The sequence below is a fragment of the Pseudohaemophilus paraphrohaemolyticus genome, from assembly GCF_003253115.1.
GTDB lineage: Bacteria > Pseudomonadota > Gammaproteobacteria > Enterobacterales > Pasteurellaceae > Haemophilus_A > Haemophilus_A paraphrohaemolyticus_A.
On record NZ_QEQF01000002.1, the window covers coordinates 1 to 54636 of the forward strand.

70 protein-coding genes and 3 pseudogenes (1 of these 73 only partly in view) are annotated in these 54636 nt (G+C 42.4%); 34 read left to right on the top strand and 39 right to left on the bottom strand.

All coding sequences use genetic code 11. The features are described from left to right. Window positions 1–165: 165 nt before the first annotated feature. The gene (locus tag DPV92_RS02800) at window positions 166–372 is read left to right on the top strand and encodes a hypothetical protein (protein WP_111353586.1); all 207 of its coding nucleotides are present in this window, start codon (window positions 166–168) and stop codon (window positions 370–372) included. Here DPV92_RS02800 and mtgA read toward each other — a convergent pair. The 8 genes from mtgA to DPV92_RS02840 form a co-directional block, all read right to left on the bottom strand. After that, window positions 364–1170 (bottom strand): monofunctional biosynthetic peptidoglycan transglycosylase, encoded by an 807-nt coding sequence (gene mtgA / locus DPV92_RS02805; protein ID WP_111353587.1) that lies wholly within the window; start codon window positions 1168–1170, stop codon window positions 364–366. The genes DPV92_RS02800 and mtgA overlap by 9 nt on opposite strands. Further along, window positions 1157–1465: a trp operon repressor gene (trpR, locus tag DPV92_RS02810; protein ID WP_111353588.1), complete on the bottom strand. Its 309-nt coding sequence runs from the start codon at window positions 1463–1465 to the stop codon at window positions 1157–1159. Before trpR ends, mtgA begins: the two co-directional genes overlap by 14 nt. A gap of 69 nt (window positions 1466–1534) precedes the next feature. Then, complete coding sequence (gene lolA / locus DPV92_RS02815) at window positions 1535–2161, bottom strand: outer membrane lipoprotein chaperone LolA (protein WP_111353589.1); 627 nt, start codon at window positions 2159–2161, stop codon at window positions 1535–1537. A 93-nt stretch (window positions 2162–2254) separates the two neighbouring features. Next, window positions 2255–5107: a DNA polymerase I gene (polA, locus tag DPV92_RS02820; RefSeq protein ID WP_111353590.1), complete on the bottom strand. Its 2853-nt coding sequence runs from the start codon at window positions 5105–5107 to the stop codon at window positions 2255–2257. Window positions 5108–5243: 136 nt separating this feature from the next. After that, a complete protein-coding gene (gene trpA / locus DPV92_RS02825; RefSeq protein ID WP_111353591.1) occupies window positions 5244–6053 on the bottom strand; it encodes a tryptophan synthase subunit alpha in 810 nt (269 codons plus the stop codon). Next, window positions 6053–7246 (bottom strand): tryptophan synthase subunit beta, encoded by a 1194-nt coding sequence (gene trpB, locus DPV92_RS02830; RefSeq protein ID WP_111353592.1) that lies wholly within the window; start codon window positions 7244–7246, stop codon window positions 6053–6055. Before trpB ends, trpA begins: the two co-directional genes overlap by 1 nt. Before the next feature lie 17 nt (window positions 7247–7263). Then, window positions 7264–7701 (bottom strand): hypothetical protein, encoded by a 438-nt coding sequence (locus DPV92_RS02835; protein ID WP_111353593.1) that lies wholly within the window; start codon window positions 7699–7701, stop codon window positions 7264–7266. Then, the gene (locus DPV92_RS02840) at window positions 7694–8455 is read right to left on the bottom strand and encodes an SDR family oxidoreductase (protein WP_111353594.1); all 762 of its coding nucleotides are present in this window, start codon (window positions 8453–8455) and stop codon (window positions 7694–7696) included. Before DPV92_RS02840 ends, DPV92_RS02835 begins: the two co-directional genes overlap by 8 nt. 179 nt (window positions 8456–8634) lie before the next feature. Here DPV92_RS02840 and purM point away from each other — a divergent pair, with 179 nt between their 5' ends. Both purM and purN read left to right on the top strand, forming a co-directional pair. After that, window positions 8635–9669 (top strand): phosphoribosylformylglycinamidine cyclo-ligase, encoded by a 1035-nt coding sequence (purM, locus tag DPV92_RS02845; RefSeq protein ID WP_111353595.1) that lies wholly within the window; start codon window positions 8635–8637, stop codon window positions 9667–9669. Window positions 9670–9815: 146 nt separating this feature from the next. Then, entirely contained in the window at window positions 9816–10478 is a 663-nt protein-coding gene (gene purN / locus DPV92_RS02850) for a phosphoribosylglycinamide formyltransferase (RefSeq protein WP_111353596.1), read from the top strand. Between the two features lie 149 nt (window positions 10479–10627). Here the strand turns inward: purN and sstT are convergent, their stop codons facing one another. After that, window positions 10628–11845 carry a serine/threonine transporter SstT gene (sstT, locus tag DPV92_RS02855; protein WP_111353597.1) on the bottom strand — a complete coding sequence of 406 codons (1218 nt, stop codon included), beginning with the start codon at window positions 11843–11845 and terminating at the stop codon, window positions 10628–10630. Between the two features lie 231 nt (window positions 11846–12076). Between sstT and DPV92_RS02860 the strand changes: the two genes are divergently transcribed. Both DPV92_RS02860 and DPV92_RS02865 read left to right on the top strand, forming a co-directional pair. Further along, window positions 12077–12439, top strand: coding sequence for a diacylglycerol kinase (locus tag DPV92_RS02860; RefSeq protein WP_111353598.1), 363 nt, complete (start codon window positions 12077–12079; stop codon window positions 12437–12439). 118 nt (window positions 12440–12557) lie between these two features. Next, window positions 12558–13028 (top strand): annotated as a pseudogene (locus DPV92_RS02865) (metallophosphoesterase); the annotation flags it as partial. Between the two features lie 210 nt (window positions 13029–13238). Here DPV92_RS02865 and DPV92_RS02870 read toward each other — a convergent pair. From DPV92_RS02870 to DPV92_RS02890, 5 genes are all read right to left on the bottom strand, one after another. Next, entirely contained in the window at window positions 13239–14426 is a 1188-nt protein-coding gene (locus DPV92_RS02870) for an aspartate aminotransferase family protein (RefSeq protein ID WP_111353600.1), read from the bottom strand. 199 nt (window positions 14427–14625) lie between these two features. Further along, complete coding sequence (argB, locus tag DPV92_RS02875; RefSeq protein WP_111353601.1) at window positions 14626–15480, bottom strand: acetylglutamate kinase; 855 nt, start codon at window positions 15478–15480, stop codon at window positions 14626–14628. A 9-nt stretch (window positions 15481–15489) separates the two neighbouring features. Continuing rightward, the gene (gene argC, locus DPV92_RS02880; RefSeq protein WP_111353602.1) at window positions 15490–16431 is read right to left on the bottom strand and encodes an N-acetyl-gamma-glutamyl-phosphate reductase; all 942 of its coding nucleotides are present in this window, start codon (window positions 16429–16431) and stop codon (window positions 15490–15492) included. Window positions 16432–16577: 146 nt separating this feature from the next. Beyond that, a complete protein-coding gene (gene deoD / locus DPV92_RS02885; RefSeq protein WP_111353603.1) occupies window positions 16578–17294 on the bottom strand; it encodes a purine-nucleoside phosphorylase in 717 nt (238 codons plus the stop codon). A 95-nt stretch (window positions 17295–17389) separates the two neighbouring features. Continuing rightward, window positions 17390–18652, bottom strand: a complete 1263-nt coding sequence (locus tag DPV92_RS02890) for a NupC/NupG family nucleoside CNT transporter (RefSeq protein WP_111353604.1) — start codon at window positions 18650–18652, stop codon at window positions 17390–17392. Window positions 18653–18881: 229 nt separating this feature from the next. Between DPV92_RS02890 and yczE the strand changes: the two genes are divergently transcribed. After that, window positions 18882–19526, top strand: a complete 645-nt coding sequence (yczE, locus tag DPV92_RS02895) for a membrane protein YczE (protein WP_111353605.1) — start codon at window positions 18882–18884, stop codon at window positions 19524–19526. Window positions 19527–19579: 53 nt separating this feature from the next. Then, window positions 19580–19937 (top strand): annotated as a pseudogene (locus tag DPV92_RS02900) (peptide-methionine (S)-S-oxide reductase). Between the two features lie 44 nt (window positions 19938–19981). Here DPV92_RS02900 and DPV92_RS02905 read toward each other — a convergent pair. After that, complete coding sequence (locus DPV92_RS02905) at window positions 19982–20890, bottom strand: lysine exporter LysO family protein (RefSeq protein ID WP_111353606.1); 909 nt, start codon at window positions 20888–20890, stop codon at window positions 19982–19984. 109 nt (window positions 20891–20999) lie between these two features. Here DPV92_RS02905 and dinB point away from each other — a divergent pair, with 109 nt between their 5' ends. After that, window positions 21000–22079 carry a DNA polymerase IV gene (dinB, locus tag DPV92_RS02910; protein WP_111353607.1) on the top strand — a complete coding sequence of 360 codons (1080 nt, stop codon included), beginning with the start codon at window positions 21000–21002 and terminating at the stop codon, window positions 22077–22079. Between the two features lie 80 nt (window positions 22080–22159). Beyond that, window positions 22160–23029 (top strand): protease HtpX, encoded by an 870-nt coding sequence (gene htpX, locus DPV92_RS02915; RefSeq protein WP_111353608.1) that lies wholly within the window; start codon window positions 22160–22162, stop codon window positions 23027–23029. A 51-nt stretch (window positions 23030–23080) separates the two neighbouring features. Here the strand turns inward: htpX and DPV92_RS02920 are convergent, their stop codons facing one another. The 23 genes and pseudogenes from DPV92_RS02920 to DPV92_RS03020 form a co-directional block, all read right to left on the bottom strand. After that, a complete protein-coding gene (locus tag DPV92_RS02920) occupies window positions 23081–24343 on the bottom strand; it encodes an isochorismate synthase (protein ID WP_111353609.1) in 1263 nt (420 codons plus the stop codon). Between the two features lie 221 nt (window positions 24344–24564). Continuing rightward, on the bottom strand, window positions 24565–25617 hold the full coding sequence (locus tag DPV92_RS02925; protein ID WP_111353610.1) for a tyrosine-type recombinase/integrase: 1053 nt from the start codon (window positions 25615–25617) through the stop codon (window positions 24565–24567). An 8-nt stretch (window positions 25618–25625) separates the two neighbouring features. Next, a complete protein-coding gene (locus tag DPV92_RS02930; RefSeq protein ID WP_111353611.1) occupies window positions 25626–25850 on the bottom strand; it encodes a DUF4224 domain-containing protein in 225 nt (74 codons plus the stop codon). Between the two features lie 51 nt (window positions 25851–25901). Continuing rightward, window positions 25902–26255 carry a hypothetical protein gene (locus tag DPV92_RS02935; RefSeq protein WP_111353612.1) on the bottom strand — a complete coding sequence of 118 codons (354 nt, stop codon included), beginning with the start codon at window positions 26253–26255 and terminating at the stop codon, window positions 25902–25904. Between the two features lie 17 nt (window positions 26256–26272). Further along, window positions 26273–26686, bottom strand: coding sequence for an AP2/ERF family transcription factor (locus DPV92_RS02940; protein ID WP_111353613.1), 414 nt, complete (start codon window positions 26684–26686; stop codon window positions 26273–26275). Then, window positions 26687–27322 (bottom strand): translocation protein TolB precursor, encoded by a 636-nt coding sequence (locus DPV92_RS02945; protein ID WP_225791953.1) that lies wholly within the window; start codon window positions 27320–27322, stop codon window positions 26687–26689. It lies immediately after the preceding gene. A 7-nt stretch (window positions 27323–27329) separates the two neighbouring features. Then, window positions 27330–28196, bottom strand: a pseudogene (locus tag DPV92_RS02950) (recombinase RecT); the annotation flags it as partial. Between the two features lie 156 nt (window positions 28197–28352). Further along, window positions 28353–28730, bottom strand: a complete 378-nt coding sequence (locus tag DPV92_RS02955) for a Mor transcription activator family protein (protein WP_111353615.1) — start codon at window positions 28728–28730, stop codon at window positions 28353–28355. Beyond that, window positions 28730–29116, bottom strand: a complete 387-nt coding sequence (locus tag DPV92_RS02960) for a regulatory protein GemA (protein WP_044232395.1) — start codon at window positions 29114–29116, stop codon at window positions 28730–28732. Before DPV92_RS02960 ends, DPV92_RS02955 begins: the two co-directional genes overlap by 1 nt. Continuing rightward, the gene (locus DPV92_RS02965; RefSeq protein ID WP_111353616.1) at window positions 29113–29487 is read right to left on the bottom strand and encodes a hypothetical protein; all 375 of its coding nucleotides are present in this window, start codon (window positions 29485–29487) and stop codon (window positions 29113–29115) included. Before DPV92_RS02965 ends, DPV92_RS02960 begins: the two co-directional genes overlap by 4 nt. Beyond that, a complete protein-coding gene (locus tag DPV92_RS02970) occupies window positions 29463–29942 on the bottom strand; it encodes a hypothetical protein (RefSeq protein ID WP_005640641.1) in 480 nt (159 codons plus the stop codon). The genes DPV92_RS02965 and DPV92_RS02970 overlap by 25 nt, the downstream gene beginning before the upstream one ends. Before the next feature lie 44 nt (window positions 29943–29986). Continuing rightward, the gene (locus tag DPV92_RS02975; protein WP_005661837.1) at window positions 29987–30394 is read right to left on the bottom strand and encodes a hypothetical protein; all 408 of its coding nucleotides are present in this window, start codon (window positions 30392–30394) and stop codon (window positions 29987–29989) included. Beyond that, a complete protein-coding gene (locus DPV92_RS09810) occupies window positions 30391–30549 on the bottom strand; it encodes a hypothetical protein (protein WP_192574169.1) in 159 nt (52 codons plus the stop codon). Before DPV92_RS09810 ends, DPV92_RS02975 begins: the two co-directional genes overlap by 4 nt. After that, window positions 30546–30767 carry an ANR family transcriptional regulator gene (locus DPV92_RS02980; protein WP_111353617.1) on the bottom strand — a complete coding sequence of 74 codons (222 nt, stop codon included), beginning with the start codon at window positions 30765–30767 and terminating at the stop codon, window positions 30546–30548. The genes DPV92_RS09810 and DPV92_RS02980 overlap by 4 nt, the downstream gene beginning before the upstream one ends. Continuing rightward, window positions 30767–31288: a host-nuclease inhibitor Gam family protein gene (locus DPV92_RS02985; protein WP_111353618.1), complete on the bottom strand. Its 522-nt coding sequence runs from the start codon at window positions 31286–31288 to the stop codon at window positions 30767–30769. The genes DPV92_RS02980 and DPV92_RS02985 overlap by 1 nt, the downstream gene beginning before the upstream one ends. Beyond that, entirely contained in the window at window positions 31281–31514 is a 234-nt protein-coding gene (locus DPV92_RS02990; protein ID WP_044232398.1) for a hypothetical protein, read from the bottom strand. Before DPV92_RS02990 ends, DPV92_RS02985 begins: the two co-directional genes overlap by 8 nt. Continuing rightward, window positions 31507–31710: a hypothetical protein gene (locus DPV92_RS02995; RefSeq protein WP_005640647.1), complete on the bottom strand. Its 204-nt coding sequence runs from the start codon at window positions 31708–31710 to the stop codon at window positions 31507–31509. The genes DPV92_RS02990 and DPV92_RS02995 overlap by 8 nt, the downstream gene beginning before the upstream one ends. Before the next feature lie 8 nt (window positions 31711–31718). Next, window positions 31719–32891, bottom strand: a complete 1173-nt coding sequence (locus DPV92_RS03000) for an AAA family ATPase (protein WP_111353619.1) — start codon at window positions 32889–32891, stop codon at window positions 31719–31721. Between the two features lie 63 nt (window positions 32892–32954). Beyond that, a complete protein-coding gene (locus DPV92_RS03005) occupies window positions 32955–34775 on the bottom strand; it encodes a DDE-type integrase/transposase/recombinase (protein ID WP_111353620.1) in 1821 nt (606 codons plus the stop codon). A 9-nt stretch (window positions 34776–34784) separates the two neighbouring features. Beyond that, entirely contained in the window at window positions 34785–35765 is a 981-nt protein-coding gene (locus tag DPV92_RS03010; RefSeq protein ID WP_111353621.1) for a hypothetical protein, read from the bottom strand. A gap of 9 nt (window positions 35766–35774) precedes the next feature. Then, a complete protein-coding gene (locus DPV92_RS03015; protein WP_005661855.1) occupies window positions 35775–36074 on the bottom strand; it encodes a helix-turn-helix domain-containing protein in 300 nt (99 codons plus the stop codon). Further along, entirely contained in the window at window positions 36071–36223 is a 153-nt protein-coding gene (locus DPV92_RS09815; RefSeq protein ID WP_005708272.1) for a hypothetical protein, read from the bottom strand. Before DPV92_RS09815 ends, DPV92_RS03015 begins: the two co-directional genes overlap by 4 nt. Window positions 36224–36307: 84 nt before the next feature. Further along, a complete protein-coding gene (locus tag DPV92_RS03020) occupies window positions 36308–36499 on the bottom strand; it encodes a DNA-binding protein (protein ID WP_005708235.1) in 192 nt (63 codons plus the stop codon). Between the two features lie 99 nt (window positions 36500–36598). On the opposite strand from DPV92_RS03020, the gene DPV92_RS03025 reads away from it, so the two are divergent. The 24 genes from DPV92_RS03025 (at window position 36599) to DPV92_RS03140 (ending at window position 51866) form a co-directional block, all read left to right on the top strand. Continuing rightward, a complete protein-coding gene (locus DPV92_RS03025) occupies window positions 36599–37054 on the top strand; it encodes a helix-turn-helix domain-containing protein (RefSeq protein WP_111353622.1) in 456 nt (151 codons plus the stop codon). Further along, on the top strand, window positions 37054–37563 hold the full coding sequence (locus DPV92_RS03030; protein WP_111353623.1) for a hypothetical protein: 510 nt from the start codon (window positions 37054–37056) through the stop codon (window positions 37561–37563). Before DPV92_RS03025 ends, DPV92_RS03030 begins: the two co-directional genes overlap by 1 nt. A 7-nt stretch (window positions 37564–37570) precedes the next feature. Continuing rightward, window positions 37571–37984: a hypothetical protein gene (locus DPV92_RS03035; RefSeq protein ID WP_111353624.1), complete on the top strand. Its 414-nt coding sequence runs from the start codon at window positions 37571–37573 to the stop codon at window positions 37982–37984. A gap of 9 nt (window positions 37985–37993) precedes the next feature. Continuing rightward, entirely contained in the window at window positions 37994–38215 is a 222-nt protein-coding gene (locus DPV92_RS03040; protein WP_111353625.1) for an excalibur calcium-binding domain-containing protein, read from the top strand. Window positions 38216–38231: 16 nt separating this feature from the next. Further along, the gene (locus DPV92_RS03045) at window positions 38232–38717 is read left to right on the top strand and encodes a hypothetical protein (RefSeq protein WP_111353626.1); all 486 of its coding nucleotides are present in this window, start codon (window positions 38232–38234) and stop codon (window positions 38715–38717) included. 90 nt (window positions 38718–38807) lie between these two features. Beyond that, window positions 38808–39353 (top strand): N-acetylmuramoyl-L-alanine amidase, encoded by a 546-nt coding sequence (locus tag DPV92_RS03050; RefSeq protein ID WP_111353627.1) that lies wholly within the window; start codon window positions 38808–38810, stop codon window positions 39351–39353. 203 nt (window positions 39354–39556) lie between these two features. Then, complete coding sequence (locus DPV92_RS03055; protein WP_005708259.1) at window positions 39557–39781, top strand: DUF2644 domain-containing protein; 225 nt, start codon at window positions 39557–39559, stop codon at window positions 39779–39781. Next, on the top strand, window positions 39778–40035 hold the full coding sequence (locus DPV92_RS03060) for a DUF2681 domain-containing protein (protein ID WP_111353628.1): 258 nt from the start codon (window positions 39778–39780) through the stop codon (window positions 40033–40035). Before DPV92_RS03055 ends, DPV92_RS03060 begins: the two co-directional genes overlap by 4 nt. Window positions 40036–40151: 116 nt before the next feature. Next, the gene (locus tag DPV92_RS03065) at window positions 40152–40460 is read left to right on the top strand and encodes a hypothetical protein (protein WP_005661694.1); all 309 of its coding nucleotides are present in this window, start codon (window positions 40152–40154) and stop codon (window positions 40458–40460) included. Further along, window positions 40457–40759: a hypothetical protein gene (locus DPV92_RS03070; RefSeq protein WP_005661693.1), complete on the top strand. Its 303-nt coding sequence runs from the start codon at window positions 40457–40459 to the stop codon at window positions 40757–40759. The genes DPV92_RS03065 and DPV92_RS03070 overlap by 4 nt, the downstream gene beginning before the upstream one ends. 36 nt (window positions 40760–40795) lie before the next feature. After that, complete coding sequence (locus DPV92_RS03075; RefSeq protein WP_111353629.1) at window positions 40796–41344, top strand: DUF3486 family protein; 549 nt, start codon at window positions 40796–40798, stop codon at window positions 41342–41344. After that, window positions 41328–42635, top strand: coding sequence for a terminase large subunit domain-containing protein (locus tag DPV92_RS03080; RefSeq protein ID WP_111353630.1), 1308 nt, complete (start codon window positions 41328–41330; stop codon window positions 42633–42635). The genes DPV92_RS03075 and DPV92_RS03080 overlap by 17 nt, the downstream gene beginning before the upstream one ends. A gap of 122 nt (window positions 42636–42757) precedes the next feature. Further along, entirely contained in the window at window positions 42758–44200 is a 1443-nt protein-coding gene (locus tag DPV92_RS03085) for a DUF935 domain-containing protein (protein ID WP_111353631.1), read from the top strand. After that, window positions 44200–45456, top strand: a complete 1257-nt coding sequence (locus tag DPV92_RS03090) for a phage head morphogenesis protein (protein WP_111353632.1) — start codon at window positions 44200–44202, stop codon at window positions 45454–45456. The genes DPV92_RS03085 and DPV92_RS03090 overlap by 1 nt, the downstream gene beginning before the upstream one ends. Before the next feature lie 110 nt (window positions 45457–45566). After that, on the top strand, window positions 45567–46025 hold the full coding sequence (locus DPV92_RS03095; protein WP_111353633.1) for a phage virion morphogenesis protein: 459 nt from the start codon (window positions 45567–45569) through the stop codon (window positions 46023–46025). Window positions 46026–46262: 237 nt separating this feature from the next. Next, window positions 46263–47237, top strand: a complete 975-nt coding sequence (locus DPV92_RS03100; RefSeq protein WP_111353634.1) for a peptidase — start codon at window positions 46263–46265, stop codon at window positions 47235–47237. 12 nt (window positions 47238–47249) lie between these two features. After that, window positions 47250–48176, top strand: a complete 927-nt coding sequence (locus tag DPV92_RS03105; RefSeq protein WP_111353635.1) for a hypothetical protein — start codon at window positions 47250–47252, stop codon at window positions 48174–48176. A gap of 70 nt (window positions 48177–48246) precedes the next feature. After that, window positions 48247–48531 (top strand): hypothetical protein, encoded by a 285-nt coding sequence (locus DPV92_RS03110; protein WP_111353636.1) that lies wholly within the window; start codon window positions 48247–48249, stop codon window positions 48529–48531. Then, the gene (locus tag DPV92_RS03115) at window positions 48531–48965 is read left to right on the top strand and encodes a gp436 family protein (protein WP_111353637.1); all 435 of its coding nucleotides are present in this window, start codon (window positions 48531–48533) and stop codon (window positions 48963–48965) included. The genes DPV92_RS03110 and DPV92_RS03115 overlap by 1 nt, the downstream gene beginning before the upstream one ends. Window positions 48966–48976: 11 nt before the next feature. Next, window positions 48977–49444 carry a Gp37 family protein gene (locus DPV92_RS03120; protein WP_111353638.1) on the top strand — a complete coding sequence of 156 codons (468 nt, stop codon included), beginning with the start codon at window positions 48977–48979 and terminating at the stop codon, window positions 49442–49444. A 10-nt stretch (window positions 49445–49454) separates the two neighbouring features. Beyond that, window positions 49455–50840 (top strand): phage tail sheath family protein, encoded by a 1386-nt coding sequence (locus tag DPV92_RS03125; protein ID WP_111353639.1) that lies wholly within the window; start codon window positions 49455–49457, stop codon window positions 50838–50840. 12 nt (window positions 50841–50852) lie between these two features. After that, window positions 50853–51371, top strand: a complete 519-nt coding sequence (locus tag DPV92_RS03130) for a phage major tail tube protein (RefSeq protein ID WP_111353640.1) — start codon at window positions 50853–50855, stop codon at window positions 51369–51371. Between the two features lie 91 nt (window positions 51372–51462). Further along, window positions 51463–51738 (top strand): phage tail assembly protein, encoded by a 276-nt coding sequence (locus tag DPV92_RS03135; RefSeq protein ID WP_111353641.1) that lies wholly within the window; start codon window positions 51463–51465, stop codon window positions 51736–51738. 47 nt (window positions 51739–51785) lie between these two features. Beyond that, window positions 51786–51866, top strand: coding sequence for a hypothetical protein (locus DPV92_RS03140; RefSeq protein ID WP_225791957.1), 81 nt, complete (start codon window positions 51786–51788; stop codon window positions 51864–51866). 12 nt (window positions 51867–51878) lie between these two features. Here DPV92_RS03140 and DPV92_RS03145 read toward each other — a convergent pair whose 3' ends face one another. Continuing rightward, on the bottom strand, window positions 51879–52136 hold the full coding sequence (locus DPV92_RS03145) for a hypothetical protein (RefSeq protein ID WP_111353643.1): 258 nt from the start codon (window positions 52134–52136) through the stop codon (window positions 51879–51881). A gap of 35 nt (window positions 52137–52171) precedes the next feature. On the opposite strand from DPV92_RS03145, the gene DPV92_RS03150 reads away from it, so the two are divergent. Then, window positions 52172–54636, top strand: the 5' portion of a protein-coding gene (locus DPV92_RS03150; RefSeq protein WP_111353644.1) for a phage tail tape measure protein. 253 nt of this gene lie beyond the right edge of the window; only the first 2465 of its 2718 coding nucleotides appear in the window; the start codon lies at window positions 52172–52174; its stop codon lies beyond the right edge, outside the window.

The window sequence follows — 54636 nt, forward strand, 5'->3', positions numbered from 1 at the left end:
ATCTCATAGAGATAGATTATAATAAATTAACTAATTTATTATATTTTAAGATGTTTTCTGTGAATTTAGCAGGTGTTGTATACGTACTGAAAATTTTAAAGTGCGTATACAACACCCGCTAGGTTTTCCATAAAAATAATTTATAAAACAATAGATCCAGATAACTTGAGTGACAAATACACTTTAACCACAACCTGTGAGAAAGGTTTAATCCCTGAACAACTTGGTGAGTTAGCGGGTAAACAAACGGTTGCAGCAGATAAAGTCGCAGAAAACGTAGATCAATTGCAAAATAGCGGTATCTCATTGGGTATGTCGCATATTTCTGATAACGGTAAGATTATCATCCGCCTATCCAACGACCTACTCTAACCGATCCAGATACTGCTGTCCTCCCAACGCTGAAACTTGTCGAATAATCCATGCTTGGCGTTTTTTCATAATAGGCCCTGGACGATCTACGCGGTAAATGTTTGGATTTGGTAGCGATGCTGCCAATAAAGCCGCTTCATTTAAGCTCAGATTTTTTGCTGATTTTTTGAAAAAAGTTTGGGCAGCGGATTCCACACCAAAAATGCCGTGACCAAATTCAGCAATATTTAAATAGACTTCCAAAATCCGCTCTTTGCCCCAAAGCTTTTCAATAGCAAAGGTTAGTGGTAATTCAATGCCTTTACGAATCCAACTTTGCCCATGCCAAAGAAACATATTTTTGACCGTTTGTTGGGAAATTGTCGAACCACCTCGCACTTTCTTAGATGTCGCATTTTTTTGCAATGCAATTTGAATGGCATTTAAATCAATCCCAAAGTGACTTTCAAATTTTTGATCTTCAGAAGCAATGACTGCCATTTGCATTTGCCAAGAAATCTTATCTAAACTTACCCATTTTTTCTTAATGTCGTAAGATTTTCCTTCTATCAAATGCCCTACTTTTTGTTGCACCATATAAGCGGAATAAGGAACGGGAACCGTACTGAATAACAACATTACGCTTAATAAAGTCACAAAAATCGGTGCAAAAATTCGACTTGAGCCAAACCATGCCCAACCTAATTTAGTCGAAATTTCCTTAGGCATATAAAAACTTAGCAGCAAATTAAAGAGTTTTTTGGTACTTTTAAATAAGCCTGATGAACGACGCTTTCGGCTTTCTCTACGCTTTACCATTGAGTTTCTCGTTCGCCCAACCTAAGAAATCAGCATCTAGTGTTTTTAGCATATTCGAACCACGCGTGATCGTTGCCGCACTGGTATTCAGTTTTTGCTGAATTTCACGTTGAGACAGATCATTGCTTAGCAAATGCCTAACGATTTGCGTACGTAAACCTAAAGAACCGCGTTCATCTGACGTTAAGAAAAGAGAAAAGAATTGCTCTAATTTTTCTTCTTTCACCGCTTGCTCAAGCAGTTCAACAAACTGTTGCCATTCTTCTGGATCACGTTGTAGGTACACTGTTTTCATTATCTTTCTAAATCTAGTTTGCAAACAAGCGGTTAAATTTTATGAAAAAATAACCGCTTGTTAAGTTCATTATTTTTTACGTTGATCATCAAGCTCAGCGCCTTTTGGCACGCTGAATTTGAATAAATCGTTTGATAAATTTGATGATGCAATATTCCGTAATAAATAGAGATTACTTTGCCCATCGCGTTCAATAGTACTAAAGCCTTTCATTACGCCATTTGCATCAATTCGCACGTCAAACTGCTTAATGCTGCTCTTTTTCGCTTTGGGTTTTAGCACGAAAGTATCTGCATTTTGGACCACATCATATTGATCCCAATGGCTTTTGTTATTGCTGGTTAAGAGCACAAAAGGGGTATTGTTTACTGCATCTTCAACTGTATTTACGGTCACTTGTGAAACAAATGGGTCATAGAACCATAAATTTTTGCCATCAGAGATAATCTGATTTTCTTGCGGTTGTTGAGTATCCATTCTAAACAAATTCGGGCGTTTAACCATAAATTTGCCTTTGCCTGATTGAATTTGTTTACCTTTGCTAGAACGTACGGTTTGATCGAAATCCGTACTATATTGGGTTACTTTTTCCAAACGGCTTTGCAATTCTGCTACCGCATTTTCATCCGCCCAAGCGGTTGAAATTAGTGAAAAAATTGCAAATCCAAACAACGTTTTTCTAAATAATTTATTCATTGATTTTCCTTTTTATAAATGGAATAAATTTGCTTTTTTTGACAACGGGAAAACAAAAATTTTCCTATTGTACTATTAAACTAGTATCAAAAACTAGTGGGCCTCATCCCAGTTATCGCCCACACCTACATCTGCAATCAGTGGCACGTGGAGTTTAATCGCTTTTTCCATCTCAGCTTTAATTAATTGGCTGTAGTGCTCAACCATTTCCGCTTTCACTTCAAATACCAATTCATCGTGCACTTGCATAATCATCTTGATGTTTTCATCGCCGAAAATCGCTTTATCAATGCCAATCATCGCAATTTTGATAATATCTGCCGCCGTGCCTTGCATTGGTGCATTGATTGCCACACGCTCAGCCGCTTTGCGGCGCATTCCGTTACTCGATTGAATCTCTGGCAAATATAAGCGTCTACCTAAAAGTGTTTCCACATAGCCCTGCTCTGTAGCTTTCGCTTTAATATCGGTCATAAATTGCAATACGTTTGGATAGCGATTGAAATAAGCATCCATATAGGTTCTAGCTTCTTGGCGAGAAATGCCTAGCTGGTTCGATAAACCAAATTCCGACATGCCATAAATCAAGCCGAAGTTAATCGCTTTTGCATTGCGACGTTGTTCGTTAGTCACTTCTTCAAGCGACACACCGAAAATCTCCGCGGCTGTTGAGCGGTGAATATCCTTACCCTCCGCAAAGGCTTTTAGCATCCCTTCATCATGGGCAAGATGTGCCATAATACGAAGTTCAATTTGCGAATAGTCAGCAGCCACAATTTTATATCCCTCACGAGTAATAAAGGCTTGGCGAATGCGACGTCCTTCCTCGTTTCGGATTGGAATATTTTGCAAGTTTGGATCACTTGAAGAGAGTCGCCCTGTTGCCGTCACCGCTTGATGATAAGAGGTATGCACACGCCCTGTTTTCTGGTTAATCATTTGCGGTAATTTATCAGTATAAGTTGATTTCAACTTGCTTAATCCACGATGTTCTATCAACAATTTTGGCACGATATGCCCTTCTTGAGCCAATTCCTCCAACACTTCCTCGTTGGTTGAAGGAGCACCTTTAGGCGTTTTTTTCTTCACAGGCAAACCGAGTTTTTCAAACAAAATTTCTTGTAATTGTTTGGTTGAGGCAAGGTTAAAGTCCTGCCTTGCAGCTTGATGAACTTCCGCTTCCACCTCTGCTAAACGCTGTTCAATTTCTTGCGATTGTGCCAATAATTTTTGTGGATCAATTAACACGCCATTGCGTTCGATATGTGAAAGTACTCTCACAAGCGGCATTTCAATCTCATTAAACAGCTTCAACAAGCTCGGCGTTTTTTCAAGCTCTGGGAATAAGGTTTGATGCAATTTCATCGTCACATCTGCATCTTCTGCGGCATATTCAGAGGCGACATCCAAGGCGATTTTATCGAAGGTCAGCTGATTTTTACCCTTGCCCGCAACCTCTTCAAATGCAATGGTTTTATGCCCTAAATAGCGATCTGCCAAATCGTCCATATTATGACGCCCCGTGCTATTAAGCGTATAAGATTCCAGCATCGTATCAAACGCCACACCTTGCGCCTCAATGCCGTGGTTGGCAAACACCGTTAAATCATATTTAATGTTCTGCCCGATTTTTTTGATCTGCTCATCTTCTAAAATCGGCTTTAATTGTGATAAACAAGCGGTTAAATCCAACTGATTTTTTACCAATTCATAGCACACGGTTGCAGTGCTTTCTACAAACAAATCGCCCTGCCCAGCTTGTTCTCTCACTTCTTTTTTGTGAGTCAATGGAATATAGCACGCTTCACCAGAAGCTAAACCAAATGAAATCCCTACAAGCTCTGCCGACATCACATCCAAGGCATTCGTTTCAGTATCGACAGCAACCAATTTTTCTTTTTGGATTTTCTCAATCCATTTTTCTAATTGGGCCTCGGTTCTCACTGTTTCATATTTCGAACGGTCAATTTCTACTTTTGCAATATTTTCTGTTTTTTCGACCGCTTGCGTGACTTCATAATTGGTTGGAATACGTTCTTTGGTGCTAGTCGTCACAGGATTTGTGCCATTCATCACCTCATTGAGCCATTTTTTGAATTCATATTTGCCGAAAAGCTCCAGCAATTTATCGTGATCTTGCGGTGAAGTAGTGAGTTGATCATGAGTAACGTCCAACTCAACATCAGTTTTAATCGTTGCCAATAAATAAGAAAGATCCGCCATCTCTTTTTCAGCTAACAATTTTGGTGCAAAAGTTTTTGCCCCACGAAAACTAAGCTCGGCAACTTTATCTAAATTTTCATAGATGGTTTTAATTGAGCCAATACCTTGCAACAAGGCAAGTGCGGTTTTCTCGCCCACGCCTTTCACACCAGGGATGTTATCCGACGAATCGCCTTGCAATGCAAGCCAATCGATTACCAATTCAGGCGGAATACCATATTTCTCAATCACGCCTTCACGGTCAAGTAAGGTATTATTCATCGTGTTGATTAGCATAATATAATCATTCACTAATTGCGCCATATCCTTATCGCCTGTGCTAATCAATACATGCTTGCCCTCTTTTGCAGCTTGCACCGCGAGCGTGCCGATTACATCATCAGCTTCTACACCTTCAACCGAAATGAGTGGAATGCCCAACGCCTTAATAATGGCATGCAGAGGTTGGATTTGTGAACGCAACTCATCTGGCATCGGCGGACGATGCGATTTATATTGCTCAAACAGCTCATCACGGAAAGTTTTGCCTTTTGCATCAAACACCACCGCAATATGGCTCGGCTCAACTTGTGAAATCAAACTTTTTAACATATTTACCACGCCATACATCGCCCCTGTTGGCTCTCCTTCACGGTTAGTCAACGGTGGAAATGCGTGAAACGCGCGATACAAATAAGAAGAACCATCCACCAACACCAGCGGATTTTGTGCAATAGTCGCCATTTAAAACTCTCTTGATAAATACTTAGATACAATTGCGGATATTATAACGAAAACAAGCGGTTAAATCTTTAGAGAGTTTTGCAAAGAAAAGTTTTGCAAAAAAACGTAAGATTCAACCGCTTGCTCGCTTGTCAAATTAAGCTCGTGTCGCTGCTTTCATTCTCCTCACAAACTCCCCTAATTCCTTAAGCAAGTTTGCTTGGTTATCTAAATTGCGTTCGATAATTTTCACAATCGCTGAGCCTGAAATCGCGCCATCGCAACCTAATGCTAAGGCTTCTTTAACCTGCTCAGGTTTGGCAATGCCGAAGCCTTGCAAAATAGGGGCGGAATTTGACCGCTTGAGAGCTTCAACAAGGTTGTCTAAGTTGGCAGCATGAGATTGGTTCTCTGCACTGGTAACACCTGCACGAGAGACTAGGTAAGTGTAACCTTCAGTCAGTTCTGCCACACGTTTTACTGTCTCTTCGTCCGCATTCGGTGGGCAGATAAACACAGACTGAATGCCATGTTTTTTCGCTGTTGGGACGAATTCTTCCGCGGCTAAAACAGGAAGATCGGCAATTAACATTGCGTCAACTCCCGCTTCGACACAACGTTTGAAGAATACCTCTTGGGTTGGGACGAACACTAAATTGGCACAAAGTAATAAGCCAATCGGCATTTCTGGGTATTTTGCACGGACTTTAGTAATCAGTTCAAAGCAGGCGTCGGTACTGAAACCACCATCTAAAGCACGTTTGTTGGCGGCTTGGATAACAGGTCCATCGAGCAAGGGATCAGAAAATGGGAAGCCAAGCTCTAAGGCATCCGCACCATTTTCAACGAGGGTGTCGATAATTTCTAACGAGCGGTCAAAATCAGGATCGCAAAGCGTGACAAAAGGCATAAAAGCCCCTTCGTTTTTGGCTTTTAATTTCGCAAAAAGGGTATCAAAACGGCTCATTATGCGGCTCCTCCATTTAAAATTTTATCGACCGTGAAAATGTCTTTATCGCCTCGTCCTGAAAGATTAACGACTAAGAGTTGCTCTTTTTCAGGGTTTTGTTTGATTAGTTTCAACGCATAAGCTAAGGCGTGTGAAGATTCAAGGGCTGGAATAATACCCTCGTGTTTGGCTAATTCTTGGAACGCATTTAAAGCTTCGTCATCAGTAATAGAAACATAATCGGCTCTGCCTGTGGCGTTTAAATAAGCGTGTTGTGGCCCGACTGACGGGAAATCTAAGCCTGCAGAAATAGAGTAAGATTCCTCAATTTGCCCATCTTTGTCTTGCATAATAGGCGATTTCATTCCGAAATAGATGCCTGTGGTGCCGTGTTTCAGGGGGGCACCGTGTTCACCCGTTTCAATGCCTTTGCCCGCAGGTTCTACGCCGATGAGTTTCACAGCGGTTTCTTCAATGAAATCTGCAAACATACCAATCGCATTTGAGCCACCGCCCACAGCAGCAATCACCGCATCAGGCAAGCGGTCTTCTTTTTCCAGAATTTGGTGTTTGGTCTCTTCGCCAATCATTTTTTGGAACTCTCGCACAATGGTTGGGAAGGGATGCGGACCTGCGGCAGTGCCGATTAAATAGTGGGTAGTGTCATAGTTTGCCGCCCAATCACGCATTGCTTCGCAGCAGGCATCTTTCAGTGAACAAGAGCCTTTTTGTACGGGAATCACTTCTGCCCCCATCAAACGCATACGGAATACGTTTGGCGATTGGCGTTCCACGTCTTTTGCACCCATATAAACCACGCACGGCATACCAAGCATCGCACACGCCAGTGCGGTTGCCACGCCGTGTTGCCCTGCACCTGTTTCGGCAATAATGCGCGTTTTACCCATTCGTTTGGCAAGCAAAATTTGCCCTAAGACTTGGTTGGTTTTGTGTGCGCCACCGTGTAATAAATCTTCACGCTTTAAGTAAAGTTTGGTATTAGTGCCTTTGGTTAAATTGCGGCAAAGGGTGAGAGCTGTGGGTCTACCTGCGTAGTTTTTGAGTAAATCGGTAAATTCTGTTTGGAATGAAGGATCATTTTGTGCCTCTACAAATGCTTGTTCTAACTGTTTTAAAACAGGCACTAAAATTTCTGGTACATACATTCCGCCGAATTCGCCGAAATAAGGGTTTAAGAGTGTGTCTGACATATTTTTCCTTATATTTCTTACATTAAAAAGAGATTATCGTAAACTTTATAAAAGTTCACCCAAGCAAATAATAAAACAAAAATTCCAGAGATAATTTGAATTAACCAGAAAACAATCCACAAGGTTAATTTAATAAAGAAATTAACCCCGACCTCTGCTAAAATTTTTTGCTGTTTTAAATAAAAACTCCGCAAACTCAATAAATAAGCAGAGAGCATAATAAATAACGGAATAACCACTAAGAAACGAATAAAATAATAAGTAATACTTAATAATTTAGGATCGTCAACATAAAAGAATAGCTCTTTGGCAAACGCGGGATCTTTAATATATTGAGTCATCACCATATAAAGTACAAAAAAGAGTAATGCTGGGGTTAAACCACGCAAAAAAGCTAAATAGGGTTCGGTAATTTCCGTTAAATAATGAGAAAGTTTATTAGGTTGATTATTCATTTTCTTTGGTGATTTTTAAAGGGTTAAAACTTTGCGCCGTTGGCATCACTTCAATACGGTTAATGTTAACGTGTTCAGGTTGTTGGTTCAGCCATAACACAATGTTGGCAATATCTTCAGGCTGAACCGATTGCACATTTTCATACACTTTTGCGGCTTTTTCATCATCACCGTGGAAGCGTACGTTAGAGAATTCCGTGCCACCACAAAGCCCAGGTTCAACATTACTCACCCGAATTTTTGTGCCTGCTAAATCGGCACGCAAGTTCAAGCTAAATTGAGTGACGAATGCTTTGGTGCCGCCATAGACATTGCCGCCAGGGTAAGGGTAATTACCCGCAATTGAACTTAAATTAATAATATGCCCATGATTACGAGCCACCATTTCAGGTAATACAAGGCGTGTAATGTTCACTAAGCCTTTCACATTAGTATCGATCATTTGCGCCCAGTCGTTTAAATCAGCTTGGTGGACAGGTTCTAAGCCTAATGCCAGACCTGCATTATTCACTAATAAATCGACCGCTTGCCAGCCTTCTGGGCGTTGGTTTAATGCCTGTTTGGTGGCTTCTAAATCGGTAATATCAAATGTAAGCGGTAGAAAATCGTTGCCCAATTGCGAATGCAACTCTGCTAAACGGGCTGCACGTCTGCCCGTGCCAATCACTTTATAGCCTGCTTCGATCAATTTTTTACAGATTGCCAAGCCAAAGCCTGCGGTTGCGCCGGTTACTAATGCGGTTGTAGTTTTCATTTTTTCTCCTAGATCCTGAGCTTGTTTGTACTATTAAAGTAGTACAAATAGATTTTGATTGCAAGTAATTTCATTTTAATTTTAAAAATGTCATCAAATGAATTAATTTAACAATATCGCAAACGTTTGCTTGATGGTATAATCTGCCCGATTTTTATTTCAACTGATTGAGGTTAATCGTGAGCAACACACAACTTAGCTACAAAGATGCTGGCGTAGATATTCACGCTGGGAATGAGTTAGTCGAACGTATCAAAGGCGATGTAAAACGCACTCGCCGCCCTGAAGTCATGGGCGGATTAGGTGGTTTCGGTGCATTATGTGCTTTACCAACCAAATATAAAGAGCCGATTTTAGTATCAGGCACAGATGGTGTGGGCACAAAATTACGTCTTGCGATTGACTTAAAAAAACACGATACCATCGGTCAAGATTTAGTGGCGATGTGTGTGAACGATTTAATCGTGCAAGGGGCAGAGCCGCTTTTCTTCTTAGATTACTATGCAACAGGTAAATTAGAAGTGGATGTGGCAGCAGATGTAATTAAAGGCATTGCAGATGGTTGTGAAATGTCTGGCTGTGCATTAGTGGGTGGCGAAACCGCCGAAATGCCAGGAATGTATCACGAAGGCGATTACGACTTAGCAGGTTTCTGCGTGGGGGTGGTAGAAAAATCAGAAATCATTGACGGCACAGCCGTGAAAACAGGTGACAAACTTATTGCTCTTGGTTCAAGCGGTCCACATTCAAACGGTTATTCGTTAATTCGTAAAGTGCTTGAAGTGAGCGGTGCAAATTCAGCGGACTTATTAGAAGGCAAACCACTTGGTGAACACCTTTTAGCACCCACCAAAATCTATGTGAAATCTATTTTACAACTGATCAAACAGACTGAAGTTCACGCCATTGCTCACTTAACAGGTGGTGGCTTCTGGGAAAATATTCCTCGCGTATTGCCAGACAACACCAAAGCGGTGATCGACGAATCAAGCTGGCAATGGCCTGCAATCTTCAACTGGTTGCAAGAAAAGGGTAATATCAGCCGTTATGAAATGTATCGTACCTTCAACTGTGGTGTAGGTATGGTGATTGCATTACCAGAAAAAGATGTTGAAACGGCTCTTGCATTGCTTGAACAAGCGGATGAAAAAGCGTGGGTAATTGGTAAAATTGCTCATCTTGGCGAAGGCGAAGCGCAAGTTGAGATTGAATAGTTCTTCATCATATTGAAATAACTGCGTCAATTAAAAAAATAATTCAGCCCCTTTGGGGCTGATTCTTTATATACCCCAAAGGGGTATGATTATGCCTAACCGTGGGTAATTTATTACCCACGGATTATCATCAATGGGTCTATAAAATGAAAAAAATCGCTGTTCTGATTTCTGGTCAAGGAAATAATCTTCAAGCCATTATAGATGCTTGCTATTCAGATTATATCCCTGCCCAAATTGCTTGTGTGGTAAGCAATAAATCCGATGCTTATGGCTTAACGAGAGCGAAAAAAGCCCTCATTCCACAATCGGTATTTCTTCGCAAAGATTTTGCAAATAACCTCGCGATGGATGAGGCGATTGGTAATTATTTGGAAAAGCAATCTGTCGATTTGATCGTGCTTGCGGGCTATATGAAAATCCTTACCTCCGAATTTACCCAACGTTTTGCAGGCAAAATCTTAAACATCCATCCTTCCCTTCTACCAAAATATGCGGGATTAAACAGCTACCAACGAGCGATTGAAGCGGGCGATACCGAACACGGCACTACCGTCCACTTTGTCAATGAAGAAGTCGATGGCGGTGCGATTGTGCTGCAGGCAAAAGTACCAATTTTCCCTGAAGATAAGTTAGAAGATGTAGAAGCTAGAACACGCGAGCAAGAATATCAAATCTACCCGCTTGTGATTAAATGGTTTATTGAAGGGAGATTGGTGCTTAAAGATAATGTCGCGTATTTAGATGGAAAAGCATTGCCAGAGCATGGTTATGCGAGTGAAGATGACGAAGAAAAATATAAGACATAAAATAAAACCTGCATAACTTTTGATATGCAGGTTTTTCTTTATTTAAATGAGAGCAATTAGAAAATATTAAATGCTAAAAAACAGATCATAGCAAGTGATGCAACAACTGTCATCATTGCGTAACCAAAAGTACCCATTCTATTTTCTCCTTATGAATTTGCTTTGTTATCTTCAGCCATACTTACCGCTGCGGTAAATAATACGTCTGTTGAAGAGTTCAACGCCGTTTCTGCTGAATCTTGGATAACCCCAATAATAAAGCCCACACCGATTACTTGTGCTGCAATATCGTTCGGGATGTTAAATAAGCTACATGCTAATGGAATTAATAAGAGCGAACCACCCGCAACACCAGATGCACCACAAGCACAGATTGAAGCCACGATGCTTAATAATAATGCAGACCAGAAATCAGGTACGATGCCTTGTGTGTAAGCTGCTGCAAGTGTTAATACAGTAACGGTAATTGCCGCACCCGCCATATTGATGTTTGCACCAAGCGGGATAGAAAGAGAATAGATTTCTTCACGTAAACCTAAACGTTTTGATAATCCCATATTCACTGGAATGTTCGCTGCTGAGCTGCGGGTAAAGAATGCCATCACGCCACTTTCACGTAAGCAAAGGAAAGTTAGAGGATATGGATTGCTACGGATTTTCCACCATACGATAAGTGGGTTTAAGATAAATGCAACAATCGCCATTGCACCCAGTAATACTAATAATAAACGACCGTAACCGATGAAAGCATCTAAACCATTGGTTGCAAAAGTATCTGCAACTAAACCGAAAATACCGATAGGTGCTAATGCGATAACAACTTTAACCACCGCTGAAACCGCATCTGCAAAGTCGCTTAAGAATGTTTTAGTACTTGGTGAAGAGTGACGTAATGCGATACCTAAACCGATAGACCATGCTAAAATACCGATGAAGTTTGCGTTTGCAAGGGCTTGAAGTGGGTTATCCACGAGGTTGAATACCACGGTTTTGATAATTTGACCGATGCCATCTGGTGGTGCTAAACCATCAGGGCTTGCTACTAATTCTAAAGTGGTTGGGAATATGAAGCTCAACACTACAGCAGTTAATGCTGCAACGAATGTGCCTAGTGCATAAAGCACAAGAATTGGTTTGATTTTACTATCTGAACCGACTTCTTTATTGGCAATGGTTGACATAACCAATACGAAAATTAAGATAGGTGCGATGGCACGTAAGGATTTCACAAAGAATTGACCTAAAACGCCAACATCTTTTGCCCATTCAGGATTCACAAGGGCTAAACCTACCCCTAAGATTAGACCTACTGCGATGCGTAATACAAGATTACCGCCGAGTAGTTTTGAAGATAAAGAATTACTCATAATGTTTCACTTCTGAAAAAAATAAAAGACCAATTATTCATCGAAAAATGATGAGCTGTCAGATTAGCCGAAAATGCCTTTTAATGGAATAGGGAAAAGTCCAATTCAGATAAAAAATTAAGCTTATTTGCGTTATAACTGGTTATTTTTTGTATAAATGGTGATTTTGTCTTTGTTGCAAATAATTTCTTTAGGTAAAATACTGCCTGTTTTTCTCTTTTGGATTAAGTTATGAAACCTGAAAATAAAGCAAATTTTGCACGTGTTATTCGTGCTGCAGGCTATTCAATGAAAGGCTTGAAATCGGCTTATCTCAATGAGGCTGCTTTTCGCCAAGAAGTTTGGTTGGCGATTATTTTAATTCCGCTGGCGTTTTGGTTCGGCAATGGTGCTATCGAGAAAATTTTACTTCTTGGTAGCATTTTTATTGTCTTGATTGCAGAATTGCTCAATAGTGCGGTGGAATCTGTGGTTGATCGCATTGGCTCGGAATATCACGAGCTTTCAGGTAGAGCTAAAGATATTGGTTCGGCCGCTGTATTTATGGCAATGGTACTTTTTGCCATTACTTGGGGCTTAATCCTCTTCTTTTAATTTGCAAAATCTAGTTTAAATTTGACCGCTTGCAACGATTTTTTACTCACCTTAAAAGGCTTATTATGAAATTTACAAAACACTTTTAGCATTAGCTTTAGCAACCTCTACCTAGGCAATAGCTTATCAAGCAAACAAAACCTATAAATTTACCGTATTACACACAAATGATATACATGGTCACTTCTGGAATAACAACAAGGGCGAATATGGCTTAAGTGCACAAAAAAATGTTGTCGATCAAATTTGCAATGAAGTGGAGAAAAAAGGCGGTTCAGTAATCATTCTTAATGCGGGTGATGTCAATACAGGTGTGCCAGAATCAGATATGCAAAATGCCCGCCCTGATATTGAAGGCTTAAATGAAATCGGCTATGAAGCGATGGTATTAGGTAACTACGAATTTGATTCACCACTTCAAATCTTAACGATGCAAGAAAAATGGGCAAAATTCCCATTCATTTCTGCAAACGTAGTGAATAAACAAACTGAACAACCATTAGTAAAACCTTACATAATGTTAAACAAAAATGGCTTAAAAATAGCCGTTGTAGGCAAAGTAGTGTTTGAAAACCCAATTCAAAGGGCTGATATGTAAACACTGGCTTTATTGATGCAGAAATGTTGAAAAAATATTTTGAAGAAAATAAAGTATTGAAAGCAACAGATTACGATCCGAGAGAAGATGTGATTTTCAAAAACTAAGAATTGATGTTATTCAATACTTAAGAGAAAAAACGCAGAAATTTCAATAATTTCTGCGTTTTTGTTTTACTATGCTATCTAACTAACTTGATTGTTAGGCTTCTAGCACTTCTTTCAACACTGCTATTCCTTTCTCAATTTGCTCATCGTTGATAATCAATGGCGGTAATAAGCGTAATTTAGTTTTCGCGGTTAAGAAAAGCACACCTTTTTCAATGCATTTTACAACTACATCGGCGGCTTTTGTGCCTTCCTCAAATTCTACGCCAATCATTAAGCCTAAGCCAGAGACTGATTTTACTTTAGGTAATGCTGCCAATGCTTTTTGCAATTTTTCGCCTTTACGTTTGACTTCAGCTAAAAATGTATCATCAATTTTCGTTAGCACGGCGTTTGCTCCCGCACAGCTCACAGGGTTTGCTCCGAAAGTGGAACCGTGATCGCTCTTGCCAAGCGTATCTTGCACTTTCTCGCCCAATACAAACGCCCCGATAGGTAAGCCACCGCCCAAGCCTTTGGCAAGCGTAATGATATCTGGTGTTAAACCAAATTGTTGGTAGGCAAACATTGTGCCCGTACGGCCAACCCCCGTTTGCACTTCGTCAATAATCAACAAGGCATCATATTGATGGCAAAGTGCTTGTACACCTTGCAAATATTCGTGATCTAACGAGCAAACCCCGCCTTCACCTTGCACGACTTCCAAAATAATGGCACACACATCTTTTTGACCTAAACGCGTTTCAAGTGCTCGTAATTCATTGGCTGGCGTGTGATCGAAACCTTTGGTGAATGGGAAAAAATGTTGGTGGAATACCTCTTGTCCTGTAGCAGAAAGGGTTGAAATGGTACGTCCATGAAAAGAATTGACCAGCGTTAAAACGGTTGCACGATCTTTTCCATATTTATCGTGGCTATATTTGCGTGCAGTTTTGATCGCCCCCTCGTTCGCTTCTGCACCAGAGTTGGCAAAGAAGACACGTTTTAGACCGCTTGCTTCTGCCAATTTTTTAGCTAAACGAGAAGAAGGTTCGGTGAAGAATAAATTTGAAGTGTGGGCAAGCGAGCTGGCTTGATGCACAACTGCGTTTAACCAATCTTCATCTGCCCAACCAAGACTGTTTACGCCGATACCGCTAGTGAAATCTAAATATTCGTTGCCTTCAAAGTCCCACACTTGGCAGCCTTTTCCGTGTGAGAGTGCGAGGTTAAATCTGCCGTAAGTTTGGGCGATGTAATCGCTGTCTAATTGTTTTATTTCATTGCTGGTTGTGTTTGTCATTGTGTTTTTTCCTTTAAAATTTCACCGCTTGTTTATAGCTCCCCTCTTTAGCAAAGAGGGGTTGGGGGAGATTTGGCAGAAGGTATTACCGAAGAAAGCGATTAATTTTTCGATAATGTTTGCAAAATTAAGCTACATAGAGGAAATCGATATCGCAATCAAATCTCTCCTAACCCCTCTTTTCTAAAGAGGGGGATTTTTACGCATAAAACCTTGTGCCGTTGCCTTTGTCACTCAACATTTCAAGCAAAATGGCGTGCTCTACTCGCCCGTCAATAATTGAAGCCACTTTGCCACCTGCTTGAATAAAATCCGTACAGCAAGCAATTTTCGGGATCATTCCACCTGCGATAATTCCCTCATCAATGAGGGCTTGCACATCTGCTACTTTCACTTCTGGAATGAGTGTACTCTCATCGAAACGGTCTCGCAACAAACCCGCAATATCGGTCATCGACACCAATTTTTCGGCTTTTAAAGCAATCGCAATTTCGCTCGCAGCGGTGTCGGCATTGATATTATAAATTTGACCACTTGCATCTACTCCCACAGTTGAAATCACAGGAATAAAATTCGCATTCAAGGCAATTTCTAACAGTTGCGTATTCACTTTGGTAATATTGCCGACAAAGCCATAATCGACTTCCGCCTGTAATTTTTCGCATTTAATCATTGAGCCATCTGCTCCGCAAAGCCCCACGCCCTTACCTTTTAACAACGCTACGAGGCTTTTGTTCACTTTGCCTGCCAACATTTGCAACACCACATTGATGGTATCTTCATCCGTGACACGTAAACCGTTGATAAATTGCGGTTCTTTGCCAAGCAGTTTAACTCCTTGGGAAATTTCAGGACCTCCGCCATGCACCAGTACGATTTTTACGCCTAATTGGTTGAGCAATAAAATATCTTTCATTACCGCTTGTTTGAGCGCTTCGTTAATCATCGCATTGCCGCCATATTTCACCACAATGGTCTTATCCTGCCATTTGGAAAGGTAAGCGGTTGATTTTTCTAATAAATTTGCGAATTGGATAATCTCTTCGGTTTGCATACTTTTTCCTTAAATCTCAAGCCCAGCGGTTTCTTCACGCCCAAGCATAATATTCATACACTGCACTGCTGCACCGGATGCACCTTTGCCTAAATTATCAAAGTGAGCAACCAATAATAGCTGGGTCTCGTTACCATAAACAAAAATTTCGAGGTTATCTTTGCCACTTAACTGATTAGCAGCGAGCATATTATCTTCAGGCATCTCTGCATAGCTATGCACGGAAATAAGTTTTGAGCCTTGGTAATACTCCGCCAATGATTTTGCAACATCTTCGCCATTTTCGACCGCTTGTAAAGCTACCATTGGCACAGGTACGCTAACCAACATCCCGCTGTAATAATCCGCCACTACAGGGGTAAAAATCGGAGGCTGGTTCGCACCTGTCATCGCTTGCATTTCAGGCAAGTGTTTGTGCTTTAAGCTCAAGCCATACACGCGCGGGGCATCATATTTTTCAGTACGCTTTTTATCTGCATATTCCGCAATCATCCCTTTACCACCGCCCGAATATCCTGTTAAAGAGTGGCAAGAAAGTGGGTAATCCTCAGGCAAAATACCTTTTTCAATCAATGGGCGAACCAAAGCAATATAGCCTGTCGCGTGGCAACCTGGCACAGCAACGCGGTTCGCATTTTGGAGTTTTTCACGCTGCCCTGAGAGTTCTGCAAACCCATAAATCCAATCAGGATTAACCCGATGAGCAGTTGAAGTATCGCAAATACGAGCGTTCTCAGGAGCATGAGCCACAAGTTCTTTTGAAGCCTCATCTGGCAAGCAAAGAAAAGTTAAATCTGCTTCTGCGACTTTCGCCACTCGAGCACTTAAATCTTTGCGCTGTTCTTCTGGTAATGTGAGTAATTCAATATCATCCGCTTGTCCTAAGCGATCGAAAATACGTAAACCTGTTGTGCCTACCGCCCCATCGACGAAAATTTTGTATTTGCTCATATTGGTTTCCTGTTTTTTTTTGAGTTTTGTGTAGTTTATACTGAATTGAATTTAATCTCAATAAAATTGCATAATTATGCAGTATATTGAGTAAATAACAGATATAAAAATCCCCCAAACTTTCGTTTGAGGGATAATGCAATCAATTATTGTTGGTCACCAATTAAAACAGATTCTAATGCGATTTCAATCATGCCGTTAAAGGTTAATTGACGCTCTTCTGCACTGGTTACTTCGTGAGTGCGGATGTGGTCTGACACTGTGCAGATTGCTAATGCTTTTGCACCATATTCCGCTGCCACAGCATAAATACCTGCTGTTTCCATTTCAACACCGATGATGCCGTATTTTTCCATTACATCGAACATTTCAACATCTGGTGTATAGAATAAATCAGCACTGAAGAAATTACCTACTTTTACATCGATATTTTTTGCTTTTGCCGCTTGAACTGCGGCCATGGTCATATTGAAGTCTGCGATTGGTGCGTAGTCGTTGTCTTTGAAACGAATACGGTTTACTTTTGAATCTGTACAAGCACCTAAACCGATTACTACATCATAAACGTGAACATCAGGGCGAACTGAACCGCAAGTACCTACGCGAATCAATTTTTTCACGCCATATTCTGTGATTAACTCTTTTGCATAGATTGATGCGGAAGGGATACCCATACCATGACCCATTACAGAGATTTTACGACCTTTGTATGTGCCAGTGTAACCGAACATATTACGAACATCAGTCACTAATTTCACATCGTCTAAGAATTTTTCAGCAATGTATTTTGCGCGAAGCGGGTCACCTGGCATAATTACAACATCAGCGAAAGCACCTTCTGGAGCGTTAATATGTGGAGTCATTTTTCTTTCCTCTTAATAGATAAACAAAGCAAACGTTTCCGTTTGCTACAAAGCATAACACCACGTTACCGTGGTGTTACTAAATGAATTTGGGATTACGCGATTGAACCGCCTAAACCGATAAACAAGCCTGCAATGGTCGCACTCATTAAGTTAGCCAATGAACCTGCAATAACCGCCTTAATACCAAGACGAGCAATATCACCACGACGATTTGGTGCCATACCACCTAAACCACCGATTAAGATTGCAATTGAACTGAAGTTTGCAAAACCACACAATGCGAAAGTGATAATTGCTTTAGTTTTATCGGTCAATTGAATTGCTGATTCTGGCGATAAATATTTAGAGAATTCTAAATAACCAACAAACTCATTGATAGCAAGTTTTGTACCGATCATTTGACCAGCAATATGAGCTTCTTCCCACGGCACACCAATTACCCATGCAAGCGGTCGGAAAATGTAACCAAATAGCATACCAAGTGAAAGTTCTGGCATACCGAACCAACCACCAACACCACCTAAGATACCGTTCAATAATGCGATTAATGCCACAAATGCGATTAACATTGCTCCAACGTTTAGTGCAAGCTGCATACCTGCACCTGCACCTGCCGCTGCAGCGTCTAAAATATTCGCTGGTTTCTCCATTTCAACTTTAGACATGTCATCGTTAAACTGTTCTGTTTGTGGTACTAAAATTTTCGCAAATAATAAACCTGCTGGAGCCGCCATAAATGATGCTGCGATCAAATAAGTTAACGGAACCCCCATACCTGCATAGCCAGCCATTACAGAACCTGCAATAGAAGCAAGACCACCCGCCATGACAGCAAATAACTCAGATTCAGTCATTTTGCTGATGTAAGGTTTGACGATCAATGGCGCTTCAGTTTGACCTACGAAAATGTTCGCTGCTGCAGACATTGACTCAGATTTTGATGTACCCAATAATTTTTGTAATGCACCACCAATGATTTTTATAATCCATTGCATTACGCCAATGTAATAAAGAAGAGAAATTAATGCAGAGAAGAATACGATTGAAGGGAGAACGCGAACTGCGAAAATAAAGCCATCACCGCCCATTACTTCGAAAATTTTATCGCTTGCTAAGCCACCAAATACGAATTTGATACCTTCAAAACCGTAACCGATCACGTTGTTTACACCGTCTGCTAACGCTTGTAATACATGGCGGCCTGCGGGAACGTAAAGAATTAATGCACCAAGCCCAACTTGTAAACCTAACGCACCTAATACAGTTCGATAATTAATTGCTTTTTTATTTGAAGAAAGTAAAAAGGCAATTAAAAGCAATACAACAATACCTAAAAGGCTGTTTAAAGCATCCATAAAAACCTCAAAAAAGTGAAATATTAATCGTTTTTTATTTAAAAAACGAAGTGGTAAAAAGTTTGGTTACTATAACGGCTTTTTTAAAAAAAATCTTCTGATTTTTATCAAACTTTTGTGCTATTGATTAAAAAATCTTAATTATTTTTTATTCCGAAATATTATAAAAACACAATTTGTTTATGCTATATTATTTTCAACGACTAAAACAATTTTATCTCTACACATTATGTCGAAAAAACCGTCTATTCCACTTATGCCTTGGGCAGCAAAACATCAATGGCAAATCAAACCTACCAATTTGCTGATTATCTCTATTGCGATGGCAATTATGGGCATTGGCGAAGGCTTGCTTGTTTCTGCCAAATTAGGCAATGCGCCTTGGACGGTGCTTTCGCAAGGTTTAGCTTTACAAACAGGGATGTCCATTGGTTGGTCAATTGCATTAATTAGTGCGATTGTTCTCCTGTTTTGGATTCCTTTCAAACTCAAATTTGGTTTAGGGACGATTCTCAATGTGCTCATTATCTCCTTTTTTATCGATCAAACTACCGAATGGATAGAGCAGCCTAAACTCTTATCGACTCGCATTTTTTACATGCTTTTCGGTATCATCATCTTTAGCATCGGCACAGCCTTCTATCTTTCTTGCAAATTAGGCGCAGGTCCTCGTGATGGCTTAATGGTCGGTATTTGCCAAAAATTTGGTTGGAATGTAGGTCGCGTTCGTACCGCTATTGAAATTAGCGTCTGTGGTTTCGGTATCGTAATGGGTGGAACCTTTGGCGTGAGTACTATTTTATTCGCCTTAACTGTTGGCTGGATTATTCAAGGCACTTATTTGCTATTGGAAAGACGATTTTCAGTACTATAATACAAGCGGTCAATTTTTTCTTTTTATAACAAACAAAAGAATACGAGAAATTTATGTCAAGTATTCGTCAAATTTATTTAGCGGGCGGTTGTTTCTGACGGATCCGAAGCCTTTATGCAACGCATTAATGGCGTGATTGATCCAACCAGCATCAACCAACAAGGCTAAGATAAAGAGATTCAATATCGCATAGGGATTCATTATAGTAATCCAGCAGATAAAGAAGTCGTTACTCAAGCGTTAAATTCGCTACAAACACAATATAATCAACCACTTGCAGTCGAAAATAAACCGCTTGAGCACTATTTTCCAGCGGAAGAGTATCATTAAGATTATTTAGATAAAAATCCAAATCGCTATTGCCATATTGATATTCGGTTAATGAATGAGATTTTGAGTAGTCAGAAATAATTATAAATCGTCCAAGTCTAATAGATAAGGGCGGTTTTAGTTTATTAAGACAATCCAATAAAAATTGCTAACAATAATGGTGCCGCAAGGTTTACGATAAAGCCGAAGCTAATTGCTAATGGCACGACTTGCATTCCGCCTGATTTTTGAATGATCGGCAAAGTACAATCTAATGAGGTTGCACCGCCTAATCCCACTGCCGTTGATGGAAAATTCCGCATAAAAAATGGGATCATAAAGAGGCATAAAATTTCCCGCGAAAGATCGTTAAAAAACGCAATACTGCCATACAATGCTCCCCATGCATCGTGCACTAAAACACTTGAGAGCGAATACCAACCGAATGCAGAGGCGTAAGCAAGCCCTTTTATGGCTGGAAAATCAAGCCACCAAGCAGCAATAACGCCACCAATCAAACTACTTACCATAAAGACAATTGAGGTTTGAATGCCTTGTTTATTCAAGAACACTTCTCGCAACGGAATACCGCTATTTCTGAGTTGAATACCAACCCCTAAAATCATGACGACCAATACGACAGAACTTGCATGTGACGGGAACATGAAGAAATCTTTAGTCAAAAAACCAAATAATCCACCTAAAATTGTTACACCAATCAATTTTAATGACATCATCAATTGAGCCAAGCGAGAAGGTAGTTCATCTTGTGCAACGGCTTCGCGAACCATCGGGTGCCATTTATCATAAATCGCAAGGCTAACAACATTGCAGGCGTGAATGGAAAGACTAAGCACGAAAGCTGCGGAGCCAATTTGCGGCAGTTTTTCGATAATATTATCTAGTTGACCAAGCGAAACTCCGATCACAAGTAAAATAAGATAGAGGCAAAGACTCACAATGCGATTAACCCAGTGCAAAATCGTTGGGTGAGAAATGCGTGAAAAATAACCGAGAATGAGAGGGATGAGTACAATCGCCAAGCCGTATAACATTTTATGCCTCGAACAGTGAATTATTGTGGAAATTTTACCAGTGTTTAGTTAAAATAAAACTGGTTTTATATCCATTTATAAGCGGTAGATTTTGAAGGACGTTTTACAAATGACGACAGAGCAGAAAACAAGAAAAATTATCCATATCGATATGGATTGTTTTTATGCGGCCGTTGAAATTCGAGAAAATCCTTCATTAAAAGGCAAGCCTGTTGCGGTGGGCGGTAAGGCAAATCAGCGTGGAGTGCTAACCACTTGTAATTACGAAGCCCGAAAATTTGGGTTACATAGCGCAATGTCAACTGCGGCAGCATTGAAACTCTGCCCGAATTTGATTTTGCTGCCAGTGAATATGACATTGTATAAATCAGTTTCCGCACAAATTCATCAGATTTTTCAGCGTTACACCCAGATTATTGAACCGCTTTCGTTAGATGAAGCCTATTTGGATGTCACCGATTGCGAATTGCATTCAGGTTCAGCGACTTGGATTGCGGAAAATATTCGCCAAGCGATTTGGGATGAATTGCATTTAACGGCTTCAGCAGGTGTTGCTCCGCTTAAATTTTTGGCGAAGATTGCTTCCGATCAGAATAAACCGAACGGACAATTTGTGATCCCTCCTGAAGAAGTACAAAACTTTGTTAAAAATCTACCGCTTAAAAAGATCCCTGGTGTGGGCAAAGTCACGGAAGAAAAGCTAGCACAAATGAGCTTACTTACTTGTCAAGATGTTCAACAAAACTCGCAAGCGATGATTTATCAAGAATTTGGCAAGTTTGGGCAGCGTTTGTGGGATTTCTGTCACGGTATTGATATGCGTGAAGTAGAAGTAGATCGCCCACGTAAATCCCTTGCGGTTGAAAACACGCTTTTGCAAGACATCAACACGCTCGAACAGGCAGAACAGATTATTGATGAGCTTTATCACAAACTCCTTTTTCGCATTCAACGCAATTGGGCGGATATGCCTTTGCAGGAATTTAAGAAACTGGGTATCAAATTAAAATTTGAAGATTTCAACCAAACAACGATTGAACGAACCACTGATGGGCTAGAATTTGAGAGATTTAAAGAATTACTACATCAAGTTTGGGGACGTAGAAATGAACGAAATATTCGTTTAATTGGCTTAAATGTCCATTTTCCAAGCAAAAAAGTAACGAATCAGTTAAATTTATGGGAATAAATGTTGTCTGACAGCTTGAATTTTCACACATTTCCCTCATTATAGAGGGAGTTTTTTCACCTTTGTTTGGAGTTTATTCAATGGCAAAACGTGTCATTCTTTTTTTATTAACCAACCTTGCGATTACCTTCGTATTAGGGATTGTATTAAACATTATTTTTAAAGTAACGGGGATTCAAAGCCAAAGCACCGCAGGTATTTTGGTGTTATCGCTTGTGTTTGGTTTTTCAGGCTCTTTAATCTCCCTGTTTTTATCAAAAACAATGGCGTTACGTTCAGTAGGAGCAGAAGTTATTAAACAGCCACGTAACCACGCAGAAGAATGGTTATTTAACACAGTGCAACGCCAGTCACAACAAGCGGCCATTCCAATGCCAGATATTGCAATTTATCATTCAGCAGATGTGAATGCTTTTGCAACAGGGGCAACCAAAAATAACTCGCTTGTCGCAGTAAGTACAGGCTTGTTAGACAACATGACTGAAGATGAAGCTGAAGCGGTGATTGCACATGAAGTAGCCCACATTGCAAACGGCGATATGGTGACTATGACTTTATTACAAGGCGTGTTAAATACCTTTGTGATCTTCCTTTCTCGTATGATTTCAACAGCGGTGGCAAGCACTAAAGATGAAAACGGTAATTCAAGCACAAACACAATGGTGTTCTGGATTGTTGATATTGCCTTGCAAATGGTATTTGGTGTGATTGCAACCATGATTGCGATGTGGTTTTCTCGTTACCGTGAATACCGTGCGGATGCAGGATCAGCGAAATTAGTGGGCAAAGAGAAAATGATTATGGCATTGCAACGTTTACAACGCGTTCATGAACCGCAAGAAATGGAAGGTTCGCTGGCTGCATTTATGATTAACGGTGCACGTTCAAAAGAGCTCTTTATGAGTCACCCTCCGCTTGAAAAACGCATTGAAGCGTTGAGAAATTTATAAACTAAAAGGGCAATTCTAATCAAAATTGCCCTTTTTTATAATCATAATAGATTATGATAGCAGTTTAGCCAATGCCTGCGATTTTCGCTCAATTTCTTGCCATTCAGAAACAGGCTCTGATTCCTTAACAATGCCCGCCCCGGCATAAAGAGTGATCTGATTATGTTCAATTTTGGCTGAACGAAGGGTAACGCAAAATTCTGCTTCTTGCGGGTTAAAAATTCCTAATGTGCCCGCATACCAACCTCGTTTAAAAGGTTCATTTTTAGCAATAAATTGCGTTGCTTTAGCACGCGGTAATCCTGCAATGGCTGCGGTTGGGTGAATTTGGCGTAAGCAATCTTGATCGAGTACATCAGCTTTTAAGATTGCCTCAATCCGTCTTCTTAAATGTTGCACATTGTGTAAGCGTTTGATTTCTGGTGAATGTACCTCAAATGCTTCCACATAAGTATTCAAATGCGCCTCAATATCTTCCACTACAAGCTGGTTTTCATAGATATTCTTGGTATCTTTTAACAACCATTGGGCATTTTTCTCCGTTTCGATTGGATTATCAGAAACAGCAACTGTTCCCGCCAATGCTTCAGTAAAAAGTTGATTTCCCTTGCGATAATATAAACGCTCAGGCGTTGAGCCTATAAAAGCATTCTGTGCATTTTCTGCCCATAAAAAATGGTAGCAACCAAGATTGATTTCTCGGCTCTGTTCGACTAAATCATAAGCAGAAATGTGGTTTTCAAAGGTAAGTTGAGTGGCGTTCGCTAACACCACCTTGCGTAAATCGCCCGATTTGATTTGGATAATCGCCTGCTCAATATTGGCTTTCCATTGCTCAAATGTACAAGCAGGTTGAGGAGAAAGTATTTGATGATTTTGAATGAGGGAAGATCTACTTGGTTCTGCAAAAAAATCAGTAAAATCAACAGCTTGCTCGCTTATATTTAATGTCAGGTAAGCGGTCAATTTTTGCGAATTTTTTACTAATATTAAGCGGGGTAAGACAAATTGGCAAAGCCCTTCAAATTGAATGCCACCGACGAGCGAAAGTGAGCTAGATTGCACAAAGGCTTGTGCCTCTTCTAGAGAAGAAAAAGTTTCTACCGCCCCGATAGTAGCAATCGTTTGATTTTCATCTCGCTTTTCAAAGAAAAAGTGCGGAAAGTGCTGATTTTGCGATTTTAGCCAGCCTAATAACGAAGATTCTTCTGCTAGCAAATCGACGTCTGCTTTAAGTTGAATCCATTCTTGAGTTAATTGCAGCTGTGAAAGTTGCTCGCTAAGTTGTTGTTTTAATTGAGTAAAAACTGACATACGCAAAATTTTCAGAAAATCAAACCGCTATTTGTAAAAAAGATGTTTATTTTAGCTCAAATCCTCTTTTTTTTCCTTAAAAAATTGAAATGTAGCAATACCAACGGTTTAGAGCTGTTTTTCGTTCCGAAACTATTGCGTATTTTAGCGGTTTTTGTAGTAGAAAAATCAATAAGTTACAAAATAGTTTCGGAACACTTTTTCTGGTTTAAAATGCATAATTATTCTATTTTTATGGATATTATTTCATCTAATGGTTTGAGTGTTTTCTCTTTTCGTATGTAGTGCTGTGTCATTTTTGGAGTAGTGTGGCCTAGTGTTTTTTGAGCTTGTTCATCGCTGGCAAGTAGGGATAAATCGGTAGCGGATTTAGCTCTGAGATCTCGCAATTGAAGAGGGAATAATTCATCTTCAAGGGCAGGATAATTTGCGATAGTTTTTCGTTTCAATTGGTCAAAAAAATCACTCAAACGCTCTCTCTTTAATTGCCTTCCTCTTTTGTTGGTAAATAGCCATTCATTTCCATTCTGTAATCTCCTTTCAATAATTTCTTTAAGTTTTCCTACCACAGCAAACTGGATTTTCTTTTTGGTCTTTTTCTGCGTGATATGTAATATACCATTATAAATATGGGAGCGGTGTATTTTGCAGAGGTCGATAGGACGTTGTCCGATGAGGTACATAATCTGCAAAATATCTCGCATTTGTCCATCAGCACACTCTATCAATTTCTCCAGTAGGTAATCTTCGATGTAAACATCTCTGAATTTAACTGGATATTTTTTTACGCCTTGTGATGGGCTGGGTAACTTGGTATATCCCCATTCACGGGCTTTGTTCCAAATGTGGCTCAATAATCCTACTTCGTTGTTGGCTGAAGGTGGGTTGTTTTTTCTCCATTGTAGATACTGACTGATGTGTTTTGGCTCGATTTTTTCTAAGGCAACAGGTGGATTACCGAAAAATCGGCAAAGCCATTTAATAGCGGTGTGATTAGCAAGTTGTGTGCTTTTGCTTTTTGTGGGCACGACTTCCAATTCATACCGTTTAGCGACATCAATAAATAGCACGATTTCAGAAACTTGGTGGGATGCCATGTTGAGCTTGGTGGCTTCAAGGACGGCGTGATATTTATCTGAACCGAGTGATTTTTCTTTGCCATTAGCAAGAACGTAGTAAAAGTATTCGACAATTTGACCGCTTGCCCGTTTGCGTCTGCGACAGAGTAGGTTTGGGGGCAAGCCTTGGTTTTGTCTTTTGCGTGGGCGTGCCATAAATCCTCCTAGCTTGCTTTTGTTTCATTAGAGACCCAGCCATCATCATTGGCAGGCATATTTTTTCTTGGTCTGGGGGCGGCATAATCCCGTCTGACAATAGGCGTACCGTGGGCGTTAATTTTGAAGGGGATACCCATTTCGTTGAGTTGTTCAATCATTTTGGCTTGTTGTTTTCTCCCTGTGAGGAAGAGCAGTTCTTCACGGGAGAGAAAATCGGTGTAGATGTTCATTTGTTTCTCCAATAAAAAGCCCTCACAAGGAGGGCCTTTTGTTAGTTATTGTTATTTTAACGCATCTTTTAATGCATTTAAGGCATTATCGAGTTCAGTTGAAATATCTAGCAATTCATTTAGCTTGCGTTCATATTTTCCTTTTGCTTGCACTGCATTTAAGATAAGAGGGTTAAGCGTTTTACGCAAAGCATCTTTTTCAACTCCTTCTTGCTCTTTTGTTCTTGCTAATTCTTCCGCTTGTTTTGCTAACATTTTTAAAGATTCAATCGGCAATTGCGTTAAATCGGTTACTTTTTCCATAGTCGTTTCCTTTTGTTTCTGCTGTTCGATATGTTGTTTTAATGGTTTACTGATAAAGCGAACCACAATGAGGTTAGGTTGTTGTTGCTTATTGCTTAACAAGGCTAATCCTTTCTCTTCTAGATATAAAAGGATTTGCCATACTTCTTTAAGTGATATTTTTTTCTTAATTTAGCTTTAGAAAACTCAAGAAATTTACCTGTTTTAGACTTTCTTTTATCCAAATATAAAATAAATTCTCCTGCGATTTCTAATAAATAATCACTTAAATCAGTCTTTTCTATTTCATTTTCTTCGAATAAACCTAATTTTTTATTCGTAATGGCTTTATCTCCTACAACTTTTATTACTAGATTATCGTAAGCTATTGCGGCTTCTCTCGCAGATTCGTAACATCCCCCATAATAGGTTTTCCCTTTATGAGTGAACTCTGCAAGCCAAGGCTTTTTTGCTTGCCCACTTGCTCTTACACCTCTAAAGCCTGCTATACCGATTCGGTTTAAGGCTTTTTGTTCGCTTGATGTCAAATTCATTTAACTCACCATCTGTTTAATCAATTCATCATAATAGGTTTTAGCAGCACTCACACGCTCTTGGATTTTTTCGATGATTTGTTCATCGCGTTTGATCGTCACCGTGGTTAAGCGTTGGTTTTGGGGGATTTGTTCGACTAAATCAATATAACGCTCTGCTGATTGTCCATAACCTAATAGCTCTTCTGGCGTAGGGAAAAGCACGAAATCAATTTGTGCCTCTTCGCAATCCCACAACCACATATAACCTTGCATTTGAATGTCGTAGCCTGCTTTTTTGGCTTTGTCTTCGGCTTCATCAGAAAAGAACGGGTGTGTGCCAATATCAAATGAACATTTGGTATCGATAATCAGCTTACGGGTGGGCACATAAATATCGCACTCGCCCGTAACCCAATCGTTTTCTCGTCTTTCGATGTTCTTTTTCAACGGTAAGCCCCGTTTTAAGCTGCTGAGTTTGATCGCTTCATTTTCTAGCACTAAGCCTTTTTCGGTGAACTTATTGCCTTCGAATTGTTGCCAGCCAAAGAGGTCGAACTTGGCAATTTCTCGCACGGCAGATTTTGCTGTGTCGGTAATTTTGCCCGCTTCTCGGTCGGCTTTCGTTTTCGGCTCACCGATTAAACGATGTAGCATTGAGCATCTAGCTTTCATTTGATACAGGTGCTGCATTTTCAATTGCCTCTAAAATTTGGAACTGTTCTTTGCTGAATTCGTAGCCGTTATCACAAAGCTCTTGGAGCGTGGTTTCTTTGTTTTGAATGGTTTGTTTGAAGTTTTCAAATTGCTCATCTGATACATTCAACGCTACAAAATCCGCTTCTTCCACTTGATTATCAGGGTAGTCGAATTCTGCATTATCCACATTTTTTACCACCGCTTGATCGGCTAACACGGCTTGTTACATTTCAACAGAAAGCGGTGCTTGTTTGGAAAGCAGGAGCTTCATCACCGTTTTCAATGCCATCGCTTCGAAGTTGTCTGCCCATATACTCGTCGCCCATTTACCTTGTTTTTGTTTTTCAAGGTAGGTGCGGTAAGTTTGCGAATAGCGTTGTGCGTGCTGATCTACTTCTTGAGCGGTCATATACAATTCAGCGGTAAAGCTATTAACTAGTTGGAAATAAGCGTAGTAGCCAATTGGCTTTTCAGTCGGTTCAGGCTTTTGTTTCCAGTCGAACACATAGCCGTTGATCGGGTCTTCTTCAATGAGTTGCTTTTCATACACAGGCACAGCAACCAATCGCTTAAACTGCCCAGAACGCTGTGCCAGTTGGATTAAACCTTTATAACCTAGTTGGAATTGAGCCTGCCCTTTATAAGGCACGATGTAGGCAAAGCCTAAACCATTTTGAATCGGTAACTGCAAAGTGGCTGCCATACAAGCGGCGTTAAATACGCTCATCGGATCGGCATTACGCAGTATTGAGTTGCTATTCACAATTTGAAGTACGCTAGTTGTGAAACTTGCTGCATTCTTATTGAGCAAGTCTTGTAGTTTTTGTTTTACCGCGTAAACCCACCCAACATAACTACTAAAAATAATCCAACATAAATGGGAAAAATTTGGATAAAGTGGGAAGAAATGAGAAAGGCGAAATGAAATAGAGTTACACATAGAGAAAAAGAAAACCCAGCAACTTTTTACGGTCACTGGGTTTGTTTTTTAGGATTGGACAAACATATCTAACTGCCGTTTGGCAATTTCTTCTTTTTGCACGCGTTTGACGATTTTGTAGATCCATTGCAAAGATAAATCATACTTCTTAGCAAGGTAGGCGTGATTATTGCCCGTGAACTCGTTGAAAATTTGCTTTTCACGCTCACAGGCGAAAAGCGACATTGATTTCGGCACATACACATTCAAACCGCCCCAGTTGTAGCCCGTCTTCAATGCTACAATCATGCCGATATTTTCCGCTGTTTCAGTGTCCATTTCAGGGTAACATTCACGCACCGCCATTACCGTATATTTCGCCAAATCTGCCAATAAATCGGGGGCTTTGGTTTGAAAGTCATTATTGTCAAATTTGGCTTCGTTCATCATTTACCTACTCGTTTTTTCCACTGTTTTAACTGCTCAATAATAGATGCCGTTTGCTCACTATCCAGCTCACGCCAGTCTGCAACGTCCGCATAATATCGAGCAACAAACGCATTCAATGCTGCCGAACTGCTTTCCTCAGCCACTACTTTCCATACTGCCCACAATTTCCGCTGAACGGCAGAAAGGTGTGAAACATCATGCGGTAAGCGAATTTTTGCACCTTTTTGTTGCAATATTTTGACCAGTTTCACTAGCTCTGAATAGCTTATATTTTTCGCAGAATTTTGGTAGAATTGTTGAGATAATAGACTTCGATACGTCTCATCGTCCATTCCCAACTGACTTTTCCCAATATGCACCAGCTGCAATAATCGTTTTCTCATCGTTTACCTCTTAAAATTGCTTTCAATCTTTGTAAATTACTTTCCACTTGTGCCTTTTCCTGTGCCATTTCTTCTACACTTTTTGGTGGTGGTGGCGGAAGCTCAGGATATTCACGCTGTGGCAAGGCTTCTAGCAGTTGTTTTGGTGTAGGGAACCAATCACAAGTCTGCCCAAGTGTCATAAATGCCGTCTTAAACCGCACCTTATCCAACTCCATATCCCACGACTTTTTATAAGTGATCACCCGATACCATGCCTCCAGTGTTGGCTGTATCACATCTTCCGTTGGCGAATTTTTTAGACGTAACAGCAATAACATTGCCACGCCTTGAGCTAGCACAGGTTTTAGCCATTGATTGTTTTGCCCCATTCCAACGCTCCTTTAATTGCGTTCATTTTATTGCTTGCAAGCGGTCGATTTTGCTCAGGATTTTGCACAGCTACCGCTGTGCCGATAGGCTTGTAGCCTGCAATAATTTCCAACAAATAACCGTGTGACTTCATCGGCAGGGTAAAATTGACACGGTTCGCCATCATTTGGTTAATGGCATAAATCCACGCCTCAGGCGGTGCAGGAAACTCACGCCCATCACGTTTGATAATCTTAGCCTGTATCATCGGTGTGAGTTCGCCCAGCAAGGTTGCCACACGGTCGAACGTGAGCGAACTTTTCGCAGGACGAAACAGCCCCAAATAACGAATTAAGGCTTCGCCTAACTCACCACTCACCAACAATGCCGCATTTAAGGCATCACTTGCTGCTTTGTTGGCAATCAACGCGTCCAACGAATGCAACGCTCCACACGCACTACATTTCACTTTCATTTTCGGTTCTCCTAATACAAGAAAACCGCCCGAAGGCGGTTTAGTTAGCAAGTTGGATCAAAATGTTGAACATATTTAGGTTCTTCATTTGTTTCCAGTATTTTTTGAATAACAGGATCATCAGTAAAAATCATTTTTGCTAATCCCATCAATAATGGATCAATGCCTTCTTTTTTATCGATATGCCCATTAGTTGCCCAATCCCCATCTTCATCCCGAAAGAAATCAAAGTGAAGCGTAGCCATAAAACCATTTTCAATTTCGGGAGCTAACTTAATCATATCATTCCATGTTTTTGTTAGAATGACTGGCATTGTAGCCATTAAATCAGTCACAATATTGCTTACTGCATTCGGTGGTTTGGGTTTATAGTTAATACCTATTTTGAACGTTAAATCGTCTTTTGTTGGTTCAAGTTCAATGTTGATGATAGAGATATAATGGTTTGTCACAGTCTTACCCCCATTTTCATCAAAATCCCCTTCGCATTCTGCACATAAATACTGGCGTGCATCATTTCTTCTTTATCTAGTGATTTTTCAGCCTGTTCCAGCTGAATAATCGCTTGGCGAAGTTGCATTTTTAAGGCATCTAGTGTGGAAATCATTGTCTTTTCTCCCGTTTACCTTGCCATGTTTTGCAGTAGGTTTTGCGCGTGTTGCACCACTCACGTTGTTTGAGTGTTACCGCTTGCTTTGCTGCTTCTCCCCACAATTCACTAGCTCGGGCATAATTGCCAGAACGCTCCATTGCTGCTGCGGTTTCTGTTGCTTCGCGATAGGATTCTTCTAGAACATCGCGGTCGATTTTCGGTCTTCGCCCCATTAGCGCACCTCCTCATCATTCGGTTTGATGACAAATTCTTCTTCATTTTCCCGAATACTCACACCTGCAATCGCCTTGGCGTTATTCGGGTCAGCAAGCAAGGCTTCTTTGTTCACTTCTTCTTTCACGCGTAAGAACTGAAACAGCCCCAAGTTCTTGATATTTTCAATCACTTTCGCCATCGAACTAATCCCCACCTTCGGCGGTTTGGCACGCCATTGTACTTCTCCGGTGGTAAAGTAAGCCGTCTTCTGTTTGCCGCCGTTAGTGAGCTCTAAACGACGAGTTTCACAAAACGCCTGCACCGCCTTTTGCAACGGCTTCACTTGTTCTTTCAGCGCGGTCAACTGTGCCGTGTATTTTTCATCAACCGCTGCTTTCTCGTCCGCTTGCTGGGTGGTCAATCGCACCTGCTCACGCTCTAAATCGCCGATCTGTTTAATCGCCAACGCCACTTCATCTTGGGTTTGCAAGGCGATTTCTTGCACTTCACTTTTTACTCTTGTTGCGCGTTTAGCCATTTTTTAATTCCTTACTGATTGTGAGTTTGATTTTTCCGCATTTCTTGCCTAACACGGCTTCCAGTATCGTTTCATTGCCATTTACTGAACCATTAAAATGTGTGATACCGCCAAATAACGCCTGTGTAATGCCATCTCGGTCATCTACGAGTGCTTTTGCTAAGGCTTTACAGCAAATCAGGAAATTTTCAGGATCTTTACGAGTAATAGGTTTCATTTTAGCCATTGTTTGTTACTCCTTTTTGGCAAGTATAAGGATAAAAATCTGCGTTAATTTTTGGGGTTAGGCTGCCGTTGGGCGAGCGGAGGTAAACTACACCGCTGATACAAAGTTCGGCATACGCCCACGTTTGCTTTTGTATCATTCCGTCATCACAGCCAGCCAACAAAAATGCGGTTAAAATTAAGGTTGTTTTTCTCATATCGCCCCCTAAACCTGCATCACTACATCGCCGTTCACTTTCGGCACACCTAAACTTTCAGCCAAGTTCATCGCTGCCGTGAGCAAGTTGTTTACTGCGAGCGGATAAAGCAAACTAGTGGTAGTTTTGTTTCTGCCCACCGCCGTTAAGCGTTGTCGCACTGCTAAAAACGCGTCTTCTTCAAAAATATCGCTGAGTTTTTTGCCCACTTTAGCCAAGCGGAACGCCACATAGTTTTCCAACTCTGCATCAAGGGGCGCGAGTTCCACTACTTCACAGCGTTGCACCACTTCGCGGACTTCGGTGTTGCGTTCGGAAAGTTTCAGCTTTAACTCAGGCTGACCAATCAACACAATCGAAATCAGCTTTTTAAAGCCATCTTCCAACTCAAAAAAGCGCTTCAAGTGTTTAAGCGTCGGAATTGGCAAGGAGTGGGCTTCTTCGATGATTAGCACGTTGGAATAGCCCGATTTGCAACTTTCTTTCAACACTTGGTGCAACTGGCGGAAACGTGCTTCAGGCGAACGCTTCACGCTTTGCAGTGGGGCAAGGGTGGAAATAATCGCTTCGGCAATGTGTGCCGCTTTGAGCGTTTTGCCTTTGATGTCGTTGTCTTCCATTGCGATGATGTAAGGCTCAATCACCGCAATCGGGGTGTTTTCGGCGCGAATGCGGTCAATCAAATCACGGCGTAGCGTGGATTTACCTGCACCACTTTCGCCCACCACCGCCATAAAACCACCGTGCTTAGCAGTTTGATAGAGCGACTCACGCACATAACGAATGTCGCTAGTGGCGAAAACTTCGTCAGCCGAGCGAATATCGACGGAAAAAGGGTCAATCGGTAATAAAAAATGTTTCTTAGTGGCTGGAAATAAAGCCTGTTTTGCGAGTAACATAATCTCGTCCTTAATGTCTTGTTTGGTTTTAAGGGCGGAAGCGGTAGGCTCGGTCGCCAAACTTTCCCCTGTCGCTTCCTTTTCTAATAGCGTTGCAAGCGGTTGGTTTATCCCAATCTTTTGCAAAGACACTATTAAACTCTTCTCAAATGTCGCCCACTCCCGCACCCGTTGATTATGGTTTATCAACTGAGAAATGGTCGCAGGCGACACATTCATCATCTGTGCTAACTGCCTTAAGCTCACGCCCTTATCAATCAGCACCTGTTTTAGTTTCAGCATAAAATGCTCCTTCAATAATTTCCCTTCTTTTGTAAAGAGGGGTTAGGGGAGATTTTGGGGCAATCACGCCGCTAATAGTTTCAAGTGTGAGCGTGTCGGCTCTGGCGCCATAAACTCCGCCTTGAACTCATCAAAGCCCAAGCCCAGCAACCGTTCAGCTTCCACCTGCGGTACACCTTGCGGATATTTGCCGGTAATCCATTGATAGCATTCGCCCGTCCACAACTCGCCCCAGCGTGCTTTGCCGTTTTTGGCAAACTCCACCGCCGACATCGGTTTTTGCTCAACACGGCGTGCGTTGGTGGTGAGTTCGTGTTCTTGTCCTTTGTTCGGTAAGAACCACGTTAGCTTGCTCTCTTCGATGTGTTTGTAAGGGTTGATTTCGCCGTTGAATAACGGTGCGTTGGCTTTCTTGGCTCGCTTCAACTCGTCTTCGGTTTCTACGCCATAAGCCAGTTGCTCCGCCTGTTCCTTATTTGCTTCAAACGCCGTTTTGCGGTGGGCCTTGTATTCTTCGCCGATGATTGCAGCATCTACACGGAAGCCTAGTTCATTCACTTCAATCGGCTCCAGCACTACCCAGTAAGGTTTTAAACTCATCGTGCCATCATCAGCAAAAATCTGCTCAAAGCACTGCACTTGCACACATTCAGGGCGGTACGGATTTTTGCCCACCGTGATTTTCTCGCCAATTTTCACATCAGGTACATCACGCACATCATATCGGCGATTTTCAAAGTTGATTTCCAACTTATCGGTCACCAATCGTTCTGTGAGTGCGGTAATCATCAGCTCTTGGCAAATCTCACGGCTGGGCGGATATAACAAGTCATTGGCGTGGATTTTTCGCCACGCACCGTAACGTGTCATACCGTGTCGGCTATGAATAGCTTTGCCGTTGAAATATCGCATCCACTGGTGAGCAAGCTGGTTTAACTCTGCCAAGCCACTCACATTCATAAACCGCAGCCCACTTTCAAATTGGCGTTCCACAATATCATTGCCTTTTTCCACTTGCCCTTTGGCTCGGGCATTATGGGCTTTTGGCACTTCAATTTTCACGTCCAACTGGTTCAGCAAATGGGTGAACATTTGTGACGTATTGGCAGAGCCACGGTCGAACATCAAAATTTTCGGCACACCGAAAAATGGCTCGGCAGGGTTCTCTTTCTTCTGAATGGCGTTAATAAAGGTTTCAGAAATGTTCTCCGCCGTTTCACCACCATACACATATTCCACATAAATCACGCCACTCGCGTGGTCGGTAATGACATACCGCCACACTCGTTGCGGTTCGACTTTCGCCACATTCGCTGGCTTGTTTTTGTAGAATTGCTCCGCTTCCATTACGCACAACCCATTGCCTTTGCCAGTCTCTTTCAGGTAATACAGCACACACAAAGACGGGTCGATTTGCCAAACGTGGTTCGGGTGTCGGCTTTGCAACTGCACCACAGGGGCAGGGCGTAACAGCTGGTCAGGGTGCAAATTGGCATTGCGTAATGCACGCTCCACTGAACTTGCCGAATAAGGGCGAACTTCGCCTGTCTTCTCGTCCACAAACTCCGCTTTCACTTTGTCATTGGCGCGCAATATGTCCAAAATCCGCTCTAACGTTGCCATGGTTTTGCCGTTTTTGCGCCGTAGGTGTAACCAGGCGGCACTAATCAATTTCAGCTCATTCGCATCCATTTGATGTTTCCCCTTGTCTGACCGCACTTTGCGACCACTCGCAGGGCGGTAGGGCTTAATTTGCCGAAGAAAGGTGGCTCGGCTTAAACCGGTGAATGCACAGCCTTCTTCAATAATTTTTTCCTTCTCGCCAAAGCCTGCTTTCTCCACACGCTCGGCATATTGGGCGAGAACGCTCGGTAGTATTGCCATTGCATTTCCTTAACCCACCACTTCCGCATCTTGAATGTGAGCATCACGCTCAATCTCGTCCAAAATGCTCGTTACACTTTCATCTAACTTGCCGTCAGGTTGATAATCTTCTCTCGCCCATTCAGGTAAGGCTTCGCCGCTTGGCGCATCCTCCAACCCGAAGCGTTCTTTGAGTTCTGACAAAATCAACTGATACTCGGCAAGTACGCCACTCATAAACTGCTTGTGGTCAATGCCTGTGGCTTCCGTGTGAGCGGTTAAGGCTTCAAAGGCTTGGAAAACTTGTCCGCGTAGCACCGCTTCTGCTTTGTAAGAAATCGCTGCCGCTTCTTCGCGTAACACGCCACCGCGTTGTTCAGGCGTTTGGGTTTCAATCGCTTTGGTTTTCTTCGCCAGCTCCAAATCTAAGTGGTTAATCCGCTCATTTTTGGTGGCAAGCACTTTAGCCTGTGCTTCATAATCGTCCGACTTGCGTTTCAACTGGGCTTGTAAGGCTTCTTTCTCCTTCGCGTGTTGGGCGGTTAAATCTTCGATTTTCTCAATCAACTCTTCCTTATCAGTGGTGTCTGAATAATCCGCATCCACAATTTCCGCTCGTGCTTCTTCGGGCAGTTGGCGAAGTTTTCGCATTTCGCGGTAGCCTAAGCCGAGGCGTTGGGAGGTTTCGAGGAAGTCTTCGCCAAGTTTGTAAAGATTAGAAATATCTTCGTCAATTTTTTGGCGACTAAAACCTAAAGCACTGCAAAAATCGTCCCAAGTGCTAACCTGTCGGCGGTTTCCGCTAATGTCTAACATCTCTAAACCCTTATATTTCTTAGCTTCTTTAAATTCTGCTAATACTTTAATGTGCTGACACGTCGTCAGTTTTCGGTGGAAATCACTCATCTTGATCATTCCGAGCATTTCATAAGCATCTGCCATTTCCGCTGTCATCGCTTGAGCCGCCATTACCACCGCATCTTGCTGTTCACTTAATCTTAAATCTGTCATCGCTTACTCCTAAAAACCGCCTGTTGCCACACGGTGGCGCATTTCATTAAATCGCTCATTCACTGCCTGCATATCTTGCTCATAGCACACCGCAAGGTTGAGCAGGGCAAAACTGAGTGTCCAGTTGCCGGTGGGCAATTTGCGCAAAAAGCCTTCGCTTTCTAAAATCGCTGTGGCACGAGTGATATTTACCGGCGTTTCATCAATCGCTTCGCACAAATCCTTATTGCTTAAGCCGTCCATTGTTCGCCCTTTCAGGGCTTTCAAAATCCGCAACGCACGCTGCGTGCCGTTAATTTTCTCTTTCATTGTAAAAATCCTTTCTCTTTCAACCGTGCCACCGCATTTGGATCACGCATAAACGCTGGCGTGGATAAATCAATTTGGGTAATTGGATCAATTACTTTGTAACCTTGTTTTCTGAGTAGGTAACTCATTAGTCTGTTTAACAGTTTCATCTTGTTCTCCTATTGTTTTCTAAAATAAAGAGCAGTTAGATTTTTCGCTGTTTTTTCCAAATTGTTAAAGAGCAGGTTGCGTGATTAAGCCGCCGCTTTTAAGCCGAGTTTCACGGCGATTTCATGTCCGATACCACGTTTAGCTTTAATCGTGCCATTCAACACGCGGTAAACATACAATCGGTCATAACCGTGTTCTCTTGCCCAATCAGCGAAAGATTCACCGCGAGCTTCAAACTCGCTTTTCACCTGTTCAGGCGTTTTAACATTCAGCATTTTTTTCTCCTGTTGTGGTATAATTGATAAACAATCAATAAATCATTTATTACATTTGTAAGATTATATTACATTTGTAATGTTTTCAAGGGGAAATTTATGGATTCTTTCAAAGGGAAACTTATTCGCTTAAAAAATGAACTAAATGTGGAAACAGATAAGGAAGTTGCAGAGTATTTGGGAATGACCAATAACGCATTCACAGTGAGAAAAAGTCGAAATAGCTTCCCCGAAAAAGAGCTTTTCGCCCTAAAAGCCAAATATCCAGAATTAAACCTTGATATGGATTACATCTTGCTCGGTCATCGCCATGAAACTTATGAAGCAATGGAAAAAAAAGCGTTAAAAGATATGCCGAAGCCCGATTTTTCAGACAAAACAGGCTTATTGGTGCAGTTATTTATGCAGTGTGATGATCAAGGGCGTGCGGCGATTTTAAGCGTGGCTCAGACAATGGCGGCAATGGGACAAACTGCAGGAACAACTAACATTTCACAGCAATTCAATAACAGCAACATTTCAGGCAGCAACTTTACAGTAAAAAACAACAAATAATGCAGCAATTTAATCACAACATTATTTCCGATAGCACATTCATATTAAATTACCTTGATGGAATGAATGAAGAAGAGACGAAAGAAGTCTTAACACAATTTTCAGATGAACAACTCCAACAGGCAAAGAAGTTGTTGAAAAAAGAATATCGCAGTATTTTTCTTTCACCTTTTACATTTAAATGGTTTTGGATATTGTTGGCGTGCGTGCCACTCTTACCGAGCACAGTAAAATTTGCTCCAGAAATGCTGGCAAGTATCTATGCTGATGATCTTATTATGATGATGACATCAGTGCTTGGCACTTTTGCTGTTGTGTTTTTGATATTCATGGGGCTGATGAATTTTAGTATCGCCAAAATGCGGCTTGATATTGAAGCCATAAACCAACTTTTAAAAGAAAGCCGAAGCCGATTTAAACTTATCGAAAATGAACAGTTTTCCCGTAAATATCAATACTGGAAGATGAAATATAACGTTAAAAATCAACTAACCGACTATATGGAGTAACCAATGAATGAATAAATTACTAGTTGTTGCATTATCAGCATTTATGCTTACTGCTTGTGGTGAAAGCGATCCGAACGCTCCAACTCAAGATGAGAAAAATACTATTGAATTAGCTTTTATTAACAATATACCAAAATCATCAGACTCAGCAATTCGATGCAGAACAAATAAAGTTGCTGAACGTTACTATATAGGGTGTTCGGTAGTAGCCGTTGGAAAACAAAGTAATATTTATTTGTTCCTTTACAATAAGGATAAAGATCCTATTAAACGTTTCTATGCGTTGAATGGTTCAGCTATGTCTAAGTATGACACATATCTCAAGTCAGAACCTATGCTCGGTAGTTACAAAGATACTTTTGGCTTGCCAATGGAAAAGGACATTGATTTGAATGTAGTTCTTAATGAATTTAATAAATAGGAAATAAGTATGAAAAAATCCCTAAAATACGTCGCTTTCGCCCTACTAGGCGTAGCGGCTGCCGTATTTGCCAAAGAACAATTCCAATGCGAAGGCAAACGCACCTGTAAAGAGATGGATAGCTGCGAAGAAGCCCGTTTCTATCTCACTCAATGCGGTGTCAGTAGCCTAGACCGAGACAAAGACGGCGTGCCTTGTGAAAGTATTTGTGGTGGGAAGAAAAAGAAATAAAGTAAGGAGTTATAAAATGGATATTGGATCAATTACTACAACATTAGACGTTGTTAAAAACGTAGTTCATCAAGTCAATTTACTAAAGAATTTAACTGACGATATTGAAAAAGCTACCGAAATTCAGCAAGCTAAACAGAAAGCCTTGGAATTAACTAATACCATAATTTCTTTGCAAGGTGCGATTATGTCTATGCAAACTGATTATATGCTGTTGCTAGAAGAGAATAGGAGCCTTAAACAAGCTCAAAATGAATTAGAAAACTATCAACTTATTAGTTACCAAACCGAAAATATCTTAACAGAAGAGGTTTGGGTCTATGAATATATAGGAGATAAAATGCCTAAACATTATTGCTGCCCAATCTGTTTCGAGAATGGCAAACGTTCAATTCTTCAGAAAACTAGAAAAAACATTACACTAGCATCTGTTGGAGAATTCTTTGAATGTGGAGCTTGTGAGAAAAAATATCGAATTGGTGGCTATGTCAAAAATAAATAAGAATTTATCTAAACCAGTTTAAAATCAGTTCCCACACGCATTAAGTAAACTCCAGTTATCAAGTATTCCTTTGATAACTGGAGTTTTTTTATGGCTAATCCCACCATCACCAAAATCGTGATTCACTGCTCAGCCACGCAAAACGGCAAGCAGTTACGCACCACCACTCAAACCGCCGCACAACGTATCGACGACTGGCACAAACAGCGTGGCTTTCAGCGTTTAGCGGGCAACTACAAGCAATTCAATCCGCACTTACAACATATTGGCTACCACTTTGTGATTGACACCGACGGCACGGTCGAAACTGGTCGCAAAGAGGGCGAAACAGGCGCACACGTTAAAGGGCATAATCTAAACAGCCTTGGCATCTGCTTGGTCGGCGGTATTACCAAAGACAAACGCAATCACGGCGAATATACGGAAGCCCAATGGAAAGCCCTGCACCGCTTGCTTCGCCAATTAGAAGCCAAATATCCCAGTGCTCGCATTTGTGGACATCGTGATTTAAGCCCCGACCTCAACGGCGACGGCACAATCACGCCAAACGAATGGATTAAAGACTGCCCGTGCTTTGATGTGTGGAGCTGGCTGGATAGCGAAGAAATCGTGAATGTTGAGCATTTATTTAAATAAATCTCCCCTAACCCCTCTTTACAAAAGAGGGGAACGGTAAAACGGAGAAAAAATAGCCCCCTTCTTTAGAAAAGAGGAGCTGGGGGAGATTTGAAGAATACGGAGAACACAATGAAAAAATTAAGCAATAACGCCAAAATTAGCCGTGCAATCAATAAAGGTCGCACGGTCGCTCAATGGTTTTACTTACGCTGGAGTTACTAATGGCGCTCAAAGAATTGATTACCAATGACAACGGTCGCCTTTCTACTACCGCCTTTATCCAGTTTTTCGGGGCGTTATTGATGGCTGGCATTTTGGTATATGCCGTCTGGCTTGACCGCGCTTATGTAGGCGAACTCTTTACTACCTTCGCCCTATTTTGCGGAGGTGGCGTAGCAACCAAAGGCTTTGCCAATGCGTTAAATAATCGGGGGCGAGAAGAATGATGGCTTACTTAATTTTAGGTGGGGTTGCGGTGGTTTTGGTCAGCGGTGCGATTGCCTGTTACAAAATTCGCAAATCTCAACAGGAAATCGACCGCTTGTTTAAGCAAAACGAGCAACTGCAACAAGAAAAAGTGGTGGCTCAAACCCAAGTGAAACATTTTGAAACGAGAAAAAAGAATGAAGAAAACAACCGCACTTCTGATCGCAATGGGCTTATTGACCGCTTGCAACAGTCGGGTGATCTCCGTGATTAACCCCAGCTGTTCGGGCTTTGGTGTAATCAAGGCAAGCCGTCAAGACACCACAGAAACGCTCCGTCAAATTGCGGTGCATAACGCGACCTATCGGGAAATCTGCAAGGAGACGAACAATGACCATTAACGTGGAATTTTGGCACTTGGTCGGGTTGCTGCTTTCATTCTTAGGTTGCTGTTTTGGCTTTGCCAAGATTTTAGTATCGCAGTTTCAAAATAGTTTGAGTGAACGCCACCAAAACCAGCTCAAAGTCAATGACAAAGTGGAAGAGCTGGAAAAGCAATTCAATCAAATGCAGTCGAGTCTGCCGCTTGTTTATGTCCTGCGTGATGACTACATTCGTGGGCAAACGGTGCTGGAAGCCAAAATGGACGCCCTACACAAAACCTTAAGTGATTTATACAAAATGGAGAGTGCAAAATGATGGAAAAAGCCCGCCGAGAAGGTATGCGTTGGCACTTGCTCAATACTTTACACAAAGCCATGCCATACACCACCAGCGAACAATTTTTGCGTGATGTGATGGCAGGTATTTACCCAAATGTAACACCGCACGAAATCCGTCAGCAGTTGGAATATCTTTCTGACCGTAAACTGGTGGAACTGACCAAGCAACCGCACGGCGTATGGTTTGCCGATATTAACCGCCTAGGCGTGGACATTGTGGAATACACCATCGACTGCCAAGCTGGTATCGCCCGCCCTGAAAAGTATTGGGCGTAAGGGCAGCCTTGAGCGAACAAGAGAGGAAAAAAGAGTATGGCTCCCCGTTCAAGTATCGAAAAATTGCCCGAAGATGTCCGCCGCTGGCTAGAGCGTGCCTTAACCGAGAACGGTTTTTCAGGCTATGTGGAACTGGAAAACCTACTGCGTGAAAAAGGCTATCAAATTAGCAAGTCGGCAATTCATCGCTATGGCAAACAAATTGAAAGTCGCCTGAAAGCGATTAAAGACGCGGCAGAAGTGGCAAAGCTCATTACCGAGCAGGTGGACGATGAGGGCGATAGCCAATCGGACGCCCTAATGCGACTGGTGCAGACGGATTTAATGAATTTGCTGATTGAAGCCCGCAATGTGGAAAGCCTAAGCGTAAAAGACCGCCTAAAAGCACTGGGTATGATCGGCAAAAATATCGCGTCAATGACCACGGCGAGTGTGAAGCTGAAAGAATATCAAGCGGAACATAAAGCTAAAGTGCAGGCAAAATTAGATGAACTCGCGCGCACCGCCGATAAAGACGGCACAGACCTGCCAACCCTTGAGCGTGTGCGACAAAGTATTTTGGAAGTCTATGGCATCAACCAATAACACCGTTCTCTACGATTACCAAAAACGCTGGCTACAAGATGACAGCCGTTTCAAAGTGGCAATGTTTGCCCGACAAACAGGTAAAACCTTTACTACCACACTTGAAATCGTACTGGATTGTTTGGCTCACGAAGCCAAAGGCGAGAAAACGCGCTGGGTTATTCTGAGCCGTGGCGAACGCCAAGCCAAAGAAGCGATCAACGAAGGCGTGAAAGTTCACTTAAATGCAATGGGCATTGTGTGTGAAATTATGGAAGTGCCGTTTAGCCCTACGCTTAATGCGTTAGAAGTGATTTTCCCCAACGGCTCAAAAATCACCGCATTACCGGCTAATCCTGACACCGCACGTGGTTTCTCGGCGAATGTGTTTTTGGATGAGTTCGCTTTCCACGCTGACAGCCGTGAGATTTGGAAAGCTCTGTTTCCCGTGATTTCTGCAGGTTGGAAACTCCGCGTGGTTTCCACACCAAACGGCAAAGGCAATAAGTTCTACGAATTGATGACCGATTTGGAAAACACCGAATGGTCACGTCACCAAACCGATATTTATCAAGCGGTGGCAGACGGTTTACCGCGCAACATCGACCAGCTCCGCAAGGGTTTAAACGATGAAGACGCATGGGCGCAGGAATTTGAACTCAAATGGTTAGATGAAGCGTCAAGCTGGCTCTCTTTCGATTTGATTGACAGCGTAGAACACCCAGACGCAGGCAAGCCTGAACTTTATCAAGGCGGTTCCTGTTTTGTGGGGATGGATATTGCCGCCCGCAACGACTTAACCGTCATTTGGGTGTTGGAGTTGATCGGCGATATTTATTGGACGCGAGAGCTCATTACACTCAAACGCGTGCCGTTGCGCGAGCAGTTGGAAGAACTTAACCGTGTTATGAAACAATATCACGTAGTAGGCGGAAACCTCGACCAAACCGGCATGGGTGAAAAAATGGTAGAAGACGCTCAGTATGAACACGGCAAGCGTATTCAAGGCACGCTCTTTAACGTATCTACCAAACTCAAAATGGCAACCATCGGCAAAACCACTTTTGAAGATCGCAAAATTCGTATTCCGCAAGGCAACCGAGATTTGCGAGAAGATTTGCACAAACTCAAGAAAATCACCGGTGCCAACGGCATTCCACGCTTCACCGCTGAAAGCGATAGCAACGGCCACGCCGACCGCACGTGGGCGTGCTTTTTGGCATTAACCGCTGCCACCGAAGCGGTAATGCAACCCGTGAAAGCCCATAGTCGCAAACCAAGAGCTAGCCGAAAATTAACGAAAGGATATTAACCATGATCGCATTTGTAACTTTAATCATTTCTGCCGCTGTGCTAATTTTTTACGACAAACCGTTTTGGTGGGTATTTTTATTGCTTGCCATCTTTGTGGATTATAAAAAATAAGGAAAGTCAATGACTCCGAAAAAACAAGACCTAATTCGCGTCATCGCCAGCCGTGCCAATGCCATTGACTATTGGTCGTTTATGCACTACTTGCCCAATCCCGATCCTGTGCTAAAGAAAATGGGCAAGGATATTTCGGCTTATCGTGAAATTTTATCCGACAGCCACGTTGGGGGCTGTGTTCGCAGACGTAAAGCGGCAATCAAAGGGCTGGAATGGCGTATTACACCCACAGGCAATGAAAAAACAGACGAGATTTTGACCGCACTTTTCGACCGCTTGCCACTCTCACACATTATCAGCCAAATTTTAGATGCCACGCTATTTGGCTATCAAGCCTTAGAAGTAATGTGGGAAAGCGAAAACGGCTTACTGTTGCCAACGGCAATCGTAGGCAAACCGCAAGAGTGGTTCGTCTTCGATGAAGAAAACCAGTTGATGTTACGCACCAAAGACAACCGTAACGGCGATCTTGTGCCTGAAAAGAAATTTCTGCTCGCCACCCAGCAAGCGGATTTTCTCAATCCTTACGGACGGGCGGATTTGGCGATGTGCTTTTGGGCAGCAACCTTCAAAAAAGGTGGCTTTAAATTCTGGTTGGAATTTATGGAAAAATACGGCAGCCCGTGGCTGGTCGGTAAACACCCACGCCAAGCGCAAATTCACGAAATTGATGAACTTTTGGATAGTATGGAAAAGATGTTGGGAACCGCCGTAGCTGCCATTCCTGAAGATAGTTCCATTGATTTAAAAGAAAGTGCAAGCAAAGGGGCAAGCTCACAAGTATTCGATGATTTCCTGCGGTACTGCAAATCAGAAATCGCCATTGCGTTACTCGGTCAAAACCAAACCACTGAAGCGGAAGCTAACCGAGCTTCTGCCACCGCAGGGCTAGAAGTCACCCGTGATATTCGCAACGATGATGCCAGCCTTGTGGAAGGCGTGTTCAATCAGTTGCTGGCGTGGATTTGTGAGCTGAATTTCAACGTAGAAACCTTGCCAGCCTTTGAGCTATTCGAGCAAGAAAGCATTGATAAGCTGCAAGCTGAACGCGACAAGATTTTGACCGAAATCGGCGTGAGTTTTACCGAGCAATATATCCACCGCACTTATGGTTTTGAAGAGGGCGATATTGTGATGCAAGAAATCTCCCTTAACCCCTCTTTACAAAAGAAAGGGACGGATAAGGTGGATTTTGCCGAGCCAATCCCCAAAAGCGTGATTGAGACCATCGGCGAACAGTTGGAAATAGAAGGCGAAGCTCACGTTGAGCATTGGTTGCAAAGTATTCGCGACCAACTGGGGCAAGCCGAAAGTCTTGAGGATTTCCGCAATCAGCTGGATAGCCTAATCCCAGAACTCAGCTATGCCGAATATGGCGAACTGCTGGCGTGGGGTTCAACCGCTGCCCAATTTGCAGGGCGACAATCCGTAGAAGATGAGCGTAAATAATGGACAAATTCACTTTTGAACAACAGGTGCGGTACTTTGAGAAGAAACTCAACTTGCCCACTAATAGCTATCTTGATGTGCTTGGCGAAGAACGCGACTACTTCTTTATGGTGGCAGGAGCAAACCGCAATGAAGTGCTGCTTTCCTTTCGTGAAGCGGTAGATGACGCTATTGGCAACGGCGAAACACTGGAAGGCTTCCGCAAGCGTTTTGATGAGGTTGTCGCTCGCACAGGCTGGGATTACAAAGGTGGCAGAAATTGGCGAACGCGTATTATTTACGACACCAACGTTTATGCTGCTTACAATCGCGGACGGTTGCAGCAGCATTTAGACCTTGCCGATGTGATGCCTTATTGGGAATATCATCACCACGACAACGCCCATCCACGCCAAGAGCATATTGATTTGGACGGCACGATTTTGCCGGCAAGCGATCCATTTTGGCGTTATTACTACCCAATCAAGGCGTATGGTTGCCACTGCACCGTCACCGCACACGATGAAGATGACTTGAAAGAAATGGGCAAAAGCATCAGCCAATCGCCTGAAATCGAATGGCAGGAAAAATTGGTCGGCACACGTTCAGGTAATCCAAGAATGGTGCGAGTACCGAAAGGCTATGATGTGGGCTTTCAGCCACATAATTTTGAACGCTTGACCACAGGGCGAAATGCGGATGTGGATCAGCTGTTGTTCAATAAGTTCGTCAATGCCGAACCAAAACTTGCCAGCTTACTGATTGAAAACGTGTTACAAAATCCGCGAGCAGTGATGATGTTAAACGGCGCGATGAAGTCGATGGTAGATACCGTTGCTACCGAAAAAATGGCTCGCGGACAGATGAAAAACGTGGGCGTAATTCCTGCCAAAGTGATTGATAAATTGACCGCACTTGAAAAAGCTCCGCAATCTGCCGTGATTGCCGTGCGTGATGAAGATGTACTGCACGCGCTGCGTGATACCAAACAAGCAAAAGGTATTAACTTGCCGATTGAGTTTTGGGAGCAGTTGCCAGAGATGTTAAGAAATCCGACTGCCATTTTACTGGAAACCGACCAGAAATTGCCGACCTTAATTTTTGTGTATGACACAGAACAAGGCAAGGTTGCAATTAAAATGGACTACGAAGTGAAGCTCAAAGACGAGTTAAGCAAAAAGAAATTACCGCATAAGGTCAATTTAGTAAGAACGGCAAGTGTATTTACGGATAAAACAGGAATGCACAAGTATGAAGTGTTGTGGGGTGAATTGTAGCGGTGGTTTGCCTGATTCGAACAGGATAATGAGCCGAAGCACAACCTTTCCAGTAGGAAACCCCCACCGCTGTAAGTACTATACGCCACTCCAAGAGAGAAGACAACATTATGATCAAGATTTCGTTAAACGACATCCAAGCAGCCCAACAACTGCATAACATCGCACGCCAATTACAGCAACCCCGTAAGCTCTATGGCGTGCTAGGCGAAACCTTGAAAAAAATCCACGCGGAACGGTTTAAGCAGGAAGTTGATCCTGAAGGCAATAACTGGCAGTCGCTTTCGCCAAAAACCTTGGCACGCAAGCAGAAGAAAGATAAGTCCACTAAGATTTTGCGACAGGACGGCTATTTGTCGGATAAAACCGCTTACAACTACAACGACAAAAATGTCGAGTTTGGTTCTGACGCTAAATATGCCCGCTTGCACCAATTCGGTGGCAAGGCGGGGCGTGGAGGGAAAGTCACCATTCCTAAACGTCCGTGGTTAGGCGTAAGCGAACAAGACGAGCAAAAACTCTTGCGAAAAGCCATCGCACTTTTGCAACGTCAAATTAACCAAAGTTAGTCACTTTGGCTGAAAATCAAAAATAACGCATAAAACGCCCATTGTGGCGTTTTAAATCCCATTCGATAAATTATCGCCTAAATCACCTTGCGCGTGTTTATAAACACCGATAAACACGCCAAAACGCCCCATTCACTCCCTTCTCACTTTCTCTTTCCCATTTTCATTCCTTAAACCAGTTTAAAAGTAACAAGCGGTCGTTTTTTCTATGATGTTTGCCAACACAAGGAGAACCGAATGACCCTGATTGAAATTTTTAAAGCAGGCAAACGCCCAGATGCGCACGGTAAAGTGGTGGAAATCACCCCAGCCGATTTGCAACAAGCGGTGGATGCCTACGATGTCGCCTATCACGAAGCCCCAGCCGTTATCGGACACCCCACAATGGAAGCCCCTGCCTATGCGTGGGTGAAAGGCTTACAGTTAGACGGCGATGTGCTGAAAGCGGAGCTTGACCAAGTTCACCCCGAATTTGCCGAAATGGTCACAGATGGGCGTTTCAAAAAAGTGTCGGCGTCCTTTTACCTTGCCAATAGCCCTGACAATCCAAAGCAAGGCTCGCTCTATTTACGCCACGTTGGATTTTTAGGGGCAATGCCGCCTGCCGTGAAAGGCTTGCGTAATCCTGAATTTTCAGAGAGCGAGCAAGGCATTGTCGATTTTTGCGAAGAGGCTCCCGAAGCCCCAGCAACTATTACCCCCCCTCAAACTGAACCAACTCAAGGAGAACCTGAAATGAGTGCAGAAGAGAAAGCGGAATTAGACCGCTTGCGTGCTGAAAATCAGCAACTCAAAGATGAAAACGCCAAAGCGAAAGCCGAAAAAGCAGAAGCTGAACTCAATCAAGCTAAAGCCGACAATGCCGACTTTGCTGAAGGTTTAGTGAAAGCGGGCAAACTCGCCCCAATTGCTAAACAGCAAGCAGTGGATTTGTTGAACTACGCTTCCACCACAATGCAAGGAGGTGTGGTTGAGTTTGGCGAAGGCGAAAGCCTACACAGCAAACTCAAAGCCTTTTTGGATGCACAACCACAATTGGTGAACTTCGGTGAAGTCGCCACTAAAGACAAAGTGGCAGCACCGCAAGACGGCACGGTGGAATATGCGGAAGGTACAAGCCCAGAAGCCATCGATATGGACAAAAAAGTCCGTGCTTATATGAAACAACACAATGTGGGCTACGCAGCCGCATTTGACGCAATCACTCAATAAAGGAGCAAGTGAATGACTGATTTAGCAAAACAACGCGTGGTTGATCCGGTATTAACCGAACTCGCGCAAGGCTATTACAACAGCAATATGATTTCAGAAGTGCTGTTCCCAATCGCTGAAACCCAAAAAGAAGGCGGCAAAATTCCGACATTCGGTCGTTTAGCCTTCCGCTTACAAACCACCAAACGTGAACTTCGTGCGGCTTCTAATCGTTTAACACCCGAAGACATTGGCTCATTGACCGTTGTTTTAGAAGAAAACGACATCGAATACCCAATCGACATCCGCGAAGTCAATGAAACCGAAGGGGTATATCCATTGCGCCGTTATGCCACAGGCGTAACCCAAGATGTGATTGCATTGGGGCGTGAAAAAGCCTGTGCGGATTTGGCACTCAATGAAGCCAACTACGACACGGCGAACAAAATCACTTTAAGCGGTTCTTCTCAATTTACTGATCCAAAATCTGATCCGATTGGCGTGATTAAAACTGGTATTCGTGCGATTAAACGCACGACAGGTCGTAAACCGAACGTGTGCGCGATTTCCGGCGACGTGTGGGAAGTGTTAAGCGAACACCCGAAAGTTTTAGAAAAAATCAAATACGTGGCGACTGCTGTTTTAACGCCTGAAGACTTTGCCAAACTTATCAAAGTGGAACACGTGGTGATTGGCGAAGCGGTACACGAAGAAAGCGGCGAATTAAAAGACATCTGGTCAAAAGCGATTGTGCTGGCTTACGTTGCGCCGAAATCCAAAGAACAAAAACAAAACATCTATGAACCGTCATACGGCTACACCGTGCGTCGCAAAGGCGGTTTATATGTGGACACCTACACCGAAGTAGGTGGCAAAGTTGAAATCGTGCGTACTACCGACATCAACAAACCTTACATCGTGGGTAACTCTGCGGGTTACTTAATCAAAGGTTGTATTTAACCCAACCCCAACGGGGTTGAATTATGCCTAACCGTGGGTGGTTCACCCACGGCAAAACGGAGAAAAACCAATGAACAAAAAACTTTACGTTGTCATCGGCACAATGGCAATTCTGCATAACGGCAACCGTTATGAGCAAGGTGCAAAAATCGAATTAACCGATGAAGAATACGCCCAAATCTCGCTTTATGTGAAACTCGACGAAGCCGAAGACGAAAAACGTAAACAGGCTGAAGCGGAAGCTGAAAAAGCACGCTTAGCAGCGGAAGAAAAGGCTCGTTTAGCGGCAGAAGAAAAAGCCCGTAAAGAAGCAGAAAAAGCGAATAAAAACAATAAAGACGAAGGCAAAGAATAATGTACATTCAGGCACAAGATTTAACGGACGTGATGGACGAAATCACGTTAAGACAACTTTCAACAGATAACAGCAGAGCGACAGAAGTCAATCAAGCTGTAATCGCCAAAGCGTGCGAATACGCCACTGAAACTGTGGACGGCTATTTACGCGCCCGTTATCTGTTGCCGTTAAATCAAGTGCCAACCTTGGTGCGCAACATCTGCTTGCAGCTGGCTCGCTACTGGCTTTATTCACGCCGTCCCGATGGCAAAGGCTTTCCGCCCAATGTGAAAGATGCGCACGCCCAAGCGTTAAAAGATTTAGAACGTATTGCCGATGGCAAATTGCATTTGGGCTTGCTGGAAGTCGGAATGGCAGAAGATGACAACTTGCCGTCCGCTTTAAAGTTTAAAGCCAGTGCGCCACAGAAATTGGATTTGTCGGGCTATTAAGGAGAGCATCAATGAGTGCCACTTTCCCCATTTTGCAAAGCATCAGAGACCATATCGAACAGAAGACCACGAGTTTCAGCATCGAACTGTTCCCTGATGACCTTGAACACTATAACCTGCTCGACCCATTCGGTGCGGTGTTGGTGCAGTATGCTGGGTCAAAATTTGAAAGCCTTAATAGCACCGACATTATCCAACAACGCCGCAAAGTGCTGATTGCCCTCACGGTGATTGCCCGCAGTCAGCACGATGATACAGGGGCGTTGGAAATGCTAGACCAGTTACGGCTGGCGATTGTGGGATTTAAGCCGACCAATTGCACCGCTTGTCATTTAATTAGCGAAGAGTTTGCAGGCGAAGACAATGGGCTGTGGCAATACCAACTGATTATTCAAACCGAAACGTGGCAGGTGGAAGCACACCAGCCGCAAAATTTACCAAAATTTACCGCGGCACGTTACCGCCGCAAAGAACCATAAGGAGAACATTATGGCGTTTCATCACGGAACGAAAACAACACGCGTGGCAGGCGGTTCTGTCGCGGTGGAAACGGTGGACGGTGCAATTATTGGCATCGTAGGGACTGCACCTATCGGCGCAGTCAATGAATTGACCGTGTGCCAAACCACCAAAGATTTTGCCCAATTTGGTGTGATTTTAAACCAAGGCTTTACCCTGCCTGATACTTTTGATGTATTGGCACGCTATGCCGCAGGTAAGGTGTATGTGGTCAATGTGTTAGATCCGAAAAAACACAAAACTGACATTACAGACGAAGTCTTAACGCAAGACAGCTCCACCTTAATGGCAAAAACAGCGAAAGCAGGCTTATTGAACATCAGCATTCAATCATCTAGCCAAACCTTGCAAGAAGGCACTGATTACAGCGTAAACTTGCAAACAGGTGAAATTACCTTTACTACACGCCACGAAGGGTTAAAAGCGACTTACGCTTATGCTGATCCTGAAAAAGTGACCGAAGCGGACATCAAAGGCGGTATTGACGCTGCTACCGGCAAACGCAAAGGCTTGGAATTGGTGCGTGACGGTTTCAATTTATACGGTGCGGATGCCAAAATTTTAATCTGCCCAGAGTTTGACAAAACGGCAAGCTGTGCAGCGGCTCTTTCAACATTAGCTGAACAGTTAAAAGCAGTGGCTTATGTGCAATTGCCGAAAGGCACACCACTTTCAAAAGCGATTCAAGCTCGCGGCCCGATTGGTGTATTGAATGCCTCCGCAAGTTCTGAACGTGTGCGACATTTCTATCCCTATACGTTGGGTTCAAGCAACACATTAGAAAGTTTAGCGGTGCACGCGGCAGGCTTGCGGATGAAAACCGATACCGACAACGGCTACTGGTTCTCCACTTCAAACCGTCAGTTGCAAGGCGTGATTGGAATGGAAGTGCCATTGACTGCTCGCGTGGACGATGAACAATCAGAAACCAACCTGCTTAACGCGGTGGGTATTACCACGATTTTCAATAGCTTTGGCACAGGTTTCCGCTTGTGGGGTAACCGCTCGTCAAACTATCCAACAGTAACCCATATCATCAATTTTGAAACGGCGTTGCGCACGGGGGATTTGATTGATGAGTCTATCCGTCGCACCGAGTTGCAATTTATTGACCGCCCGATTGATGATGCGTTGATTGACAGTTTATTGGAAACGGTGGACACCTATTTGCGAGCCTTGCCGTCAATCGTAGGTTATCGCGTCAGCCTTGACTACGATACCGACTTGGTGGATGAATTTAGCAAAGGTCACGTGCCGTTGATGTATGAATACACGCCGAAATTGCCTGCCGAGCTTATCAGCAATAAATCGGTAATGACCCGTAAATACTTAGTGAACTTGGTGTCACAACGCTAGAAGGAGAAAATTATGAGTACCGCAATTCATCAGATTGTGAACGCCAATGTGTATATGAACGGCAACTCGCTACTTGGTAAAGCCAAAGAGTTTAAATTGCCTGACATCGAGTTCGAGTTTATTGAACACAAAGGCTTGGGGCTACACGGCACAATCAAACTGCCTGCAGGGTTAAATGTAATGGAAGGCGAAGTGATTTGGGATAGTTTCTATCCTGAAGTGCGAGTAAACGCCTATAATCCTTATAAAAACGTGCAACTGATGGCACGTTCTAATGTGCAGGTATTTGATTCTCGTGGCTTGGCTGCGGAAGAAGCCCTTGTCACTATTATGAACGTGGCATTTAACAAAACCACGGGGGGCAGCCTGAAAAACAAAGAGGCGACCGAACATTCCGACAGCTTCCAAATTATGTCTATCAAGCAAACGCTGGCAGGTAAAGAAATTCTGTTTGTGGATGTGCTTGCCAATATCTACTGCGTAAACGGTCAAGATGTGTTGCAAAAATACCGCACTAACATTGGGCAATAAATTTCTTTAAATCAGTTTAAAAGCCGTTTAAACCCCATTTAAGTAAACTCCTTTGTGAAAGTTAAACAACATACTCACAAAGGAGTTTTTTATGTCTGACGTTATTGTCGCCCTTGATTTCCCTATTCAAGATGGAGAAGGTAAAACCATCACCGAGTTAAAAATTCGCCGTCCAAAAGCAAAAGATATTCGCAAGATGAAAGGTAGCACAGATATTGAGCAAAGTATTAGCCTGCTTTCAATCGTGACAGGTTTAGTGCCTGAAGATTTAGATGAGTTGGATATTGCCGACTTCAAACGTGCGGCAGAGGTGGTCGAAAAAATGCAAAAGGGAAAGTTGAACTCGCCACACTCGACGCAGCCTTAGCAGACTTGGCGTTTTGGTTTGGGTTTTCCCATTCTGATTTGGAAGAAATGACGCTTGATGATATTGAACGGTGGCTCACTCAAGCCCAACGGCAGATAAAAGCCAATTACACGAAAGCCGCTATTTAAGCGGCTTTGTTATTATGGTTTTGAAAGTAGATTACTCAATTTTTGCAAAATGACTAATCTACCAGTAAAAATTCGATAAAAGAAGATAAAACCTGCTCCAATAATTTCCCAAAGGATCACCCAAGCAAATATGGCTAAAGCAATTTGCAAGCCACTTAAATCATTCCAAGCAAATGATAAAAATGAATAAAGCGTGTAGGCAAAGCCAATAACAGCAAACAGCACAACTGCGCTTTCAATGAAATCAAATTCAGATGTTTTGCTTTTCATATTTACCCCCTTTCTTGATAAGGACACTATAAACAATGTCATCAAATCTTGCAATTAGTTTAGTGATCGGTGCTTCTGTCGGCGGTGCGATAGCTGGCATTAAGAGCTTGAGAAATGAGTTTAAGATCTTTAGAGACCAAACTCAAGGAATAAAAGCCAGAATGGGATCACTTGGTCTTAATGCTGTAAAAGGTTTTATGTCGCTTGGGTCTATGGCAACTGCTGTTGGCACATCGATTACATCAATGGCACAGCCTGCAATTAAATTTGAAAGTGCAATGGCTGATGTGAAAAAAGTTGTTGATTTTAAAACTCCTGAAGGCTTCAAAAATCTTTCAAAGGACATTCTAGAGCTTACTCGAACGTTACCGATGACCGCAGAAGAGCTTGCTGCAATTACTGCTTCAGGTGGTCAATTAGGTGTCGCAGAACAAGATTTGAAAGAATTTACTACAACCATAGCAAAAATGTCGGTCGCCTTTGATATGTCAGCAGAACAAAGTGGCGACTCAATGGCAAAACTTGCCAATGTGTACAAAATCCCGATCAGTAAAATTGGCGACTTAGGAGACGCTATCAATGAATTGTCGAATAGTTCGCCTGCTAAAGCATCTGATATTGTAAACACGCTGGGGCGTATTGCTGGTGTATCTAAAGATTTTGGTTTAACTGAAAATGCCGCAGCTGCTTTAGCTAATACCTTTATTTCATTAGGTAAATCGCCAGAAGTAGCAAGTACCGCAATCAATGGAATGCTGACTTCACTTAATACCGCAGACAAAGGTGGCAAAAAATTCCAAGCAGCACTAAAAGAAGTGGGTATTTCTGCCAAACAACTGAAAAAGAACATTGCCAAAGATGGACAAGGAGCGATTGTTGATTTCTTAAAACGTGTCGAAAAATTACCAAAAGCCAAACGAACAGGCGTATTGGTTGATTTATTTGGTAAAGAATATGCGGACGATGTGTCTTCGATTGCAGGTAATGTAGATTTGCTTGAAAAAAGCATTAAAACCTTGCAAGACACCGATGAAAACGGCAAACCTAAATATCTAGGGTCAATGGAAAAGGAGTTTACTGCTCGTAGTGCAACAACTGAAAACAATCTTCAATTACTAAAAAACGGATTTAATGAAATTGGCATTACACTTGGTTCTTCTTTATTACCTATTATCAATAATGTAGTCAATGCGGTTAAACCTTTAGTGCATAGTTTTTCTGATTGGATCGCCAAAAATCCAACTTATGTAGAATGGGGGTTACAATTCGGTGGTGCATTGATTAGTTTAGTTGGCGGCATTATCGCACTCAAATCAACTCTAAGTTTAACATTGGCAGCAATCTTGCCATTTTGGGCTGTGGCTAAAAAAACATTTGGTATTTTCAAACTTTTATCGCCTGTTTTAACTTTTGTGTCTAAAGCATTTTTATTCTTAGGTGGAATAGTTGGTAAATCACTGCTTTTCACATTCAATAAACTATTAGTCGGCATTGGTTATTTAATTGGTTATACCATTAGGAGTGTGATGTTTGTTGCTAGATTGGGGCAAACTTTAGCAGGAGTATTATTCAAAGGTCTAATGATTGCAGGTAAAGGTATTTTATTTGTTGGTCGGGCTTTAGTAACCAATTTGATTAGCTTTATTGGTAAAACGGCGGTATTCGCAGCAAGATTAGGGCAACTTTTGGCAGGTGCTTTATTTAAAGGCTTAATGTTAGCAGGCAAAGGGATCTTATTTGTCGGTCGAGCATTACTTACTACACCGATAGGATTATTGATCACAGGTATTGCCGTTGGTGCATTCTTAATCTACCAATACTGGGAGCCGATCTCCACCTGGTTTAGTGAAAAATGGGCTGCTGTATCAGGTATTTTTTCTTCCGCTTGGACGGGTATCAGCAATTATTGCTCGGAAGTATGGGCAAACATTACTACTTTCTTTGGAACTGGCATTGGCAACATCACCGCAACCATTCTGAACTGGTCGCCGCTTGGTTTATTCCAGCAAGTATTTTCTACCGTGTTGTCGTGGTTTGGTATTGATGTGCCAGCTAAATTTACCGATTTCGGCAAGAATATGATTGACGGTTTAGTCAATGGTATTCGCAATGCGTGGGAAGGAGCAAAACAAATCGTCTCCGATTTAGGCGATGGCATTAAAGGCTGGTTTGCAGAAAAACTTGGCATTCACTCGCCAAGCCGAGTGTTTAAGGGCTACGGTGTAAACGTGGTGGAAGGCTTGGCAATCGGTATGAATAACGCCCAGCCACTCGCCACGGAAGCTAGCAAAAATCTCTCAAGTGCGGTGAAATTTGAGCCTGTTTTAAATAGCGTTGAAACCGCCTTTAAACCGCTGTTAAACGAGAAAAAAGGCTTTTTAGGCACACTGTGGGACGATATTAAATTTGGGGCGAAGTTTGGGGCGAATTTTGTGGGGAATCTTTTGGGTATCAATCAGCCTGCGGATTACCGCACACCTGATTTTAATCCTGAAAGCGG

What these genes read in the sequence shown, in the direction of transcription:
- trpB (WP_111353592.1), bottom strand. Translation starts at nt 7,246, where the DNA reads ATGTCAGACACACTCTTAAACCCTTATTTCGGCGAATTCGGCGGAATG.
- DPV92_RS02925 (WP_111353610.1), bottom strand. Translation starts at nt 25,617, where the DNA reads ATGGCACGCCCACGCAAAAGACAAAACCAAGGCTTGCCCCCAAACCTA.
- DPV92_RS03045 (WP_111353626.1), top strand. Translation starts at nt 38,232, where the DNA reads ATGGATATTGGATCAATTACTACAACATTAGACGTTGTTAAAAACGTA.
- DPV92_RS02970 (WP_005640641.1), bottom strand. Translation starts at nt 29,942, where the DNA reads ATGAAAGTGAAATGTAGTGCGTGTGGAGCGTTGCATTCGTTGGACGCG.
- DPV92_RS03000 (WP_111353619.1), bottom strand. Translation starts at nt 32,891, where the DNA reads ATGCTGAAACTAAAACAGGTGCTGATTGATAAGGGCGTGAGCTTAAGG.
- DPV92_RS03100 (WP_111353634.1), top strand. Translation starts at nt 46,263, where the DNA reads ATGACCCTGATTGAAATTTTTAAAGCAGGCAAACGCCCAGATGCGCAC.
- DPV92_RS03025 (WP_111353622.1), top strand. Translation starts at nt 36,599, where the DNA reads ATGGATTCTTTCAAAGGGAAACTTATTCGCTTAAAAAATGAACTAAAT.
- DPV92_RS03030 (WP_111353623.1), top strand. Translation starts at nt 37,054, where the DNA reads ATGCAGCAATTTAATCACAACATTATTTCCGATAGCACATTCATATTA.
- DPV92_RS03010 (WP_111353621.1), bottom strand. Translation starts at nt 35,765, where the DNA reads ATGACAGATTTAAGATTAAGTGAACAGCAAGATGCGGTGGTAATGGCG.
- DPV92_RS03140 (WP_225791957.1), top strand. Translation starts at nt 51,786, where the DNA reads ATGACGCTTGATGATATTGAACGGTGGCTCACTCAAGCCCAACGGCAG.
- DPV92_RS02985 (WP_111353618.1), bottom strand. Translation starts at nt 31,288, where the DNA reads ATGGCTAAACGCGCAACAAGAGTAAAAAGTGAAGTGCAAGAAATCGCC.
- DPV92_RS02965 (WP_111353616.1), bottom strand. Translation starts at nt 29,487, where the DNA reads ATGGGGCAAAACAATCAATGGCTAAAACCTGTGCTAGCTCAAGGCGTG.
- DPV92_RS03110 (WP_111353636.1), top strand. Translation starts at nt 48,247, where the DNA reads ATGAACAAAAAACTTTACGTTGTCATCGGCACAATGGCAATTCTGCAT.
- DPV92_RS03090 (WP_111353632.1), top strand. Translation starts at nt 44,200, where the DNA reads ATGGACAAATTCACTTTTGAACAACAGGTGCGGTACTTTGAGAAGAAA.
- DPV92_RS02995 (WP_005640647.1), bottom strand. Translation starts at nt 31,710, where the DNA reads ATGAGAAAAACAACCTTAATTTTAACCGCATTTTTGTTGGCTGGCTGT.
- DPV92_RS03080 (WP_111353630.1), top strand. Translation starts at nt 41,328, where the DNA reads ATGGCATCAACCAATAACACCGTTCTCTACGATTACCAAAAACGCTGG.
- DPV92_RS03055 (WP_005708259.1), top strand. Translation starts at nt 39,557, where the DNA reads ATGGCGCTCAAAGAATTGATTACCAATGACAACGGTCGCCTTTCTACT.
- DPV92_RS03125 (WP_111353639.1), top strand. Translation starts at nt 49,455, where the DNA reads ATGGCGTTTCATCACGGAACGAAAACAACACGCGTGGCAGGCGGTTCT.
- DPV92_RS09810 (WP_192574169.1), bottom strand. Translation starts at nt 30,549, where the DNA reads ATGATTTCCACACTAGATGCCTTAAAAATGCAACTTCGCCAAGCGATT.
- htpX (WP_111353608.1), top strand. Translation starts at nt 22,160, where the DNA reads ATGGCAAAACGTGTCATTCTTTTTTTATTAACCAACCTTGCGATTACC.
- DPV92_RS03135 (WP_111353641.1), top strand. Translation starts at nt 51,463, where the DNA reads ATGTCTGACGTTATTGTCGCCCTTGATTTCCCTATTCAAGATGGAGAA.
- DPV92_RS03085 (WP_111353631.1), top strand. Translation starts at nt 42,758, where the DNA reads ATGACTCCGAAAAAACAAGACCTAATTCGCGTCATCGCCAGCCGTGCC.
- DPV92_RS03050 (WP_111353627.1), top strand. Translation starts at nt 38,808, where the DNA reads ATGGCTAATCCCACCATCACCAAAATCGTGATTCACTGCTCAGCCACG.
- DPV92_RS02890 (WP_111353604.1), bottom strand. Translation starts at nt 18,652, where the DNA reads ATGGATGCTTTAAACAGCCTTTTAGGTATTGTTGTATTGCTTTTAATT.
- lolA (WP_111353589.1), bottom strand. Translation starts at nt 2,161, where the DNA reads ATGAATAAATTATTTAGAAAAACGTTGTTTGGATTTGCAATTTTTTCA.
- mtgA (WP_111353587.1), bottom strand. Translation starts at nt 1,170, where the DNA reads ATGGTAAAGCGTAGAGAAAGCCGAAAGCGTCGTTCATCAGGCTTATTT.
- polA (WP_111353590.1), bottom strand. Translation starts at nt 5,107, where the DNA reads ATGGCGACTATTGCACAAAATCCGCTGGTGTTGGTGGATGGTTCTTCT.
- DPV92_RS03075 (WP_111353629.1), top strand. Translation starts at nt 40,796, where the DNA reads ATGGCTCCCCGTTCAAGTATCGAAAAATTGCCCGAAGATGTCCGCCGC.
- DPV92_RS03145 (WP_111353643.1), bottom strand. Translation starts at nt 52,136, where the DNA reads ATGAAAAGCAAAACATCTGAATTTGATTTCATTGAAAGCGCAGTTGTG.
- DPV92_RS02960 (WP_044232395.1), bottom strand. Translation starts at nt 29,116, where the DNA reads ATGAGAAAACGATTATTGCAGCTGGTGCATATTGGGAAAAGTCAGTTG.
- DPV92_RS02920 (WP_111353609.1), bottom strand. Translation starts at nt 24,343, where the DNA reads ATGTCAGTTTTTACTCAATTAAAACAACAACTTAGCGAGCAACTTTCA.
- DPV92_RS02930 (WP_111353611.1), bottom strand. Translation starts at nt 25,850, where the DNA reads ATGAACATCTACACCGATTTTCTCTCCCGTGAAGAACTGCTCTTCCTC.
- DPV92_RS03020 (WP_005708235.1), bottom strand. Translation starts at nt 36,499, where the DNA reads ATGCTGAATGTTAAAACGCCTGAACAGGTGAAAAGCGAGTTTGAAGCT.
- DPV92_RS03035 (WP_111353624.1), top strand. Translation starts at nt 37,571, where the DNA reads ATGAATAAATTACTAGTTGTTGCATTATCAGCATTTATGCTTACTGCT.
- trpA (WP_111353591.1), bottom strand. Translation starts at nt 6,053, where the DNA reads ATGAGCCGTTTTGATACCCTTTTTGCGAAATTAAAAGCCAAAAACGAA.
- DPV92_RS02945 (WP_225791953.1), bottom strand. Translation starts at nt 27,322, where the DNA reads ATGCTACATCGTTTAATCGGTGAGCCGAAAACGAAAGCCGACCGAGAA.
- DPV92_RS03065 (WP_005661694.1), top strand. Translation starts at nt 40,152, where the DNA reads ATGACCATTAACGTGGAATTTTGGCACTTGGTCGGGTTGCTGCTTTCA.
- yczE (WP_111353605.1), top strand. Translation starts at nt 18,882, where the DNA reads ATGTCGAAAAAACCGTCTATTCCACTTATGCCTTGGGCAGCAAAACAT.
- argC (WP_111353602.1), bottom strand. Translation starts at nt 16,431, where the DNA reads ATGAGCAAATACAAAATTTTCGTCGATGGGGCGGTAGGCACAACAGGT.
- DPV92_RS02840 (WP_111353594.1), bottom strand. Translation starts at nt 8,455, where the DNA reads ATGAAAACTACAACCGCATTAGTAACCGGCGCAACCGCAGGCTTTGGC.
- DPV92_RS09815 (WP_005708272.1), bottom strand. Translation starts at nt 36,223, where the DNA reads ATGAAACTGTTAAACAGACTAATGAGTTACCTACTCAGAAAACAAGGT.
- DPV92_RS02955 (WP_111353615.1), bottom strand. Translation starts at nt 28,730, where the DNA reads ATGAACGAAGCCAAATTTGACAATAATGACTTTCAAACCAAAGCCCCC.
- DPV92_RS03040 (WP_111353625.1), top strand. Translation starts at nt 37,994, where the DNA reads ATGAAAAAATCCCTAAAATACGTCGCTTTCGCCCTACTAGGCGTAGCG.
- DPV92_RS02870 (WP_111353600.1), bottom strand. Translation starts at nt 14,426, where the DNA reads ATGACAAACACAACCAGCAATGAAATAAAACAATTAGACAGCGATTAC.
- purN (WP_111353596.1), top strand. Translation starts at nt 9,816, where the DNA reads ATGAAAAAAATCGCTGTTCTGATTTCTGGTCAAGGAAATAATCTTCAA.
- DPV92_RS03115 (WP_111353637.1), top strand. Translation starts at nt 48,531, where the DNA reads ATGTACATTCAGGCACAAGATTTAACGGACGTGATGGACGAAATCACG.
- DPV92_RS03070 (WP_005661693.1), top strand. Translation starts at nt 40,457, where the DNA reads ATGATGGAAAAAGCCCGCCGAGAAGGTATGCGTTGGCACTTGCTCAAT.
- DPV92_RS03105 (WP_111353635.1), top strand. Translation starts at nt 47,250, where the DNA reads ATGACTGATTTAGCAAAACAACGCGTGGTTGATCCGGTATTAACCGAA.
- DPV92_RS02990 (WP_044232398.1), bottom strand. Translation starts at nt 31,514, where the DNA reads ATGGCTAAAATGAAACCTATTACTCGTAAAGATCCTGAAAATTTCCTG.
- DPV92_RS02980 (WP_111353617.1), bottom strand. Translation starts at nt 30,767, where the DNA reads ATGGGGCGAAGACCGAAAATCGACCGCGATGTTCTAGAAGAATCCTAT.
- DPV92_RS02905 (WP_111353606.1), bottom strand. Translation starts at nt 20,890, where the DNA reads ATGTTATACGGCTTGGCGATTGTACTCATCCCTCTCATTCTCGGTTAT.
- DPV92_RS03005 (WP_111353620.1), bottom strand. Translation starts at nt 34,775, where the DNA reads ATGGCAATACTACCGAGCGTTCTCGCCCAATATGCCGAGCGTGTGGAG.
- DPV92_RS03095 (WP_111353633.1), top strand. Translation starts at nt 45,567, where the DNA reads ATGATCAAGATTTCGTTAAACGACATCCAAGCAGCCCAACAACTGCAT.
- DPV92_RS03060 (WP_111353628.1), top strand. Translation starts at nt 39,778, where the DNA reads ATGATGGCTTACTTAATTTTAGGTGGGGTTGCGGTGGTTTTGGTCAGC.
- DPV92_RS03120 (WP_111353638.1), top strand. Translation starts at nt 48,977, where the DNA reads ATGAGTGCCACTTTCCCCATTTTGCAAAGCATCAGAGACCATATCGAA.
- trpR (WP_111353588.1), bottom strand. Translation starts at nt 1,465, where the DNA reads ATGAAAACAGTGTACCTACAACGTGATCCAGAAGAATGGCAACAGTTT.
- DPV92_RS03130 (WP_111353640.1), top strand. Translation starts at nt 50,853, where the DNA reads ATGAGTACCGCAATTCATCAGATTGTGAACGCCAATGTGTATATGAAC.
- argB (WP_111353601.1), bottom strand. Translation starts at nt 15,480, where the DNA reads ATGCAAACCGAAGAGATTATCCAATTCGCAAATTTATTAGAAAAATCA.
- DPV92_RS03015 (WP_005661855.1), bottom strand. Translation starts at nt 36,074, where the DNA reads ATGAAAGAGAAAATTAACGGCACGCAGCGTGCGTTGCGGATTTTGAAA.
- DPV92_RS02860 (WP_111353598.1), top strand. Translation starts at nt 12,077, where the DNA reads ATGAAACCTGAAAATAAAGCAAATTTTGCACGTGTTATTCGTGCTGCA.
- dinB (WP_111353607.1), top strand. Translation starts at nt 21,000, where the DNA reads ATGACGACAGAGCAGAAAACAAGAAAAATTATCCATATCGATATGGAT.
- DPV92_RS02940 (WP_111353613.1), bottom strand. Translation starts at nt 26,686, where the DNA reads ATGAATTTGACATCAAGCGAACAAAAAGCCTTAAACCGAATCGGTATA.
- sstT (WP_111353597.1), bottom strand. Translation starts at nt 11,845, where the DNA reads ATGAGTAATTCTTTATCTTCAAAACTACTCGGCGGTAATCTTGTATTA.
- deoD (WP_111353603.1), bottom strand. Translation starts at nt 17,294, where the DNA reads ATGACTCCACATATTAACGCTCCAGAAGGTGCTTTCGCTGATGTTGTA.
- DPV92_RS02835 (WP_111353593.1), bottom strand. Translation starts at nt 7,701, where the DNA reads ATGAATAATCAACCTAATAAACTTTCTCATTATTTAACGGAAATTACC.